This is a genomic window from Glycomyces rhizosphaerae (assembly GCF_042647865.1).
GTDB classification, from domain to species: domain Bacteria; phylum Actinomycetota; class Actinomycetes; order Mycobacteriales; family Micromonosporaceae; genus Glycomyces; species Glycomyces rhizosphaerae.
Genome location: NZ_JBHRWO010000019.1, coordinates 115,344 through 171,260 on the forward strand (window position 1 = coordinate 115,344; position 55,917 = coordinate 171,260).

General features: G+C 69.1%; 49 protein-coding genes, 2 tRNA genes and 2 pseudogenes (2 of these 53 running past the window's edge). 24 read left to right on the plus strand and 29 right to left on the minus strand.

Going from position 1 to position 55,917, the window contains the following annotated elements:
* Window positions 1-18, minus strand: the beginning of a protein-coding gene (locus tag ACFO8M_RS18835) for a haloalkane dehalogenase (RefSeq protein WP_387978389.1). Its footprint begins 849 nt before the window's first position; the window shows 18 of its 867 coding nt (coding positions 1-18); it begins with the start codon at window positions 16-18; the stop codon falls past the left edge of the window.
* Between the two features lie 25 nt (window positions 19-43).
* A complete protein-coding gene (locus ACFO8M_RS18840) occupies window positions 44-472 on the minus strand; it encodes a nuclear transport factor 2 family protein (RefSeq protein ID WP_387978391.1) in 429 nt (142 codons plus the stop codon).
* Between the two features lie 96 nt (window positions 473-568).
* Between ACFO8M_RS18840 and ACFO8M_RS18845 the strand changes: the two genes are divergently transcribed.
* Window positions 569-1,054, plus strand: a complete 486-nt coding sequence (locus ACFO8M_RS18845; RefSeq protein WP_387978393.1) for a MarR family winged helix-turn-helix transcriptional regulator — start codon at window positions 569-571, stop codon at window positions 1,052-1,054.
* 3 nt (window positions 1,055-1,057) lie between these two features.
* On the opposite strand, the gene ACFO8M_RS18850 is transcribed toward ACFO8M_RS18845, so the two are convergent.
* Window positions 1,058-2,437 (minus strand): aldehyde dehydrogenase family protein, encoded by a 1,380-nt coding sequence (locus ACFO8M_RS18850; protein WP_387978395.1) that lies wholly within the window; start codon window positions 2,435-2,437, stop codon window positions 1,058-1,060.
* Between the two features lie 164 nt (window positions 2,438-2,601).
* Here ACFO8M_RS18850 and ACFO8M_RS18855 point away from each other — a divergent pair, with 164 nt between their 5' ends.
* Complete coding sequence (locus tag ACFO8M_RS18855; protein ID WP_387978397.1) at window positions 2,602-3,699, plus strand: calcium:proton antiporter; 1,098 nt, start codon at window positions 2,602-2,604, stop codon at window positions 3,697-3,699.
* Here the strand turns inward: ACFO8M_RS18855 and ACFO8M_RS18860 are convergent.
* Window positions 3,696-4,475 (minus strand): TSUP family transporter, encoded by a 780-nt coding sequence (locus ACFO8M_RS18860; protein WP_387978505.1) that lies wholly within the window; start codon window positions 4,473-4,475, stop codon window positions 3,696-3,698. The two genes, ACFO8M_RS18855 and ACFO8M_RS18860, sit on opposite strands and share 4 nt — an antisense overlap.
* A gap of 107 nt (window positions 4,476-4,582) precedes the next feature.
* Between ACFO8M_RS18860 and ACFO8M_RS18865 the strand changes: the two genes are divergently transcribed.
* Entirely contained in the window at window positions 4,583-5,176 is a 594-nt protein-coding gene (locus ACFO8M_RS18865) for a helix-turn-helix domain-containing protein (protein WP_387978399.1), read from the plus strand.
* A 231-nt stretch (window positions 5,177-5,407) separates the two neighbouring features.
* On the opposite strand, the gene ACFO8M_RS18870 is transcribed toward ACFO8M_RS18865, so the two are convergent.
* Entirely contained in the window at window positions 5,408-6,877 is a 1,470-nt protein-coding gene (locus tag ACFO8M_RS18870) for a catalase (RefSeq protein ID WP_387978400.1), read from the minus strand.
* Between the two features lie 180 nt (window positions 6,878-7,057).
* Here ACFO8M_RS18870 and ACFO8M_RS18875 point away from each other — a divergent pair, with 180 nt between their 5' ends.
* From ACFO8M_RS18875 to ACFO8M_RS18890, 4 genes and pseudogenes are all read left to right on the plus strand, one after another.
* Complete coding sequence (locus ACFO8M_RS18875; RefSeq protein ID WP_387978402.1) at window positions 7,058-7,480, plus strand: Fur family transcriptional regulator; 423 nt, start codon at window positions 7,058-7,060, stop codon at window positions 7,478-7,480.
* A gap of 213 nt (window positions 7,481-7,693) precedes the next feature.
* On the plus strand, window positions 7,694-9,160 hold the full coding sequence (locus ACFO8M_RS18880) for an alanine/glycine:cation symporter family protein (RefSeq protein WP_387978404.1): 1,467 nt from the start codon (window positions 7,694-7,696) through the stop codon (window positions 9,158-9,160).
* Between the two features lie 44 nt (window positions 9,161-9,204).
* Window positions 9,205-10,509, plus strand: a pseudogene (gene nhaA / locus ACFO8M_RS18885) (Na+/H+ antiporter NhaA); the annotation flags it as partial.
* Window positions 10,510-10,682: 173 nt separating this feature from the next.
* Window positions 10,683-11,072, plus strand: a complete 390-nt coding sequence (locus ACFO8M_RS18890; RefSeq protein ID WP_387978507.1) for a DUF3151 domain-containing protein — start codon at window positions 10,683-10,685, stop codon at window positions 11,070-11,072.
* 251 nt (window positions 11,073-11,323) lie between these two features.
* On the opposite strand, the gene ACFO8M_RS18895 is transcribed toward ACFO8M_RS18890, so the two are convergent.
* The 3 genes from ACFO8M_RS18895 to ACFO8M_RS18905 form a co-directional block, all read right to left on the minus strand.
* Entirely contained in the window at window positions 11,324-11,821 is a 498-nt protein-coding gene (locus ACFO8M_RS18895) for a Rieske (2Fe-2S) protein (protein ID WP_387978406.1), read from the minus strand.
* 195 nt (window positions 11,822-12,016) lie between these two features.
* Window positions 12,017-13,144, minus strand: a complete 1,128-nt coding sequence (locus ACFO8M_RS18900; RefSeq protein ID WP_387978408.1) for an acyl-CoA dehydrogenase family protein — start codon at window positions 13,142-13,144, stop codon at window positions 12,017-12,019.
* Window positions 13,145-13,189: 45 nt separating this feature from the next.
* On the minus strand, window positions 13,190-14,713 hold the full coding sequence (locus ACFO8M_RS18905; RefSeq protein WP_387978410.1) for an acyl-CoA carboxylase subunit beta: 1,524 nt from the start codon (window positions 14,711-14,713) through the stop codon (window positions 13,190-13,192).
* Between the two features lie 406 nt (window positions 14,714-15,119).
* Here ACFO8M_RS18905 and ACFO8M_RS18910 point away from each other — a divergent pair, with 406 nt between their 5' ends.
* Window positions 15,120-17,192, plus strand: coding sequence for an acyltransferase family protein (locus ACFO8M_RS18910; protein WP_387978412.1), 2,073 nt, complete (start codon window positions 15,120-15,122; stop codon window positions 17,190-17,192).
* 41 nt (window positions 17,193-17,233) lie between these two features.
* Here the strand turns inward: ACFO8M_RS18910 and deoD are convergent, their stop codons facing one another.
* Complete coding sequence (gene deoD / locus ACFO8M_RS18915) at window positions 17,234-17,941, minus strand: purine-nucleoside phosphorylase (protein WP_387978414.1); 708 nt, start codon at window positions 17,939-17,941, stop codon at window positions 17,234-17,236.
* A gap of 107 nt (window positions 17,942-18,048) precedes the next feature.
* Between deoD and ACFO8M_RS18920 the strand changes: the two genes are divergently transcribed.
* From ACFO8M_RS18920 to ACFO8M_RS18930, 3 genes are all read left to right on the plus strand, one after another.
* Window positions 18,049-18,139 (plus strand) — tRNA-Ser (locus ACFO8M_RS18920).
* A 139-nt stretch (window positions 18,140-18,278) separates the two neighbouring features.
* On the plus strand, window positions 18,279-19,217 hold the full coding sequence (locus tag ACFO8M_RS18925) for an endonuclease/exonuclease/phosphatase family protein (RefSeq protein WP_387978416.1): 939 nt from the start codon (window positions 18,279-18,281) through the stop codon (window positions 19,215-19,217).
* 109 nt (window positions 19,218-19,326) lie between these two features.
* On the plus strand, window positions 19,327-20,208 hold the full coding sequence (locus tag ACFO8M_RS18930) for an ABC transporter ATP-binding protein (RefSeq protein WP_387978418.1): 882 nt from the start codon (window positions 19,327-19,329) through the stop codon (window positions 20,206-20,208).
* 71 nt (window positions 20,209-20,279) lie between these two features.
* Here the strand turns inward: ACFO8M_RS18930 and ACFO8M_RS18935 are convergent, their stop codons facing one another.
* Window positions 20,280-22,706 carry a transglycosylase domain-containing protein gene (locus tag ACFO8M_RS18935; protein ID WP_387978420.1) on the minus strand — a complete coding sequence of 809 codons (2,427 nt, stop codon included), beginning with the start codon at window positions 22,704-22,706 and terminating at the stop codon, window positions 20,280-20,282.
* A gap of 343 nt (window positions 22,707-23,049) precedes the next feature.
* Here ACFO8M_RS18935 and ACFO8M_RS18940 point away from each other — a divergent pair.
* A pseudogene (locus tag ACFO8M_RS18940) lies at window positions 23,050-23,325 on the plus strand (WhiB family transcriptional regulator); the annotation flags it as partial.
* 595 nt (window positions 23,326-23,920) lie between these two features.
* Here ACFO8M_RS18940 and ACFO8M_RS18945 read toward each other — a convergent pair.
* From ACFO8M_RS18945 to ACFO8M_RS18955, 3 genes are read right to left on the minus strand one after another with little or no spacing between them, the layout of a single operon-like run.
* Window positions 23,921-25,045: an ArsA family ATPase gene (locus ACFO8M_RS18945; RefSeq protein WP_387978422.1), complete on the minus strand. Its 1,125-nt coding sequence runs from the start codon at window positions 25,043-25,045 to the stop codon at window positions 23,921-23,923.
* Entirely contained in the window at window positions 25,038-26,018 is a 981-nt protein-coding gene (locus tag ACFO8M_RS18950) for an ArsA-related P-loop ATPase (RefSeq protein ID WP_387978424.1), read from the minus strand. Before ACFO8M_RS18950 ends, ACFO8M_RS18945 begins: the two co-directional genes overlap by 8 nt.
* A 14-nt stretch (window positions 26,019-26,032) precedes the next feature.
* Complete coding sequence (locus ACFO8M_RS18955; protein WP_387978426.1) at window positions 26,033-26,617, minus strand: hypothetical protein; 585 nt, start codon at window positions 26,615-26,617, stop codon at window positions 26,033-26,035.
* Between the two features lie 123 nt (window positions 26,618-26,740).
* Between ACFO8M_RS18955 and ACFO8M_RS18960 the strand changes: the two genes are divergently transcribed.
* Complete coding sequence (locus ACFO8M_RS18960; RefSeq protein WP_181245771.1) at window positions 26,741-26,899, plus strand: hypothetical protein; 159 nt, start codon at window positions 26,741-26,743, stop codon at window positions 26,897-26,899.
* A gap of 2 nt (window positions 26,900-26,901) precedes the next feature.
* Complete coding sequence (locus ACFO8M_RS18965; RefSeq protein WP_387978428.1) at window positions 26,902-27,384, plus strand: RidA family protein; 483 nt, start codon at window positions 26,902-26,904, stop codon at window positions 27,382-27,384.
* Between the two features lie 122 nt (window positions 27,385-27,506).
* Here the strand turns inward: ACFO8M_RS18965 and ACFO8M_RS18970 are convergent, their stop codons facing one another.
* The 4 genes from ACFO8M_RS18970 to ACFO8M_RS18985 all read right to left on the minus strand — a co-directional run bounded on the left by ACFO8M_RS18970 (window position 27,507) and on the right by ACFO8M_RS18985 (window position 30,585).
* The gene (locus tag ACFO8M_RS18970; RefSeq protein ID WP_387978430.1) at window positions 27,507-28,601 is read right to left on the minus strand and encodes a fumarylacetoacetate hydrolase family protein; all 1,095 of its coding nucleotides are present in this window, start codon (window positions 28,599-28,601) and stop codon (window positions 27,507-27,509) included.
* A gap of 55 nt (window positions 28,602-28,656) precedes the next feature.
* Window positions 28,657-29,502, minus strand: coding sequence for a tetratricopeptide repeat protein (locus ACFO8M_RS18975; protein ID WP_387978432.1), 846 nt, complete (start codon window positions 29,500-29,502; stop codon window positions 28,657-28,659).
* 20 nt (window positions 29,503-29,522) lie between these two features.
* The gene (gene ispF / locus ACFO8M_RS18980) at window positions 29,523-29,981 is read right to left on the minus strand and encodes a 2-C-methyl-D-erythritol 2,4-cyclodiphosphate synthase (protein ID WP_387978509.1); all 459 of its coding nucleotides are present in this window, start codon (window positions 29,979-29,981) and stop codon (window positions 29,523-29,525) included.
* A 106-nt stretch (window positions 29,982-30,087) separates the two neighbouring features.
* Window positions 30,088-30,585, minus strand: a complete 498-nt coding sequence (locus tag ACFO8M_RS18985; RefSeq protein ID WP_270118284.1) for a CarD family transcriptional regulator — start codon at window positions 30,583-30,585, stop codon at window positions 30,088-30,090.
* A gap of 428 nt (window positions 30,586-31,013) precedes the next feature.
* On the opposite strand from ACFO8M_RS18985, the gene ACFO8M_RS18990 reads away from it, so the two are divergent.
* On the plus strand, window positions 31,014-31,751 hold the full coding sequence (locus ACFO8M_RS18990; protein WP_387978434.1) for a hypothetical protein: 738 nt from the start codon (window positions 31,014-31,016) through the stop codon (window positions 31,749-31,751).
* Between the two features lie 230 nt (window positions 31,752-31,981).
* Here ACFO8M_RS18990 and ACFO8M_RS18995 read toward each other — a convergent pair whose 3' ends face one another.
* Window positions 31,982-32,680 (minus strand): exonuclease domain-containing protein, encoded by a 699-nt coding sequence (locus ACFO8M_RS18995; RefSeq protein WP_387978436.1) that lies wholly within the window; start codon window positions 32,678-32,680, stop codon window positions 31,982-31,984.
* A 214-nt stretch (window positions 32,681-32,894) separates the two neighbouring features.
* Between ACFO8M_RS18995 and ACFO8M_RS19000 the strand changes: the two genes are divergently transcribed.
* From ACFO8M_RS19000 to ACFO8M_RS19010, 3 genes are all read left to right on the plus strand, one after another.
* Window positions 32,895-34,325 carry an alanine/glycine:cation symporter family protein gene (locus tag ACFO8M_RS19000; protein WP_387978511.1) on the plus strand — a complete coding sequence of 477 codons (1,431 nt, stop codon included), beginning with the start codon at window positions 32,895-32,897 and terminating at the stop codon, window positions 34,323-34,325.
* A gap of 38 nt (window positions 34,326-34,363) precedes the next feature.
* On the plus strand, window positions 34,364-36,571 hold the full coding sequence (gene recD2, locus ACFO8M_RS19005) for an SF1B family DNA helicase RecD2 (protein ID WP_387978438.1): 2,208 nt from the start codon (window positions 34,364-34,366) through the stop codon (window positions 36,569-36,571).
* Between the two features lie 139 nt (window positions 36,572-36,710).
* Window positions 36,711-37,877 (plus strand): DUF418 domain-containing protein, encoded by a 1,167-nt coding sequence (locus tag ACFO8M_RS19010; RefSeq protein ID WP_387978440.1) that lies wholly within the window; start codon window positions 36,711-36,713, stop codon window positions 37,875-37,877.
* On the opposite strand, the gene ACFO8M_RS19015 is transcribed toward ACFO8M_RS19010, so the two are convergent.
* Entirely contained in the window at window positions 37,874-38,251 is a 378-nt protein-coding gene (locus tag ACFO8M_RS19015; RefSeq protein ID WP_387978442.1) for a ribosomal protein L7/L12, read from the minus strand. The genes ACFO8M_RS19010 and ACFO8M_RS19015 overlap by 4 nt on opposite strands.
* Window positions 38,252-38,255: 4 nt before the next feature.
* Complete coding sequence (locus ACFO8M_RS19020; protein ID WP_387978444.1) at window positions 38,256-38,747, minus strand: YajQ family cyclic di-GMP-binding protein; 492 nt, start codon at window positions 38,745-38,747, stop codon at window positions 38,256-38,258.
* Between the two features lie 244 nt (window positions 38,748-38,991).
* Here ACFO8M_RS19020 and ACFO8M_RS19025 point away from each other — a divergent pair.
* Window positions 38,992-39,076: transfer RNA gene (locus ACFO8M_RS19025), tRNA-Tyr, on the plus strand.
* A gap of 52 nt (window positions 39,077-39,128) precedes the next feature.
* On the opposite strand, the gene ACFO8M_RS19030 is transcribed toward ACFO8M_RS19025, so the two are convergent.
* From ACFO8M_RS19030 to ACFO8M_RS19040, 3 genes are read right to left on the minus strand one after another with little or no spacing between them, the layout of a single operon-like run.
* On the minus strand, window positions 39,129-39,743 hold the full coding sequence (locus ACFO8M_RS19030; RefSeq protein WP_387978446.1) for a hypothetical protein: 615 nt from the start codon (window positions 39,741-39,743) through the stop codon (window positions 39,129-39,131).
* Window positions 39,740-40,036 carry a hypothetical protein gene (locus ACFO8M_RS19035; protein ID WP_387978447.1) on the minus strand — a complete coding sequence of 99 codons (297 nt, stop codon included), beginning with the start codon at window positions 40,034-40,036 and terminating at the stop codon, window positions 39,740-39,742. The genes ACFO8M_RS19030 and ACFO8M_RS19035 overlap by 4 nt, the downstream gene beginning before the upstream one ends.
* A gap of 57 nt (window positions 40,037-40,093) precedes the next feature.
* A complete protein-coding gene (locus tag ACFO8M_RS19040; RefSeq protein ID WP_387978449.1) occupies window positions 40,094-41,278 on the minus strand; it encodes a sensor histidine kinase in 1,185 nt (394 codons plus the stop codon).
* A gap of 236 nt (window positions 41,279-41,514) precedes the next feature.
* On the opposite strand from ACFO8M_RS19040, the gene ACFO8M_RS19045 reads away from it, so the two are divergent.
* The 3 genes from ACFO8M_RS19045 to ACFO8M_RS19055 all read left to right on the plus strand — a co-directional run bounded on the left by ACFO8M_RS19045 (window position 41,515) and on the right by ACFO8M_RS19055 (window position 45,601).
* Window positions 41,515-42,558 (plus strand): ABC transporter ATP-binding protein, encoded by a 1,044-nt coding sequence (locus ACFO8M_RS19045; RefSeq protein ID WP_387978451.1) that lies wholly within the window; start codon window positions 41,515-41,517, stop codon window positions 42,556-42,558.
* Entirely contained in the window at window positions 42,555-44,522 is a 1,968-nt protein-coding gene (locus ACFO8M_RS19050; RefSeq protein ID WP_387978453.1) for an FtsX-like permease family protein, read from the plus strand. The genes ACFO8M_RS19045 and ACFO8M_RS19050 overlap by 4 nt, the downstream gene beginning before the upstream one ends.
* A 221-nt stretch (window positions 44,523-44,743) precedes the next feature.
* Window positions 44,744-45,601 (plus strand): siderophore-interacting protein, encoded by an 858-nt coding sequence (locus tag ACFO8M_RS19055; protein WP_387978455.1) that lies wholly within the window; start codon window positions 44,744-44,746, stop codon window positions 45,599-45,601.
* 120 nt (window positions 45,602-45,721) lie between these two features.
* On the opposite strand, the gene ACFO8M_RS19060 is transcribed toward ACFO8M_RS19055, so the two are convergent.
* The 3 genes from ACFO8M_RS19060 to ACFO8M_RS19070 all read right to left on the minus strand — a co-directional run bounded on the left by ACFO8M_RS19060 (window position 45,722) and on the right by ACFO8M_RS19070 (window position 50,402).
* Window positions 45,722-46,828 (minus strand): LCP family protein, encoded by a 1,107-nt coding sequence (locus tag ACFO8M_RS19060; RefSeq protein WP_387978457.1) that lies wholly within the window; start codon window positions 46,826-46,828, stop codon window positions 45,722-45,724.
* Window positions 46,829-46,972: 144 nt separating this feature from the next.
* The gene (locus tag ACFO8M_RS19065) at window positions 46,973-48,088 is read right to left on the minus strand and encodes an LCP family protein (RefSeq protein WP_387978459.1); all 1,116 of its coding nucleotides are present in this window, start codon (window positions 48,086-48,088) and stop codon (window positions 46,973-46,975) included.
* Window positions 48,089-48,179: 91 nt separating this feature from the next.
* Window positions 48,180-50,402 (minus strand): LCP family protein, encoded by a 2,223-nt coding sequence (locus tag ACFO8M_RS19070; protein WP_387978461.1) that lies wholly within the window; start codon window positions 50,400-50,402, stop codon window positions 48,180-48,182.
* A 272-nt stretch (window positions 50,403-50,674) separates the two neighbouring features.
* Between ACFO8M_RS19070 and ACFO8M_RS19075 the strand changes: the two genes are divergently transcribed.
* Window positions 50,675-52,156, plus strand: a complete 1,482-nt coding sequence (locus tag ACFO8M_RS19075) for a GGDEF domain-containing protein (RefSeq protein WP_387978463.1) — start codon at window positions 50,675-50,677, stop codon at window positions 52,154-52,156.
* On the opposite strand, the gene putP is transcribed toward ACFO8M_RS19075, so the two are convergent.
* The 3 genes from putP to ACFO8M_RS19090 form a co-directional block, all read right to left on the minus strand.
* Window positions 52,087-53,625, minus strand: coding sequence for a sodium/proline symporter PutP (gene putP, locus ACFO8M_RS19080; RefSeq protein WP_387978465.1), 1,539 nt, complete (start codon window positions 53,623-53,625; stop codon window positions 52,087-52,089). The two genes, ACFO8M_RS19075 and putP, sit on opposite strands and share 70 nt — an antisense overlap.
* Before the next feature lie 230 nt (window positions 53,626-53,855).
* Entirely contained in the window at window positions 53,856-54,743 is an 888-nt protein-coding gene (locus tag ACFO8M_RS19085; protein ID WP_387978467.1) for an endo alpha-1,4 polygalactosaminidase, read from the minus strand.
* A gap of 20 nt (window positions 54,744-54,763) precedes the next feature.
* Window positions 54,764-55,588, minus strand: coding sequence for a P1 family peptidase (locus tag ACFO8M_RS19090; RefSeq protein ID WP_387978469.1), 825 nt, complete (start codon window positions 55,586-55,588; stop codon window positions 54,764-54,766).
* 323 nt (window positions 55,589-55,911) lie between these two features.
* On the opposite strand from ACFO8M_RS19090, the gene ACFO8M_RS19095 reads away from it, so the two are divergent.
* Window positions 55,912-55,917, plus strand: partial view of a hypothetical protein gene (locus ACFO8M_RS19095; RefSeq protein ID WP_205325913.1) — the start only. Its footprint extends 213 nt past the window's final position; only the first 6 of its 219 coding nucleotides appear in the window; its start codon is at window positions 55,912-55,914; its stop codon lies off the right edge, out of view.

Here is a 55,917-nt window from a genome sequence, read left to right on the forward strand (position 1 = left end):
GAGGTCGATGGTGTTCATGCTGTCGCCTTTCAGGGGACGGGTATCAGAGAGCGCGGTCGAGGGCGGTGGTGAGGGCGACGGGTTCGACCTCGAGGTGGTCGAAGCGCCAGCCGTCGGCGGTGCGGCGGGCGCCGTAGCGGTGGATCGCGGCGGCGACGGCCTCGGTCTTGTCGTCGAGGACGTAGACGGCGATGTCGGAGGCCCGCACGGTCGCGGTGTCGCCCGCGAGTTCGATGACGAGGTTGCCCTTGGAGTGCAGGGTGCGCCGGTACTCCCCGTGGCGCGAGCGGGCCAGATCGGTGAGCGCGTCGCGGCCGGCGAGCTCGCCGCCGCGGGTCTTGGCGGTGACGTCCTCGGTGAAGAGTCGCGCGGACTCGTCGTAGCGGGCCTCGTCGATCCAAAGGCTGTGGCGGGCGACGAGGTCGGCCAGTTCGGCGCGGTCGGCGAGTTCGCGGATCAGGTTGTCGGACATGGAAGGCTCCTCAAAGTCGTTAGTTATGCTAACGTTTATGTCGCTAACGAATATACATCGTTAGTGTCACTAACGCAAGAGGGGTAGGATCAGCGCATGGACACCCAGGACGACCTGCAATTCGACCGCGGCGAGCAGATGCCCGAACGGATGCGGCACCAGTTCTCACGCCTCGTCGGCATGACCGCCGCGCAAGCGGGCCGGATCGCCGGCCGGGCCCTCGGCTCCGTCGGCGCGCACCGGCGCCACTTCATGGTCCTGTCCGCGCTCGCCGAAGCCGGACCCGCCAGCCAGGCGCAGCTCGCCGACCGCACCGGCGTCTTCCGCTCCGACCTGGTCGCGGTCCTCAACGAACTCGCCGAGGACGGCCGCATCATGCGCGCGCCCGACCCGGGCGACAAGCGCCGCAACGTCATCACCATCACCGAGGCGGGCACGGAACGGCTCGGTGAACTCGACGCGCTGCTCGCCCAAGCGAACGAGGACATGCTCGCGCCGCTGTCGGCGGCCGAGCGCCGTCAACTGTTCGACCTGCTCGGGCGCGTCAACGCCCACATGGCCGGAGTACCGGCCGAGTCCTGACGCCTACCGCAGGCGGCGCAGCACCTGTTCCTTCAGCGCCGTGAACGGCGGATAGACCACTCGCAGCGTGTCCGGCGCGAGCGGCTTGTCCAGCACCGACTTCGCGTGGCTGAACGTCTCGATCGAGGCCTTGCCGTGGTAGGCGCCGAGCCCCGAATGCCCCACCCCGCCGAACGGCAGGCCCGGGACGTCGATGTGCGCCATCGGCACGTTGAAGCCCACCGCGCCGGACGCCGTGCGCGTCAAGAGCTTGCGCCGCGTCAGGTCCGAATTCGTGAACGCGTACAGCGCCAAGGGCTTCTCGCCCTCGTTGACGTACGCGATCGCCTCGTCCAATGAGTCCACCGCGAGGATCGGCAGGATCGGCCCGAACACCTCCTCGCTCATCACCGCGTCCCCACGCGACACGTCGGCGAGCACCGTCGGCGCGATGTACCGCTCCTCGCGGCTGTGCCCGCCCCCGCACACCAGGCGGCCCTCGCCGAGGAACCGCGCGAGCCGGTCGAACGAGCGTTCGTCGACGATCCGCCCGAAGTCCGGGCTGTCGGCCGGCGCGTGCCCGTACATCTCCCGCACCGCCTCGGCCAGGTGCTTCTCCAGATCCGGGCCGACGCCGTCGACGGCGAGCACGTAGTCGGGCGCGACGCAGGTCTGCCCGGCGTTCATGAACTTGCCCCAGGCGATGCGCCGCGCCGCCGTCGCCAGGTCGGCACCCGGCTCCACGATCGCCGGGCTCTTCCCGCCCATCTCCAAAGTGACCGGTGTCAGGTGCTCGGCCGCGGCCTTCGCGACGACCCGGCCCACGCGCGCCGACCCGGTGAAGAAGATGTGGTCGACCCGCTCGGCCAGTAGCGCCTCGGTGACCTCCGGCCCGCCCTGCACCACCGCCACCGCATCGGGGTCGAGGTATTCGCCGATGAGCCGCTCCAGCACCGCCGCGGTCGTGCCCGAGGTCTCGCTCGGCTTCACCACGACGGCGTTACCGCAGGCCAGTGCTCCGGCGAGGGGTGCGAGCAGGAGCTGCACCGGGTAGTTGAACGGCCCGATGACGGTGACGACGCCGAGCGGTTCCCGCAGCACGTACGCCTTCGCGGGCTGCAGGTGCGGCGGCGTGTAGACCCGCTTGGGGCGGAACCAGGTTCGCAGGTGCTTGCGCAGTGCCCGGACTTCGGCGGCGACGAAGTCGATCTCGGCCAGGAACGATTCGGGGGAGGCCTTGCCCAGGTCGGCGCGGAGTGCGTCGGCGAGTTCGTCGCCGGCTTCGCGCACCATCTTGTCGAGGCCTTTGAGCTGTTCCAGCCGCCACGGCAGGGGTTTGGTCCGGCCGGTCGCGAAATGGTTGCGGAGGCGGTCAACCGTGGAGTGAATGTCGTTGCCGGTCATGCCATGAGCGTAGCGGGAATCGGCTCGGAGCGGGAGGTGCGAGTGGCGGCGCCCCACCTACCAACGCTGCCAGGAACAATGGGGACGATCAACGGTTTGTGGGCGGATCCATCCGATCCGTGAAGTCGCACAGCGGGGTGTCCGCTTTGTGAAACCATGCGCCCATGGCCGCCGTCAGAAGGAACCCGCTGCTCTCCTTCCACGTCATTGCACCGATCCTGGGCATCGCGGTGCTGGCAGGGGTCTGGGGGCGGGAGCTGGGTGCGGGGCTCGTGATCGTCGCGGCGGTCGCGCTCATCGTCACGGTGCTCGCCGCGGTGCACCACGCCGAGGTGGTCGCCCACCGGGTCGGTGAACCGTACGGGTCGCTGGTGCTGGCGGTGGCGGTCACCGTCATCGAGGTCGCCTTGATCGTCACGGTGATGGCCGGTGGCGGGCCGGACGCTGAGACGCTCGCTCGCGACACCGTGTTCGCGGCGGTCATGATCACCACGAACGGCATCGTCGGCATCGCGTTGCTCGTCGGCGCGCTCAAGTACGGGACGACGCTGTTCAACCCCGAGGGCAGTGGCGCGGCGCTGGCAACGGTGGCCACGCTCGCGACCTTGGGTCTGGTGCTGCCGACGTTCACGACCAGTGAAGCCGGTCCGGAGTATTCGACGTCGCAGTTGGTGTTCGCCGCGGCGGCTTCGCTCATCCTCTACGGCCTCTTCGTGTTCACGCAGACCGTGCGCCACCGCGACTTCTTTCTGCCGGTGACCGAGGACGGGATCGTCACGGAGGAGGCGCATGCGGATCCGCCGAGCGGGAGGACGGCGCTGGTGAGTCTCGCGATGCTGATGGTGGCGCTCGTCGGCGTGGTCGGGTTGGCGAAGGCGGAGTCGCCGGCGATCAAGGCCGGGGTGCTGGCGGCCGGGTTCCCGGCTTCGTCGGTCGGTGTGGCGATCGCGCTGCTGGTGCTGCTGCCGGAGTCGATCGCGGCGATCCGCGCGGCCGGCCGCGACCGCATCCAGACCAGTATCAACCTCGGTTACGGTTCGGCGATCGCGTCGATCGGCCTGACCATTCCGGTGATCGCGGTGGCCTCGTTCTGGATGGACGGCCCGCTGCTGCTGGGTCTGGGTTCGACGGAGATCGTGCTGCTCGGTCTCACCGTCGTGGTGAGCGTCTTGACGATCGTCCCGGGCCGGGCCACGCGCCTGCAGGGCGGCGTGCACCTGGTGCTGCTGGCGGCCTACCTGTTCTTGGCGATCAACCCTTAACCGTTCCAGCTGTTCCAGACGTCCCAGCTGAGTCGGGCCAGGAGCGCGAGGACGACGAGGACGAGGACGAAGCGGACGAACTTGGCGCCCTTGGCCATCGCGGTGTGGGCGCCGAACCAGGCGCCGAGGATGGTGCCGAGGCCCATGGTGAGGCCGAGCAGCCACCAGATGTTGTCCTGCAGTGCGAACACGGCGAGGGCGCCGAGGTTGGTGGTCACGTTGACCACTTTCGTGTGCGCGGCGGCGGCCAGGAAGTCCATGCCGAGGATCGAGGTGAAGGCCAGTGCCAGGAAGATGCCGGTGCCGGGGCCGATGATGCCGTCGTAGAAGGCGATCGCGACGCCGCACACGAGGAGGACCGCGGCGGCGCGCATTCGCGTGTGGAGTTCCGGTCGGGGTTCGAGGCCCAGCTGGGGTTTGGCGACGACGAGGACGAGGACCGCGAGGAGGACGGCGATGATGATGGGCTTCAACGCGTTCGATGAGACGGAGAGCGCGGCGAGGGCTCCGGCGGCGGAGCCGACGAGGGCGAGGCCGACGGTGGGCCACAGGAGCCGGTGTTCGAGTTTGATCTTGCGGGCGTAGGCGATCGCGGAGGTCGTGGTGCCGAACACCGATGCCAACTTGTTGGTGCCCAGCATCAGGGCCGTGGGTGCTGTGGGGAAGGCCACCAGGAGCATGGGGAGCTGGACGAGGCCGCCGCCGCCGACGACTGCGTCGATCCATCCGGCGAAGATCGCCGCGCCGATGAGCAGGGCGAACAGGCCGGGGTCGATGTCGAAGGGCACCAGGCCAAGTTACTTGCCGCACGGTCAGGAGACACGCCGATGAGGTGAGGAACACGTGTCGGTGTGTAATCGTCTGATATCAACAGGTCATGGACATGACGAAGCCTATGACCCACTTGGTGAAACGCGGCTACGAGTATACGTTCGACCCCGATGACCAGCAGCGCCGGAACCTGGACGAAACGCTGGAAGCGGTTCGGGCCGTGTACAACTGGTCGCTGTCGGTGTTCCAGCGCGAATGGCGCGCGAAGGGGGAGAAGATCTCGTACGCGGAGATCTCGGCCCGCCTGACCAAGTGGAAGAACCAGCCCGCGAACCGGTGGGTCAAGGCCTATTCGTCGGTGCCGCTCCAGCAGATCGCCCGGCAGCTCCACACCGAGTACCACTCGTTCCTCAACGGCCGCAGCCGTGAGCCGGTGCCGAAGGAGCACGGCGAGCAGACGCAGCTGGTGTACTCGCGGGCCGGCTACTACTTGAAGGGCCGCGAGGTGAAGCTCGCGAAGCACAGGGAGCCCTTGGACATCATGTGGGGTCTGGAGCGGCCCAGCCGTGACGACATCACGTCGATCACGGTGATCCGGGAGCACGCGGAGCTTTGGAAACTGTGGATCGTGGCCGAGGAGTTCGTGGAGGTGCCGCGCCAGAAGCCGCCGGAATGCGGCGAGTGCGGGCGCGTCCTGGAGGATTAGCGCGCGAAGCGGATCGGCCCGGCGGGCTTCCCGCCGGGCCGATCCGCGTCTGGACCCCTGAACGACGTGGCCCCGGACGCGAAACGCCCGGTCGAGGTGCCCTTCCCAAGGCCCCGACCGGGCGGTCGGACCCGTTCCGGCGCTTCCGACAGGGGGCTGCCAGAGCGGGTCGTTGTCGAAAAGCCGCGGGCCCGGCGGCTTCTTACTGAAGGCCCGCGGCTCTCGGCGTCTCTACTTGCGCAGTTCGGCGACAGCCAAGGTGAGCCGCTTCCCGAACGTCTCGTCGGCCTTCGCGAAGTTCGCGATGGCGCGCTCGGCGATGTCGTCGCGGCTGACCTTGGCGATGAAGCCGGCCAGGTTCGCGATCAGGCGGTCCTGCTCGTCCGCGCCCATGAGCCGGTAGAGGTTCCCGGCCTGCACGAAGTCGTCGTCCTCCGAGTGCTTCGGGGTCTCCCACTCGCCGGTCTGGCCGTTCAGCGCGAGCGGCGCCCACAGGGCCTGGCCGGTCTCGTTCGGGCCGCCGAAGGAGTTCGGCTCGTAGTTCTTCTGGCCGCCGTGGCGCCCGTCGTAGCCCTGGCCGTCGCGGTTGCCGTTGCGCGCCTCGGTGGCGTGGGGGCGGTTGACCGGCAGGTGGTCGGCGTTGATGCCGACGCGGTAGCGGTGGGCGTCGCCGTACGCGAAGAGGCGGCCCTGCAGCATCTTGTCGGGGCTCGGGCCGATGCCCGGCACGAAGTGCGCGGGGGAGAAGATCGACTGCTCGACCTCGGCGAAGATGTTCTCCGGGTTGCGGTTGAGCTCGAGCTTGCCGATCTCGATCGGCGGGTAGTCCTCGTGCGGCCACACCTTGGTGAGGTCGAACGGGTTGAAGCGGTAGGTCGCGGCCTCGGCGGCGGGCATGATCTGCACCTGCACGGTCCAGGTCGGGTAGTCGCCGCGCTCGATGGACTCGCGCAGGTCACGCTGGTGGGAGTCGGGGTCCTCGCCGGCGAGCTTGTTGGCCTCTTCGGAGGTGAGGTTCTTGATGCCCTGGTCGGTCTTGAAGTGGTACTTGACCCAGAACGCCTCGCCGGCCTCGTTGACCCACTGGAAGGTGTGGGAGCCGTAGCCGTTCATGTGGCGGTAGGAGGCGGGGATGCCGCGGTCGCCGAAGAGCCAGGTGACCTGGTGGGTGGACTCGGGGGAGAGGCCCCAGAAGTCCCACACGTTGTCGGCTTCCTGCGAACCGGTGTACGGGTCGCGCTTCTGGGTGTGGATGAAGTCGGGGAACTTGATCGCGTCGCGGATGAAGAACACCGGGGTGTTGTTGCCGACGAGGTCGTAGTTGCCCTCTTCGGTGTAGAACTTCAGGGCCCAGCCGCGCGGGTCGCGGCGGGCGTCGGCGCCGCCGAGGGAGTCGGCCACTGTGGAGAAGCGCAGGAACGTCTCGGTCTCCTTGCCCACCTGGGAAAGGAACTTCGCCTTCGTGTACTTGGTGACGTCGGCGGTCACGGTGAAGGTGCCGTAGGCGCCGGCGCCGCGGGCGTGGACGACGCGCTCGGGGATGCGCTCGCGGTTGAAGTGCGCGAGCTTCTCCAGCAGCACCTGGTCCTGGATGAGCAGGGGCCCGCCGGCGCCGGCGGCCTCGCTCTGGTTGTTGTTGGAGATCGGCGCGCCGGACTCGGTGGTCAGCGGCCCAGCAGTGTTGTCGAACTGCTCGCTCATAGCGTGGCCCTCTCTAGCGTTCTCAGATCCCCGCAGCACGGCCGCTGACGGAATCCTTGTCTTCGACTCGATCCTAGCTTAGACTTTGTCTAAGTCAAGATCCAGTCCAAGGTAAGTAGTGCCACATCGTTTCGCCTGCTAGGGTGGTATTCAATGCCCCGACCGCGTTGAGAGAACAGCATGAGCGACCTCGTTACCCGACTTCGGCGCCACAACTGGCGCATCACGCCGCAGCGACGCGTCATCGCCGAGACCCTCGAGGGCTCCCACGTGCACTACACCGCCGATGAGATCCTGGAGCGCGCCTGCGAGCGCATGCCCGAGCTCTCGCGCGCCACGGTCTACAACACCCTCAACGAGATGGTCGCCCTCGGCGAGGTCCTCGAACTCACCCTCGACGGGCGCTCGAAGCGCTACGACCCCAATGCCGACCACGAGCACCACCACCTCATCTGCGAGGGCTGCGGCCTCATGAAGGACGTCCACACGATGGCCGACCCGATCGACTGGCTCCCCGGCGACGAACGCCACGGCTTCTCGGTCACGCGCGCCTCCATCACGTTCCGGGGCCTGTGCCCCGAGTGCCAAAGCGCTGCAGCGTAACCGATCCTCTCGGTCCCTTCATGTCAGTGTCGACTATCGCGCGCTAGTCGCGCTTCGGTGACGATACGATCACGACTGCCCGTTTCGCTTGCCTTGTCCTAATCCGCTCCGATACCTTCAGCGGGCTGCCTCGACCCCGAATTCGCAGCGAGTACCCCTTCCGCCCATTAGGTTCAGGCCACGAGCCTGCACGCCCGAACGAAGGAGCCCGGAGTGGACGACCTCCTCAAGCAGACACTGATGGTCAACGACCTGTTCTGGCAGTGGGGCATCATCCCCTTGATCGTCATCGCCAGCATCATCTACCTCGTCCTCACCAAGGGCGTCCAGTTCCGCCTGATCGGCCAGATGTTCCGCGGGCTGCGCGAGGACCCGGGCGACCTCCCCGACGGCACCAAGAAGATCTCGGCCTTCCAGGCCTTCGCCATCTCCTCGGCCGCTCGCGTCGGCACCGGCAACATCGTCGGCGTCTCCACGGCCATCGCCCTCGGCGGGCCCGGGGCGGTCTTCTGGATGTGGCTCATGGCCATCGTGGTAGCGGGCGCGGCGTTCGCCGAGTCCACCCTCGCCCAGGTCTACAAGGAGCGCACCCCCGACGGCGGCTTCAAGGGCGGTCCCGCCTACTACATGAAGCACGGCCTCGGGCTGCCATGGATGGGCGTCGTCTTCTCGGTCATCCTCATCTTCACCTACCCGTTCAGCTTCAACATGGTGCAGGCCAACACCTTCACCGGCGCGGTCAACGACTCCCTCGACGGGATGGGCGTGACCACCGGCGACGGCACCTCGCTCGTGATCGGCCTCGTCCTGGCGGCCATCACCGCCGCGGTGGTCTTCGGCGGCCTCAAGCGCATCGCCCACTTCACCCAGCTGGCCGTCCCGATCATGGCGATCGTCTACCTGCTCATCGGCGGCGCCATCGTCATCATCAACGCCGACCAGCTCCCCGGCGCGATCGAGAACATCTTCAACTCCGCCTTCGGCATCGAGCAGTTCGCCGGCGCGACCATCGGCACCGTCATCCTCATGGGCGTGCGCCGCGGCATGTTCTCCAACGAGGGCGGCATGGGCTCGGCCCCCAACGCCGGAGCCACCGCCTCGGTCAGCCACCCGGTCAAGCAGGGCCTCACCCAGGCGTTCGGCGTCTACTTCGACACCCTCTTCATCTGCTCGATCTCGGCGTTCATCATCCTCACCACCAACCCCGTCTACGGCGACTCGACGATCAACCTCGTCACCCGCGGCGTCGACGCGGCGCTCGGCGGCTGGGCCCTCCAAGTCATGGCGCTCATCCTGGTGCTGTTCACCTTCACCTCGGTGGTGGGCAACTACTACTACGGCGAGTCGAGCGTGAAGTACATGCTCGACAAGCCGTTCATGGTCCACGGACTGCGCGTCATCGTGGTGGGCCTGGTCTTCCTCGGCTCGATCGCCTCGCTCGACGACGTATGGGCCATCGCCGACGTCACCATGGGCCTCATGGCCACCGTCAACCTCATCGCCGTCCTGGCGCTCGCCGGTGTGGCCTACAAGGTCCTGCGCGACTACGACAAGCAGCGCAAGGCCGGCCTCGACCCGGTCTTCACCCGCGAGAACGTGCCCGGACTCAAGGGAGTCCAGGTGTGGGAGCCCGAGTCGGAGACCGATACGGAACCTGTGGCACAGGCATACGAGAAGTGACGACGACATGCGCCCGTGTCTGACGGCTAGATAGGCTCACTCGCATGTCGCAGTCGAAGGAACCCTGGAAGTCACCCATCTGGCGCTCAGAGCCGGCGTTCCTCTACTCGCGACGCCCCCTCGCCCGCTATGTCGGCCGCCCCGCCGCCGCGTTCCTCAAGATCGAACCGGCGGCGGGCGTCGTGCTCGTCGTGTGCGCCGTGATCGCGATGCTCTGGGCCAACTCGCCCTGGGCCGCTTCGTACGAGGCCGTCTGGGGCCTCGACATCACGTTCCAGTTCGGGGACTTCGAACTCCACCACACCCTCAAGGACTGGATCAACGACGGCCTCATGGCCATCTTCTTCTTCGTAGTGGGCGTGGAGATCAAGAGCGAGATCGTCTCCGGCGAACTCTCCAACCCCCGCAACGCCGTCCCGCCCATCGCCGCCGCCATCGGCGGCATGGCGGCGCCCGCCCTCATCTACGTCGCCCTCAACGCGGGCGGCGCGGGCGCGGACGGCTGGGGCATCCCCATGGCCACCGACATCGCCTTCGCCGTCGGCGTCCTCGCCCTCTTCGGCTCCCGCATCCCCTCGGCCGCAAGGATCTTCCTGCTCACCCTCGCGATCGTCGACGACCTCGGCGCCATCGCCGTGATCGCCGTCTTCTACACCGACGACCTCTCCATGGCCTGGCTCGCCGCCGCCGGCGCCCTCACCGCCCTCGCGATCGCACTGCGCCTGCTCCACGTCTGGTCCGCCCCGGTCTACCTCGTCATCGGCATCGCGCTCTGGGTCGCCATGCTCGAATCGGGCGTCCACGCCACCATCGCCGGCGTCATCATGGGCCTCATCATCTCCGCCAGGCCCCTCCTGGACCCGCGGGTCGCCCACGCCGAAGCCCAGGAGATGGCCAAGGACGGGCTCACCGCCGAAGAGACCGAGAAGCTCGTCAAGTTCGCCCGCGACGCCGTACCGCCGACCGAGCGCGTCCAGGCACGCAACCACCAGTTCTCCTCGTTCGTGGTCCTGCCGCTCTTCGCCCTCGCCAACGCCGGCGTCGCCCTCTCCAGCGACCTGTTCGCGGCCGCGCTCGCCTCCACGGTGACCCTCGGGATCATCCTGGGCCTCGTCGTCGGCAAGCTCATCGGCATCACCGCCGTCACCTGGCTCGTCGTCAGACTCGGCTGGGGCCGCATGCCCACCGGCACCACCTGGCCGCTCCTCGCCGCCATCGCCATGGTCGCCGGCATCGGCTTCACCGTCGCCCTCTTCATCACCGAACTCGCCTTCCGCGGCGGCGACGCCCAGCTCCTCACCGACGAAGGCAAGATCGGCGTCCTCTGCGCGTCCTTCGTGGCCGCCGTCCTCGGCGCGCTCGCCGTCCACCTGACCGCCCCGAAGACCTCGCGACGCGACCAAGAGAACGAGGACGAGCGGGCTGTGGAGGACGCCGCGAACGCGGGGTTAGGCTTTGCTCGACTGCATTCACAGCGACTCGACCCTAGAGTGAGGACAGCGTATTGGCTCCGCAGAATCTCATGTCCCAGCCTCCGGCGACGAAGCTGCCCGAGGACACCGAGGCCAGGACGTTCCTTGACGAGCACTCGCCCGAGGACACGGTCCGCCGCTTCCCGTGGTTCTGCGCCGCCTGGGCCCGCCTGGCGAAGAACGCCCTCGAGTCGGGCGACGACGTCGCCGCCTACGCGTACGCGCGCACCGGCTACCACCGCGGCCTCGACCAGCTGCGCCGCAGCGGCTGGAAGGGCCACGGCCCGATCCCCTGGGACCACAAGCCGAACCGCGGGTTCCTCAAGTCCCTCCACCAGCTCTCGCGGTCCGCGGCCGCCATCGGCGAAGCCGACGAGGCCGCCCGCTGCGCCCAGTTCCTGCGCGACTCGGACCCGGCCGCGGCCGACGCCCTGACCTAGACCGCCAGGGCGTTCCCAGCGAGACGTACATGTGCCTTCTCGACGACGCTAGCGAGTCGTGAATCGGCGGCCTCGACGAAGCTTGCGAGTCGTAAATCGGCGGCTTCGGCGAAGCTTGCGAGTCGTAAATTGGCGGCCTCGACGAAGCTTGCGAGTCGTAAATTGGCGGCCTCGACGAAGCTTGCGAGTCGTAAATTGGCACAGCAAAGCGGCCGGAGCGCCATGCGCCCCGGCCGCTTCCGCTCGCCTACTTAGGCCAGGAAGATCTGGCCGTCCTCAACCGTGATCTCCACTTCGGACAGATTGACCTCCGCCGGGCCCTCCTCCAACGCGCCATCGAGGGACCACGCCGACTGGTGCCGCGGGCAGATGATGGTGCCCTCAGCGTCGGGGGCCGCCACGATCGCGCCCTGATGCGGGCACACCGCCGAGAACGCCACGAATTCATCGGCGCTCGGCTGCACGATCACGGTCTCGTCGACGACGATGCCGCCGCCTTCGGGAACATCAGCGGTCGCCGCGATCCCCGTACCGCCGCCGCCCTCGCCCGTCGAACCACCCTCAGTCGAGGCGTCGTCGGTCCCGGTGGAGGGGTCGGCACTCGACGACGGGGACTCGGCGGTGCCGCACGCACTGAGCGCGCCCACGGCCCCGAGCCCGGCCACCCCGCACATCACTCCGCGTCGGGAGGCGACGCCCCTGGCCAGCACGTTCCTCGCCAGATCGGTTCCGGCTCTGGTGTCGGTCATTCTTGAGCTCCTTGCGCGTCTGCGGCGCCCTGGCCGGCCTCGGCTGCCTGCGAGCCGTGGCCGTGCCGTTGCGGCGCCTACGGCCGCAACGCTAACGCCGGAATGCCGAGCTTGTCACGCGCAGAAGCCCAATATCAAGAGTTTTAGTTGAAGCTTCATCAACTTCTCAGGGATCTCACAGCCTCCGCACCGCCGCTACACACCGAGTGACCGCGCGATCAGCATCCGCTGCACCTCGTTCGTGCCCTCCCCGATCTCCAGCACCTTGCAGTCCCGCCACGCCCGCGCCACCGGCGTCTCGTTCATGAACCCGTACCCACCGAAGATCTGCGTCGCATCCCGCGCGTTCTCCACCGCCGCTTGCGAAGCATGCAGTTTCGCCAGCGCCGCATCCGTCCCGAACGGCTCCCCCGCATCGGCTTTCAACGCCGCGTCCTGCCAGGCCAGACGCGACGTGTGCGCCCGCAGCCGCATGTCGGCGAGCATGAACGCGATCGACTGGTTCTCGGCGATCGGCCGCCCGAACGCCTCCCGCTCCTTCGCGTGCACCAGCGACTCGTCGAGGCAGCCCTGCGCCGAGCCGGTGGCGAGCGCCGCGAGGGCAACCCGGCCGCTGTCGAGCAGTTCGAGGAACTGGACGAAGCCGCGGCCGCGCTGGCCGACGAGGTTGGACTCGGGGACGCGGCAGCCGTCGAAGTAGACGGGCCTGGTGTCGGAGGCGCGCCAGCCGACCTTCGAGTACTCGGGGCCGATCTCGAGCCCGGGGGTGCCGGGTTCGACGGCGATGCAGGAGACTTCGCCGGGGCCGGTCTGGGCGGTGGCGATGATGAGGTCGGTCATGACGGTGCCGGCGTTGGTGATGAAGCACTTGGCGCCGTCGATGACCCATTCGCCGTTCTCCAAGCGGGCCTTGGTGTCCGTGCGCCCGGCGTCGGTGCCGCCGCTCGGTTCGGTGAGGGCGAACGCGACGAGGCCTTCGCCGGCGGCGAGTCGCGGGAGCCATTTGGCCTGCTGCTCGGGGCTGCCGTAGCGGGCGATGCCTTCGGCGCCGAGGGTCACGGAGGCTTCGACGGTGACGGCCACGGAGGCGTCGACGCGGGCGATCTCCTCGAGGGCGAGGCCGAGCATGAAGAGGCCGGCTCCGGCGCCGCCGTACTCCTCGGGGAGCGTGACGCCGAGGACGCCGAGCTTGCCCAGTTCGCGGACGAGGTCGGCGGGGAACTCGCCGCGTTCGTAGAAGTCGCCGATGACCGGTTTGATCTGGTCTTGGGCGAATGCGCGCACGGCTGCGGCGAATTCGGTCTGCTCAATGTCGAGTCTCATGGCTGCTCCTTACTCGATTACGGCTCGCAAGCGGCGCCGTGGCGTCTACACCGGTGTGATCGGGTGTCTGCGGTCGGAGAACCGGCGGTCCTTGTGGGTCAGCCGGCGGAATCGGGCGATGAGGTCATCGCGGAGTTCGGCGGGTTCGATGATGTCGTCGACGACGAGTTCGCCTGCGAGGCGGCGCAGGTCGACGTCGGCTTCGTATTCGGCCCGTTTGTCGGCCACGAAGCGCTCGCGCTCCGCGGGGTCTTCGATGGCGGCGATCTTATTGGCGTACACGGCGTTCACGGCCGCTTCGGCGCCCATGACGGCGATGCGGGCGGTGGGGAGGGCGAGGACGGCGTCGGAGCCGAAGGCGGGTCCGGCCATGGCGTAGAGGCCGGCGCCGTAGGCCTTGCGGACGACGACGCAGAGTTTGGGCACGGTGGCTTCGGATACGGCGGCGATCATCTTGGCGCCGTGGCGGATGATGCCGCCGTGCTCGACGGCGGAGCCGACCATGAAGCCGGGGACGTCGGCGAGGAACAGCAGCGGCACGTTGAACGAGTCGCATGTGGACACGAAGCGGGCGGCCTTGTCGGCGGAGTCGGAGAACAGGACGCCGCCGCGCACGCCGGAGTTGTTGGCGACGACGCCGACGGGCCTGCCGTCGAGGCGGGCGAACGCGGTGATGAGCTCCCCGGCCCAGCGGGCCTGCACTTCGAGGACCGAATCGCGGTCGACGAGGCCGTCGATGAGCGCGTGCATGTCGAACGGCGCCGCTTCGCTCGCCGGGATGGCGGCGGCGAGGTCCACGGGGAGCGGGGGTCTGGCGGCGCGCACGGGCGCGGGCTGGGTCCAGTTCGACGGCAGGTAGGAGAGCCAGCGCCGGACCGAGGCGATGGCCTCGTCCTCGTTGCGGCACAGGAAGTGTCCGACGCCGGACTGCTCGCAGTGGACGCGGGCGCCGCCCATGTCCTCGAGGGTGGTCTTCTCGCCGGTGACCATCTCGACCATGCGGGGGCTGCCGAGGTACATGGAGGCGTTGCCGTCGACCATGGCGACGACGTCGCAGAACGCGGGGATGTAGGCGCCGCCGGCGGCGCTGGGGCCGAAGAGGGCGCAGGCCTGGGGGACGCGGCCGGAGGCGCGGACCTGCTCGTGGAAGATCCGTCCGGCGCCGCGGCGGCCGGGGAAGAGCTGCACCTGGTCGGTGATGCGGGCGCCGGCGGAGTCGACGAGGTAGACGATGGGGTGCTGTTCGAGCTGGGCGGCTTCGACGGTGCGGATGATCTTCTCGACGGTGCGCGCGCCCCAGGAGCCGGCTTTGACGGTGGAGTCGTTGGCGATGAGCCGGATCGGGCGGCCCTGCACCGTGGCGGTGCCGACGACGACGCCGTCGGCGGGGAGGGTCGGGTCGGGGTTGGCCCAGAGGTTGTCCTCGCGGAAGGAGTCGGGGTCGCACAGGCGCCGGATGCGCTCGCGGGCGTGGTACTTGCCCGCGGCGGCGGCCGCCTGGTGGTACTTCTCGGCGCCGCCGCGCTCGATACGCGCGCGTTCGTCCGTGTAGTCCCCGCTGAAGTCCACGCCGCCGCCTCCCTTGCCGGTCGTCGTCCCTTAACGATCGTTAAGGCAAGCATATTGTGTCTCGCGAATCCCCGCGTGTCAACGAATCCGGATTGCGGCTCATTCAGTTGTCCGACACCTCGGGCATTGTTGATTCGGGCGCGCCTCGTGACGCCCGATTTGCCCGTGAACGTCGTGAACCGCCGTATCGGTTCGATCGATCGCCGATCCGGTCCGGCCGCACTGTCGCACCCTTCGGGCACCATCGAATCGGGGGCGACCGCGGATGCCCGATTTGCGGGCATCCGCCGCGAACCGCCGCACTCACGTTCCGCCGCAAGCGCCCCGCGCCGCACCATGGCCCGCCGCCGCTAGGCTCGATGGACCACCGCACCGTGCCCCCAACACGCCGCCTCCCCGGAGACCCATGAGCACCAGCGCCGCCCCGACCACCGCTCCCGCGCCGGAGCGAGCGGCCCCCCGGCCCCCGCGCCTGCGCGAGATCGACGGCCTCCGCGGCCTCGCCATCGTCGTCATCGCGGTCTACCACATCTGGTTCGACCGCGTTTCCGGCGGCGTCGACGTGTTCCTCCTGCTCTCGGGCTTCTTCATCACCGCGAGCCTCATGCGCTCGGTCGAGAAGACCGGCTCAGTCGCGCCCCTCGCCTTCGCCGCCCGCATCGTGCGCCGCATCTTCCCGCCCGCCCTCGTCGTCGCCGCGGCCACGGTGCTCCTCACCGTCCTCTGGCTCCCGCGCGCCACCTGGAACCAGCAGCTCGGCGACATCCTCGCCTCGGCCCTCTACTTCGGCAACTGGAACCTCGCGGTCCACTCCGTCGACTACCTCTCCTCCAACAACGGCGCGAGCATCGTCCAGCACTACTGGTCCATGGGCGTCCAAGCGCAGTTCTACGTGCTCTGGCCGATCCTCATCGCGGCCTCGGTCGCGCTCGCCGCGCGCACCCGCCGGAGCCGCACGCGCGTCCTCGCCGCCGCCCTCGCGCTCGTCTTCGCGGCCTCGTTCGCCTTCGCGCTGTGGGAGACCGCGACGAACCAGGCCTTCGCCTACTTCGACCTCCGCGCCCGCCTGTGGCAGTTCGCCGCGGGCGGCCTCCTCGCCCTGGCCCTCCCGCGCCTCCGCACCGCTTTCACCGGTCCCGAAGTGCCGCAGCGCAAATGGATCGCTTCCGGGCTCGGCTGGGCCGGCGTCGCGGTCCTCCTCTTCGCGGGTTTCTTCCTCGAGAGCACCCAGTTCCCCGGTCTCGCCGCGCTCTGGCCCGTCGGCGGCGCCTGCGCAGTGGTCATCGCCGCCTCGCTGCGCCCCGGCACCGGCGCCGGGCACCTGCTGAACGCGCGGCCGGTCCAGTGGCTCGGCGACCTCTCGTACACGCTGTACCTGTGGCACTGGCCGATCCTCATCTGCTACCTCACCGCCACCGGCCGCGACACCGCCACGCTCCTCGGCGGCCTCGGCGTCCTCGCCGCCGCGACCCTCCTCGCCTGGGCCACCCACTGGGCCCTCGAATGGCGGCTCCCCGCAACGGGACTGGGCCAGAAGACCAAACGCGGGGCCTTCGCCCTCGGCGCGGCCTGCCTCGCCCTCGTCCTCGCCTCCTACGCGGCCCTCACCTGGTACATCGCCTTCGAACGCGACCGCCTGGCCGAAGCCGTCGCCGACCCCGCGAGGTACCCGGGCGCGGCCGCCCTCGCCGAAGGCCTCGACGTCCCCGACGCCGAATTCGCGCCATCCACACTGGATGCCGCCGAGGACTACGACCCCGCGCTTTCGGGGCAGTGCAACCAGACCATGGAGGGCTACGAGCCGATCCGATGCGACTTCGGCACGGACGAGGAAACCGCCGCGGCGACCGTCGTCATGTACGGCGGCTCCAAGATCTGGCAGTGGCTCCCGGCAGTCCTCGAAGCCGCCGAAGCCCGGGACTGGCACGTCATCGCGTACACCAAGAACGCCTGCATCATCGAGACCGGCCAAGAGGCCCTGGGCGAAGAGCGCTACCGCTCCTGCGCCGCCTGGAACGACGCCGTCGTCGCCGAGATCGCGCGCATAGGGCCCGACCTCGTCTTCACCTACGGCTCCCGGGTCGGCTACGAGGCCTACGAGACCTTCCCCGACTACACCGACCGCTACGAGCAGCTCCTCGCCACCGGCACCACCGTCGTCGCCGTCCGCGACACCCCGAGCCCGCGCTTCGACATCCCGCTGTGCGTCGACCTCCACGGGGCCGACGCCGCGGAATGCACCGTCGACCGCGCCTCCTACTACGACGACCGAGCGTTCGAAGAACTCGACGTCCCCGAAGGGGTGCACAAGGTCGACCTCACCGGCTTCATCTGCGGCCCGCGGGCCTGCCCGCCCGTGGTCGGCAATGTCCTCGTCTACCGCGACGACGCCCACCTGACCAACACCTACGCCGCGACCCTCGGCCCCTACCTCGAGGCCGAACTCGCCGCCGCCCTCGCCAACTCCGCTGCGGGGTAGGCGAAAGGCCCGGCTCCAACGAGCCGGGCCTCAACAAGAACCTAAGCGGTGACCGCGTCCAAGGCGATCTCGCACATCTCTACGAACGACTCCTGCCGGTCGGCCGCGGGCAGCTCGGTGCCCTTGAGGATGTGGTCGGAGATGGTGCACAGCGCCAGCGCGCGCGCCTTGAACTTCGCGGCGAGCGTGTAGATCGCCGCGGCCTCCATCTCGATGGCCAGGATGCCGTAGTCGGCGAGCTTGGCCTCGACTTCGGGCGCGTCGGTGTAGAACGTGTCGGAGGAGTACAGCTGGCCCACGTGCAGGTTGATCCCGCGTGCGGCGGCCGCGTCGACCGAGGCGCGCAGCAGGCCGAAGTCGGCCACGGGGGCGTAGTCGACGACGCCGTTGAAGCGGATGCGGTTCATCGACGAGTTGGTGGAGGCGCCGATCCCGGCGACCACGTCGCGCAGCTCGATGTCGTTGTGGATCGCACCGGCCGAACCCACGCGAACCACGGTCTTGACGCCGTAGACGTCGAGCAGCTCGTGGGTGTAGATCGAGGCCGACGGCTGGCCCATCCCGGTGCCCTGCACGGACACGCGCTTGCCCTTGTAGGTGCCGGTGTACCCGAACATGTTCCGGACCTCGGTGTAGCAAGACGCATCGTCGAGGAAGTTCTCGGCGATCCACTTCGCACGCAGCGGGTCCCCGGGCAGGAGGACGCTCTCGGCGATGTCGCCCGGCTTGGCGGAGATGTGTGCAGTCATATCGCCAGCTTCTCATAAACATCCCATGAATTTGCGGGGACCGGCTGTGAGCTGGATCGCCGAGGCCGGTTTCGCGCGATCCGTCGCGATCCGGTAGTGTTCTCCGCGGTGGCGTGTCCGAGCGGCCGAAGGAGCTCGCCTCGAAAGCGAGTGTTGGGTAACCCTCAACCGTGGGTTCAAATCCCACCGCCACCGCCAGCGTTGCGAACGCCGGGCCTGAACATCAGGCCCGGCGTTCGTCGTTTCTTGGCAAGGGCGGCTAACCTGTCGGGACCGCGCCGCCTCCTGGCGCGTTCGGCGCGGCAGCGCCGCTCCAGTGGTGAAAGGCGGGCAGCGGGTGAGCCGATCCTCGACGGGCGGGAAGATCTTCAGCGGAGCGGTCATCGTCCTCTCCCTGCTCCTCGCCGCGATCCTGCTCCTGCACCGGTTCATCCCCAACCGCTGGTTCAACCTCGGCAGCCTCATCGAGACGTTCCTGCCCTGGTTCGGCCTGGCCGTCCCCGTCCTGCTGATCCTCGCCGCGATCCGCCGCCGACCCGTCGCGATCATCTGCGCGCTGCTACCGGGCCTGGTGTGGTTCCAGATGTACGCCGCGCTCATCCCCGACAAGCACGTCGGCGAGGGCGACTTCCGCGTCGTCGCCCACAACGTGAACGCCGAGAACACCGACACCGAGGGCACCGCCGCGACCCTGCTGGCCGCCGACCCCGACGTGATCGTCCTGGTCGAGCTCACCGAGGACCAGCGCTACGCCTGGAGCGAGGTCCTGGACGAGCGGTACGAGTACTCGGTGTCCTATGGCACCGTGGCGTTGTGGTCGGCCTACCCGGTCCTCGACTCCTACGAGGTGGACCTCAACCTCGGCTGGGCACGCGCGTTCCGCGCCGCGATCGAGATCGACGGCGAGCAGGTCGCGGTCTACGTCGCGCACCTGCTGTCGGTGCGCGTGAACACCGAGGGCTTCACCTCCGCGCAGCGCAACGAGACCGCGCTGCTCCTGGGGGAGGCCATCGCCGACGAGCAGCTCGACCGGGTGCTCCTCGCCGGGGACCTCAACGGCACCTCGCAGGACCGGGCACTCGCCCCCATCACCTACCAGCTGCATTCGGCGCAGGCCGACGCCGGGAAGGGCTTCGGGTTCACCTGGCCGGCCGACTCGCCGATGGCGCGGATCGACCAGGTCCTGTACCGGGGCCTGGAGGCCACGGGCTCGGACGTGCTCGAAGCGACCGTTTCCGACCACCGCCCGATCCTGGCCGATTTCGCCTTCTCCTAAGGCGCGCTTCCCCGCAGGGCCGCTCCCGCCGAGGGCCCCCGCGGAACGTTCGCCGACGCGATCCTCCGCGGCGTGCAACCACTCGCGACGGTTCAGGCGTCTTGGAGACGTGACCGAAGACGACGCGACCATGATCCTGCCGACCCTCGGCGGCGGAGCCGTGAACGGCCCCGCCGATGACGCCTCCGACACGGCGGTGTTCGCGCGCGTCGCCGACACAGAGCCCGCCGCCGGCGGGCACGCGCTCATCGAGCTGTCCGGGGTGGGCATGACCTACCCGGGCCCGCCGCCGGTGGAGGCGCTCAAACCGGTCGAGCTGCGGATCGAGGACGGCGAGTACGTCGCGATCGTGGGCCCCTCGGGCTCGGGCAAGTCGACGCTGCTGAACCTCCTCGGGCTCCTCGACGCGCCCACGGCGGGCACGTACTGGCTCGACGGGCACGACACCTCGACGATGAAGGAATCGCACCGGACCCAGTTGCGCGCCGACAAGATCGGGTTCATCTTCCAGGCCTTCCACCTCATGGCGCACCGCACCGCGACTGAGAACGTCGCGATGTCCCTGGTGTACCAAGGCGTCCCGAAGCGCAAGCGGCGCCAGATCGCGCGCGAGAAGCTCGAACTGGTGGGCCTGTCGCACCGCCTCGACGCGCTGCCGACCACGCTCTCCGGCGGTGAGCGCCAACGCGTGGCGATCGCGCGCGCCCTGGCGGCCGGGCCGAGCCTGCTGCTGTGCGACGAGCCCACGGGCAACCTGGACTCGAAGACGGCCGACTCGATCATGGCCACATTGGACGAATTGCACGCCGAGGGTCTGACGATCCTGATCATCACCCACGACCACGAGGTGGCCGAGCGCGCCGAGCGCGCGGTGACGATCCGCGACGGCCAACTGCGCGAAGGCAATCACCTCCACGACGACACGTCGCACGGTGCGACGCCCTCCGACCGGGTCGAGCCCGGCACCCTGGTGATGCCGCAGGCCACCTAGCGAACTTTCCTTCCTCCCAAAAAGACTGCGGGCCCGCGCCGAAAGGCGCGGGCCCGCAGTTGTCGTGCGCGTCAGTCCCGGCCGGGCGGCGTGGAGGGCGACTCGCCGTCCCCGGGCTTGTCCTCTTCCTTGTAGTCCTTGCCGTTGGAGACGAGGATGTAGATAGGCGTGCCATTCGGGGCCGAGCCGGTCATCGAGGTCGAGAACGCTTCGCCCTCTTTGCAGTCGGAATCGAACTGGCCGGGTGCGATCGACGCCTCGAAGCCGGCGTTGGCGACCCGCGAGCGGGCGTCGTCGGGGTCCATGCAGTCGATCGACGGGATCGACACGAGGTCCTTGCCGTTCGACATGGTGCTGGTGGGCTTGGCCCAGTCCTCCTCGTCGAGGTCCTTGACGGCCTTCTTGAGGATGGAGACGCCGACTTCCTTGACGGAGACCTTCAGCCCTTCACTGGCCACTTCGGACCGGAAGCTGGCGTCCGGGTCGCCGACGAAGGTCGCGGTGGTGGCGTTCGGGGTCGAGCCGATGAACCAGTAGGAGCGGTCGGACTCGGCGGTGCCGGTCTTGCCGAACAGCGGACGGTCGAACCCGCCGGTGTAGGCGGCGGCGGTACCGCTGCCGGAGCAGTTGGTGCCCTCGGCGTTCTGACCGACGACGCAGCGGCCGGCGCTGACGGCCGCGTTGGCGACCTCTTCGGAGAACGCCTGGTCGCATTGCGGCGCTGCGGCTTCGGGCCATTCCTTGCCGGTGGCGTCGAAGACCTGCATGACCGGCAGCGGGTTGCAGTGGACACCTCCGGCGGCGACGGTGGCGTAGGCCTCGGCCATGTCCATCGGCGAGGTCGGGTCCATGCCGAGGGTGAACGAGCCGTAGTCGTTCACGTTCCCGTTCTCCTCAGCGGCGACGATGCCGCCGCCGGAGTAGAAGGAGAGCCCGGCGCGTTTGGCGGCGTCGTAAGCCTTCTCGGTGCCGATCGCCTCCTGGAGTGCCACGAATCCCGTGTTCGAGGAGCGGCCGAACAGGCTCCAGAGGTTCAGCGGCGCTGAGGAGGAGATGGAGTTGTTGGGGCACCACACGGTCCGGCCGCCGGCCTCGCAGCTGACGTCCGAGTCGGCGTCCTCGCCGGCCGGGTAGTGCGAGATGTACTTGGACGGGTTGGGGATCGTCGCCCGCAGCGGCCAGCCCTCTTCGAGGGCGGCGAGCAGGGTGAACATCTTGAATGTCGAACCGGCCGGGTAGCCGTGGACTTCGTCGTTGCCGCTGAGGAGCGGGATCGTCGTGTTCGGGTAGTTCGACGGTTTGGAGTCGTCGCCGTCGGTGCGGGGTTTGTTCTCGGTCTGGTCGAGACTGTAGTTGCGGTTCACGGCCATCGCGCGAATGTGCCCGGTGCCCGGGGTGATGGTGACCGATCCGAGCGCGGCGGAGTTGTTCACGCTCACCTCCTCGATCAGGCGCTCGGTGGCGTCGTTCTGGAGGTCGGCGTCGAGGCTGGTCACGATCTTGAAACCGCCGCGCTTGAGCAGTGAGATACGGTCGCGCTCGGTCTCGCCGAACAGTTCCTGGCCGGCCCACCACTCCTTGAAGTAGTCGCAGAAGAAGCCCCAGTTGGGGGTCGCGACGTCGACGCATTCGCTGCGGACCGGGCGCGGGTTCAGGCCCAGCGGCAGCGCCTTGGCCTCGTCCGCCTCGGCCTGGGTGATCTTGCCGAGGTCGGCCATGCGCTGGAGGACCCAGTCGCGGCGCTCCACGATCGGCTTGTCGTCGCCTTCGCCGTCGAGCAGGCCGTCGGCGAGTGAGGGGAACTTCGGCAGCGACGCGAGCGTCGCGGCCTCGGCCACGGTCAGCTCGCTCGGGGGCTTGTTGAAGTAGGCGTACGAGCCGGCGTGGACCCCGTAGGCCTGGTTGCCGAGGTAGATCACGTTCAGATAGCCCTCGAGGATGTCCTCTTTGGACATCGTCTCTTCGACTCCCATGGCGTATCGGGCTTCTCGGAGCTTGCGCTCGTAGGAATCCTCGGACGCGGCGATCACTTCGTCGATGGTTGAAGCCGAGTAGATCAGGGTATTGCGTACGAACTGCATGGTGAGGGTCGACGCCCCCTGGGAGTCGCCGCCCTGGTTCGCCACGGCGGCGCGAACGATCCCGGCCCAGTCGACCCCGTTGTGCTCGTAGAACTTCGAGTCCTCGGCGGACAGGAGTGCGTCGATCATGACCGGGGAGACCTCGTCGAGGGTGACCTCGCGCCGGTTCTCCTCGTAGAAGGAGGTGATGAGGGTTTCGCCGTCCGAGGCGTACACATAGGTCGTCTGCGGCAGGGTGGGCTTGGTGAGTTCCGTCGGCAGCGCCTCGAAGGAGTTGACGCTGTTCTCGGCAACGAGGCCGCCGAGCCCGACGAGGGGGAATGCGGCCGCGGCCGCGAGTATGCCGGCGAGAACGCCGCAGATCAGCAGCGCTACGCCGTCCCCCAGGGGACTCCGGTCGCGTTTCAAGGTCTCCACCGCCTCAGATTAGAACGAACGTCGGGAACTGCGGGAGCGGCGGCACGCATGTGCCGAATGGCGACTCGCCTGCAAGACCACGCGAATGCCCGCTTTAGATACGCCGCACTCCTGAAGACCGGATGCGCCCGTATCGGAATCGTTATTATCGCGAGCTGCCATCGCGTAGTGAACCGTAGGGGTGAAGCCGTCCCAGGGCGTCCGATTTTCGTCTCGGAGAGTAGTCAAACCCTTACAAGAGGTGTAGGGTCCGTTCTGACGGCCACTTTGAGTGAGCGAGAGCTCACTCGACTGTAGTCGTCGGGGGGTATGAAGGGAAAGATCTCACGGGGAGGTCATGCGGATGGGACTGCTGATCGACTGGACGACCAAGGCGCTATGTCAGGAAGGTGATCCTGACGCCCTGTTCGTGCAAGGAGCAGAGCAGAACAACGCGAAGAAAGTGTGCCGCGGCTGTCCGGTACGGCTGGAATGTCTCGCCGACGCACTCGACAATCGTATCGAGTTCGGAGTCTGGGGCGGCATGACCGAGCGGGAGCGGAGGGCGCTGCTGCGAAGGCACGCCGATGTCCGCTCCTGGAGAGCGGTCTTCGAGGTCGCACTGGAGGAGGAACAGCGAAGCGCCCGCAAGGGCAACCGGCGCCGGATACCGGTAGACGTCAACTTCTTACCGGCGAGCCTCTCAAGTGAAGGCATGAGCACCGCGCCTGGACGGCACCACCGTCCGGGCGCGTTTTCGTTCCCTGTGGATAACATCCCCGCATGCGAACAGGCAAAATAAGTAATGTTCGCAAAGTTATCCACAGGTCGAAAAAGAGTTCTTGGCGGTCGCGACCGGACATGTGATTGTTGTATAGCAAAAACGCCTACTCGCCGGTGGTGGTGGAGAGCGGGTAGGCGCCGGTGCAGGTAGGACCGGCGGCAATGTGGGAATCCCGGGAGCCGCCCCCGAAGACCGCGCGCGGAGGCCTCCGCGCGCGGCTCCTACCGGCACACCTCGCGAGAACAAGCGCGGGCGGATCGCCACCAGCGATCCGCCCGCACCAAATTCGCCCACGGCGATCGAACCAAGGCCTCCGGGCCGGAACCGAGATCGCCGATGAACCGAGGCCTTTGGGCCGCACGAAACTCGGCCACCGCGGTCGAACCGAAGCCTCCAGGCCGCACCAAGATCGATAACCGCGGGCGCCGACGCCCAGCCGATCCGGCCGCGATCAAGAACCCGCGGCCACCGCACCGAAGGCACGCAGGTCATCGAGGTCCACGACCTCGACGCCCAGCGACGGCAGCCAGCGCTGCGGCACCTCCGGGCACGCGGCCGCGTACCGGGCCGCCACCCGCTCCTCCGCGGCTCGCCGCCGCGCCAGGTCCGCATGGGTCCGCAGCACCGCCGCCACCGGGTCGTCGGCGTCCGACTCCTCCAGTGCCGCGGCCGCCCCCAGGGCCCGCTCGGCCGTCAGGTCCGCCGCCACCGGCGTCAACCGGTTGAGGATCATCCCGTCCAGCGGCATCCGCTCCTCGGTGAGCCGCCGCGTGAAGTACACGGCCTCGCCCACCGCCGCCGGCTCCGGGGCCGCGATCACCAGGAACGACGTCTGGTCGTCCTGCAGCGCTTGGAAGGTCGCCTCGGCGCGCTTCCTGAAGCCCCCGAACGTGTCCTCCAGGCTCGCGGTGAACTCCGCGACGTCGGTGAGCAGGTGTCCGCCGAGGACCTTGTTGAACACGCGGGTGAACACCGCCGCGCTCGCGCCCATGAGCGACAGCATCGACCGCCGCGCCCCCGGGGTCGATGCCGACAGCAGCCGGATCACCCGTCCGTCCAGGAGCCGGGCCAGACGCGCCGGGGCGTCGAGGAAGTCCAGGGCCGACCGCGAGGGCGGCGTGTCGAGCACGATCAGGTCCCACCGGCCGGTCGCGCGCAGTTGCCCGAGCTTCTCCATCGCCATGTACTCCTGCGTGCCCGAGAACGTCGAGGACACCGCCTGGTAGAACGGGTTCGCGAAGATCTCCGCCGCCCGCTCCGGCGTCGTATGCGAGGCCACGACCTCGTCGAACGTCCGCTTCATGTCGAGCATCATCGCGTCCAGCGACCCGCCGCGCACCGCTGCCACCGCCGTCGGGGTGTTGTCGAGCGCCTCCATCCCCAGCGACTGCGCCAGCCGCCGGGCCGGGTCGATCGTCAGCACCACCGTGCGCCGCCCGTGCACCTCGGCCGCGCGCAGCGCCAGCGCCGCCGCCGTCGTGGTCTTCCCGACCCCGCCCGAACCGCAGCAGGCGATCACATGCTTGCCCTCGTCGCCCAGGAGGGCGTCGACATCGAGCCCCGGCATCTCAGACATTGCGCAGCCCTCCGACGATCCCCGGCCGCAGCACGCGCGCCAGCTGGTACAGCCCCGACAGGTCGACCCCTTCGGGCAGCAGCGGCAGCTCCGCCACCGGCTGCCCGAGCTGCTCGAGCCGGTCCCGGTACGCGCCCACCGCTTCGATCTCCGTCCGCGCCGCCGCGTACTCCTCCATGAGGCCGGCCACGAGAGCGGAGCCGAGCGTCTCGTCTGCCGGCAGGCCCGCGCGGGCCAGGCCCGCCGCTATCTCCTCCGCGTCGACCTCCACGGTCTTCGCCCCGGCGACCTTGTTGAGCACCAGGTGCCCGACCGGCAGGTCCGCGGCCATGAGCTCGCGGTGCGCGTCCACGGTCTCCTGCACCGGCATCGCCGCCGGCGTCGTCACCACGTGCACCGAGGTCAGCGAGGAGTGCAGCATCCGCGCCACCGACCGCGAATGCTTCCCGATCGGGCCGGTCTTCGCCAGCCGCCCGCTCTCCACCGTCACGTTCAGGAACTTCACGACCCTGCCCGTCGGCGGCGCGTCCAGCACCACCGCGTCGTAGGCCATCCGCCCCGACTCGGTGCGCGACACCGCCTCCTTGAGCTTGCCCGTCAGCAGGATGTCCCGCAGCCCCGGCGCGATCGTCGTCGCGAAGTCGATCGCGCCGAACTTCTGCAGCACCTTTCCGGCCGAGCCGAGCCGGTAGAACATCGTCAGGTAGTCCAGGAGAGCCTCGTCGGCGTCCACGGACTGCCCGAAGACCTCCCCGCCGTCGAGGCCCGCGGCCAGATGCCGCTCCTCGTAACCCAGCGACGGCGCGTCGAACAGCGGCGCGATCCCTTGGCGCCCTTCGACCTCCACGAGCAGGACCCGCCTGCCCGTGCCGGCCAGCGCCAGCGCCATCGCCGCCGCGACCGAGGTCTTCCCCGTGCCGCCCTTCCCGGTGACGATGTGCAGGCGCGGCACCGGGAGCGCAGAGGCAGTCATTCAACGGAGTCTAGTCATTCCGCCGTGATCCCGCAGATGAGCCATTGCGGCTCGCCTTCCTCGGCCACGAGCGCGAACTCCCATGTCGTGGGCTCTGCGAACGCGCCGCCGTCGCCGACGTGGATGTCGGCCTCGACCGTGGCCGCGCCGACCGAACGGCCGGTCTCGGCCACGTTGCTCCACTTGAACTCGCCCGGACCGTCGGTGTAGGACAGGGCGGCGACGGCCTCGCTCAGGTCGCTGTCGGCCTTGTCGGCGCACAGCCACGCGGCGGCGGCTTCGGCGTCGCGTTGGGCGAGCAGCGCTTCGAGGAACGCGTCGACGGTGTGTTCGGGGGTGTCGGTGATGTCGTTGACGCCCACGTAGAGGCGCATCGCGCCGAAGACGAGGGCGACGCAGAACGCGAGCACCGCGGCCACGGTCACCCATGTCCATACATGGCTGGACCGGTCGCTCGGCGGTTCGTGGCGGCCGGGCATGGCGGCGGCTTGCCTGGTCTGTTTCGGGATCTCGGGCGCCGGGGCGGTCGCGTCGCCGGTCCGGTCGCTGTCTGCATTGGCCGCATTCGCTGAAGGCTGGGCACTGGTGTCTGACGACACGTGGAACTCCCTGGTTCGACTGGTGCGGCCGACTGTGGCGCACCGTAAGGACTTCGGGGGAGGCGACGCACTCTGAGCGTAGCGGTGCGACGCCGCTCGATCAAGACGCCGTACTGTGGGCGCATGGAGAAATGGGAGTACCTCACCGCGCCGCTGCTGATCCACAACACCAAGATGATCCTCGATACGTTCGGGGACGACGGCTGGGAACTGGTGACCGTCCTGCCCGGCCAGAACTCGGAGCAGCTCGTGGCGTACTTCAAGCGCAAGAAGGAGCAGTAGCGGTGACCGATGTGGACAAGGCGCTGGCGCGCCTGGGACTCACCTTGCCGGCGGTGGTGCCGCCGCTGGCCGCCTACCAGCCGGCCGTTCGGTCGGGGGACTACGTGTACACCTCGGGCCAGCTGCCGATGGTCGACGGCGCGCTGCTCGCGACCGGCAAGGTCGGTGCGGAGGTCGATCCGGAGCAGGGTTACGACCTGGCCCGGATCTGCGCGTTGAACGCCCTCGCCGCGGTTGCCTCGATCGCCTCGCTCGACGAGGTCGTGCAGATCGTGAAGGTCGTCGGCTTCGTGGCCTCGGCTCCCGGGTTCACCGGTCAGCCGAAGGTGGTCAACGGCGCGTCGGAGCTCCTGGGGGAGGTCTTCGGCGAGGCCGGGACGCACGCCCGCAGCGCGGTCGGCGTGTCCGAGCTGCCGCTGGGCGCCCCGGTCGAGGTCGAGTTGATCGCGCGGCTCGCCCCGAGCGCGAAGACCGTCCTGGTGTAGCAACACGGCTTTCCCGGCCGGTCCCGCCGCGAGGCGGGGCCGGCCGTTCGCGTTCGCGAAGGAGTACCCGTGTGGGTGTGCGCCGTCGCGGAGGCGATGGCGCACACCTGTGGCGCTTCGGGTCAGGTGATGGACGGCAGGACGCGGGTGGCGACCTCGCCGAGGGCGATGGTGGTGCCGCGCGGTCCCGGCGCGGTCGCGGTCACGGCCACCGCGTCGCCGTTCTCGAGCCGGAACTGGCCGGTGACGGCTTCACCGGAGCCGTACAGCAGGCCCGGTCGCAGGACCGAGCCGCCGGCGGTGAGCTGCGCGAGCTGCTGCGCGGGGGTCCAGTAGGACTCCGCGAAGTCGGCCCCGGCCACGGCCACGCCGTTCACCTCGATGCTCAGGTGCAGGTCGAACCCGTACCGGTCGGATTCCTTCAGGTACGAGGCCATGTCCGCGTTCGGTTCCGGCGCGGCGGTGCGGGCCGCGTTGAGCGCCTCGATCGGGGTCACCCACGCGCTCATCGAGGTCGCGAACGACTTCGAGGCGAACGGGCCGAGCCCGTCGGTCTCGAGCTCGGCGAAGTCGCGGGCGGTCCAGTCGTTGAGCAGGACCGCGCCGAACACGTAATCCTCGAACGCGTCGGGCGACACCGGCTGCCCGAGCGGCGACTCGCCGCCGATGAGGAAGCCGACCTCGGCTTCGATGTCGAGTGCCCGGGTGGGCCCGAACACGGGCTGGCCGTCCTCGCCGCGGCGGTGCCCGGCGGGGCGCGCGAGGTCCATCCCGGAGGGGATGATCGTCGAGGCCCGGCCGTTGGACGCGCGCGGGAAGATCCGCCCGGCGTCGGGCGCGCGCATGGTGAAGTCGACGTAGTCGGTCACCAGGAGCGGCGCGTGCATGATGGCGTCGCCGATGGGTGTGAGCCAGCTGCTCGCGATGTCCTGGAGGCTCGATTCGGTCAGGGCCTCCTGCACTTGGGCCCGCACCTGGCGCCACGCGTCCTTGCCCAGCGACAGGAGCCGGTTGAGCGCGGGATCGCGAAGGGCGGTGCAGGCGGCGCAGGTCTGGCAGTCGCCCGACTGGACCGCCTTGTGCATGTCGAGGATCTGGTCGCCGATGCGCACGCCGATGCGCGGCAGCGTCTCGGCGGCGGTCGAGAAGACCCCGAACGGCAGGTTGTGGATGTTGTAGGGACTCTCGTCGGCCCCTGGGACCCAGCACGTCGTCACTAGTTCGTCCTCCAAAGATCGTGGTGAAGGACTAACGAGCGCCGCGAGCGAAAGGTCACTCAGGGTTGCGGTGGCGGCGGAGAACTGTGAACCATCCCACCCATGCGGTGACGGCGACGGCGGCGAAGAACAGCCGCGGGACGGGGTCTATCTCGGTGCCGAGCAGGGCCGGGACGGCGAAGACCACGGCGATGCCGAGCAGGACGGAGCGGCCGATCGCGCCGCGGAAGAGCCCGGGGCCGTAGATCTTCTCGCGCCAGTGGGGGTCGTCGGGGGCGGCGTCGACCCATTTTCGGCGGGCGCGGCGGGCCTCGGGCGGCAGCTCGTCGTACGGGTCGGAGCCGGGTCGGGTGCCCGGCGCCGCGTCTTCGGTGCCGAGGTCCGTGGCGGCCCGCCGGGAGCGTTTCGCCAGGTCGTCCATGCCGAGGTCTTCCGCGATCGCGGCGAGCGCCAGGTGGGTGCGCGGCTGGTCGGGCGCGAGGTTCACGGCGTTCCAGGCGGCGTCGAGGGCGGGCTGGCCCGCGCCGGCGCGGCGGGTGATGAGCGCGTAGTGGATGTGATGGCGCCAGGAGTCGCGGTTGAGGTCGAGGAGGCTCGCGGCGGCCTGCATGGCCTCTTCGCGCCGTCCGGCGTCGGCGAGCGCGTAGCCGCGGGTGATCATCGCCCGGGGATGCTCGGGCTTGTGGGCGAGGGCGGCCCCGGCGTAGACGAGGGCCTCGTCGGGGTCCTGCACGGCCAGGGCGCACGCGGCGGCCATGGCGTTGGCGTCGGGGTCGAGGGGGTCGACGCGCAGTGCGGCGTCGACTTCCGCGCGGGCGTCGGGCACCTGGCCGAGGTCGAACATGAGCTCGGCGCGCTGGAGGTGCTCCGCGACGGTGCGGCGGGTGGGGTCTGAGTCCATGGACAACTTCCGAACGGATTTCAGTGCTGGTACAGCAACGCTACCGCGGTCGCGGCCAATCCCTCGCCTCGTCCGGTGAAGCCCAGGCCGTCAGTGGTCGTGGCCGACAGCCGTACGGGGGCGCCGATCGCCTCGGACATGGCGGTCTCGGCTTCGGCGCGTCTCGGGCCGATCTTGGGGCGGTTGCCGATGAGCTGCACGGACACGTTGCCGACCGACCATCCGGCGGTACGGACGCGGCGGGCGGATTCGGCCAGGAGCGCGGCACCGGAGGCGCCGGCCCATTCGGGTCGGGCGGTGCCGAAGTTGGAGCCCAGGTCGCCGAGGCCGGCGGCGGAGAGCAGGGCGTCGCAGGCCGCGTGAGCGGCCACGTCACCGTCGGAGTGTCCCGCCAAACCAGCCTCGCCCGGCCATTGAAGGCAGGCGAGGCTGCAAGGCTGCTCCTCGTCGAAGCGGTGCACGTCGCTGCCGTGCCCGATGACGAAGGGCGTATGGGGACTCGCACTGTCGTTCGCGCTTTCGCGCTCGTGGGAGTCCGCGCTGTGATCGAAGCTCACGCTGATGCGGTTCTGAACGGGGGACCGGCTACTTGACCGGGGCCTCCGAGAGCAGGACCTTGTCGAGGATGTTGTCAGCCTCGGTCTTGATGCAGTCTTCGGCGAGGGCGATCTCGCCGGTGAGGATCTCGCGGGCTTTGGAGAGCATGCGCTTCTCCCCCGCCGACAGGCCCCGTTCGCGGTCACGCCGCCACAGGTCCCGAACCACCTCTGCTATTTTCAGCGGAGAGCCGGACGCGAGCTTCTCGACATTGGCCTTGTAACGCCGCGACCAGTTGGTGGGCTCCTCGGTGTGAGGCGCGCGCAGCACTTCGAAGACCTCTTCGAGGCCTTCGGCACCGACGACTTCCCGGACGCCGACGAGCTCGACGTTCTTGGCTGGAACCTTGACCGTGAGGTCACCCTGTTCGACGCGCAGCACGAGGTATTCCTGTTCGATACCACCGATGGTGCGAGTCTCTACAGCTTCAACGAGTGCGGCCCCGTGGTGGGGGTAGACAACGGTCTCGCCGACACTAAAACCCATAGGATCGAAACCCCTTTCGCTGTGTCTAGCCTAACACGTGATCGGGTGTTTCCCCGACAGTGGATCGCCACGAATTCCCTGGTCAATTGGTATGTGACTGATTACTCTACGGCACCTTGGGCTTCCGGGCGGCGAGCGGAGGAGACAAATGAGGCCTGCGTCCCTCTTCCGTGTCCGCCGCCACGGAGACCGTCGGAGTGCTGCTCCCGGGTGGTGGGAGCGAGGGAATCGTTACCGCCGCGCCTGCCGCACCGACCTGCCTCAATGACCGGTCGATGCACGTTTTCCGTTGCGTCCCAACGTGAATACGTTCCAGCGGTGTCCGGATGAGATCCAGGGCTCGCCTCGCGCCCTGCCAAGGAAAACGATGAGTGCTCGTCGTCTACGCTGTCGTCAGCATTCCTGTCGGAACTCAGGGAGGACCAGCAGTGGTCAGGGGAATCAGCACGGCGATCACGGTTCGTCGCGCGGCCGCTATCGCGATCGCGGGGGCCGCTGCGACCGCTCTGTCCGCATGCGGCGCGGGTCTGGAGACCCAGACCGACGAGAAGCAGAGCGCCATCGCCGGGGTCAACATCGACGAGGGGACCATCGCCTTGCGCGACCTCCAGGTCGAGTTCGACTCCGCCGAGGGCTACGCGGTCGGTGACGACGCGGCCCTGCGGCTGTGGATCGGCAACGAAGGCGACGCGGAGGTGAGCCTGACCGGGATCGACCTCGTGGACGAGAACGGCGAGCCCACCGAGGACCTCGGCACGGTGACCTACTTGGACCCCGTCGCCCAGGCCGAGGAGGCGGCGGAAGCCGCCCGCGAGTCGCCCGAGGAGACGGCCTCCGAGGAGGTCGACGCCGAGGACGCCGAGTCCAGCGCTCCCGCCGAGGAAGCGACCGAGGCGCCCGAGGGCGAAGCGCTCGAAGGCGAAGCGGACTTCGCGCCCATCGCCATCGCCCCGGCGGGCTACGTGCGCCTGGACCAGGGCGTCTCCGCCGGCACGTACTTCCTGATCGAGAACCTCCAGGTGGAGCTCGTCTCCGGCGCCACCATCGACGTGCTCTTCCACTTCTCGGACGGCACCGAGGTCCCGGCGAGCCTGCCGGTCGGCCAGGCTCTCGAGCCCGACGAGCGCGAGTACTACGAGCCCGAGGAAGCGGCCGAAGGCCACTAGGAACGCGAACCGAACTTGCGCTGAGGGCCCCGATCGAGTGAATCGGGGCCCTCAGTCGGTTTTCCGGCCGGTTTCTTGTCGGACCCCCCTGCCACGATCGGACCTAGGCTTCGGTCCCCTCTGTGGTGGGTGGGGGTTTGTGGACGGTAAATCGGCCTTGAGTTGAAAAGCGCGGAAGTTCCCTCGCCTTCGCCCTGAGGCACTGGCCGTTCGCCTTGAGACTCTGGCCTTCAGCGGTTCAGCGGCCAGCGGCGGTCCACGACCTCGTCGCGGCCTTTGCGGCGGAAGTACGCCTCCAGGCTCGCCGCGTCCTCCGCGTGCCACTGCACCTGCGAGTTGTGGAGCTCCTGCGGCGTGATGCCGCCGACCTCCGGGTACATCGCGCCGATCGCCCGCGCCAGCGCCACCGTGGCGGCCGCGTCGCCCGCCGCCGAGTGCGCTTCCGAATGCGGCACACCGTATTGCGCGGCGGTCACTCCCAACGTTCGCTTGCCCTTGCGGTACCGGTCGACGCGCTTGTCGAGCACCGACGGGTCCAGGATCGCCATGCGCGCCCAGTCCGGCTGCTCGATGCCGTGCCGCTCCAGCTCATACGACAGGAGCGTGCAGTCGAACCCGGCCCGGAACGCCACCACGGGCACGCCGCCATCGACGGCTGTGCGCAGCGCCGCCGCGACCTCGGCGAGCGCCTCCACCGGGGAGAGCCCCTCGGCCTGCACCTGTTCGTCGGTGATCCCGTGGACCCTCGTGGCCCCCGGCGGGATCGGCACGCCCGGGTTGATCAGCCACACGCGCGCCGCCTCGCCCCCGGGGCCCTGGCCCGTGTCGCTCACCAGCGCGGCCTGGACGATCCGGTCCCGGTCCACCGCGACGCCGGTCGTCTCGGTGTCGAAGCCCAGCAGGGGTCCTTCAAACCATCGTTCACTCATGGCCACACCGTACCGGGAGGGGCCGACATTCCCCTATATGCTCTCCGGGCGCGGGAGCACCCCGACTATCCGCGCATACCTCCGCAGAAAGGAGCATGTGGACTACATGGACTTCCTCAACCCCGTAACGAACACCATCCAGTCCTGGGCCGACGGCCTGAACGAGGAGTACGGTGCCGCCATCGCCTCAGTGGGTGAAGTGGTCTGGGGACCGATGCTCATCTTCACGCTGTTCGGCGTGGGCCTGATCTTCACGATCCAGCTCAAGGGCATCCAGCTCCGGCGGCTGGGCTACTCGCTGTGGCTGGCGCTGTTCAAGCGCGGCGAGAACTCGGACTCCGAAGGGGACCTGAGCCACTACCAGGCGCTGTCGGTCGCGCTCGCCGCGACGGTGGGCGTCGGCAATATCGGCGGCGTCGGCGCGGCCATCGCGATCGGCGGCCCCGGCGCGCTGTTCTGGATGTGGGTGACCGGCTTCCTCGGCATGGCCACCAAGTACTCCGAGGCGCTCCTCGGCGTCAAGTTCCGCGTCACCAACAAGCAAGGCGAGCAGTCCGGCGGCCCCCAGCGCTACCTCTCGGACGGCATCCCCGGCCCGATCGGCAAGGTCCTGGCGTTCCTGTTCGCGCTGTTCGGCGTGATCGCGAGCTTCGGGATCGGCAACGCGGTCCAGTCCGGGAACGTCACGAGCGCGCTCGACGCGCAGCTGCCCGCCGATTCCTGGTGGACCCCGCAGTTGACCGGCCTGGTGATCTTCGTGCTCGTGGCCGTCACGATCCTCGGCGGCATCAAGTGGATCGGGCACGTCTCGGCCGCCCTGGTGCCGTTCATGATCATCTTCTACGTCGCGGGCGCGCTCACGGTGCTGGTCCTCAACGTCGACGTGCTGGGCACGGCGTTCGCGACCATCTTCGAGCAGGCCTTCAGCGGCGGCGCGGCCGTCGGCGGCTTCACCGGTTCGGCGATCATGCTGACGATCCAGATCGGTTTCGCGCGCGGCATCTTCTCGAACGAGTCGGGCCTGGGCACCGGCGGCATCGCGGCCGCCGCGGCCAAGACCGACCAGCCGGTGCGCCAGGCGCTGGTGTCGATGACGCAGACGTTCATCGACACGATCGTCGTCGTCACCATGACCGGTCTCGTGATCGTGGTGACCGGCGTGCTCGGCGCGGTCGACGATGCGGGCGAACTGGTCACCTCCGCGTCCCTGACGCGTCTCGCGTTCGAGGAGGGCCTCGGCGGCGCGGGCACCACGGGCGGTGCGATCGGCGGCTTCATCGTCGCGGTCGGCCTCGCCACGTTCGCGTTCTCGACGATCATCGGCTGGTCCTACTACGGCGAGAAATGCCTCGAGCGGTACACGGGCCGGGCTCTGATCTGGCCTTACCGGGTCGTGTACGTCCTGGTCTCCTACCTCGGCGCGGTCACGAGCCTGGACCTGCTGTGGGGCCTGTCGGACATCGCGAACGGGCTCATGGCCCTGCCGAACCTCATCGGCCTGCTGATGCTGACGCCGCTGGTGTACCGCGAGACGAAGGAGTTCTTCGCGCGGCCGGACTGGCGCCTGCTGCCGACGAACGCCGTCGAAGGGGCCACCGACACGCCGCCGGAGGACACGCGGGAGCTCGTGACGGCGAGGGATTAGAACAAGGGCTTGACGTACCCGCCGTCTACCGTAGTTCCATGGCGGAGCCCCGGAGCGGTGGGACGGAACTCGAGGCGGTCCTCGAGCGCGTCACGTATGCGAACGACGAGACCGGTTACACCATCGCCCGCGCCAGCCCGGCGCGCGGCGGCGCGGACCTCGTCACGATCGTCGGCCCGCTCCTGGGTGCCCAGGTCGGCGAGTCGCTGTCGCTGACGGGCCGGTGGTCGAGCCATCCGAAGTACGGCCGCCAGTTCGAGGTCTGGTCGTACCGGACGGTCCTGCCCGCCACCGTCCAGGGCATCGAGCGGTATCTCGGGTCCGGCCTCATCAAAGGGGTCGGGCCCAAGACCGCCGAGAAGATCGTGGCGCATTTCGGCGCCGAGACCCTCGAGGTGATCGACGCGGACGCCGCGCGCCTCGCGGAGGTCCCCGGTCTGGGACCCAAGCGCACCAAGGCCATCGCGGCCGCTTGGGTGGAGCAGCGGGCGATCAAGGAGGTCATGGTCTTCCTCCAGTCCGTGGAGGTCTCCACCTCGCTCGCGGTGCGCGTCTACAAGCAGTACGGGGACGCCGCGATCGGTGTGGTCAAGAACGAGCCGTACCGCCTCGCGAACGAGGTGTGGGGGATCGGGTTCCGCACGGCCGACGCGATCGCCCGCGCGGTCGGCATCCCGCACGACGCGCCCGAGCGGATCAAGGCGGCCCTCCAGTACACGCTGTCGCAGGCCTCCGACGCCGGGCACTGCTTCCTGCCCGCCCCGAACCTCATCGCGGACACCGTGGAGCTCCTCGGCCTCGAATCGGGCCCGGTCACGAAGGCCTTGGGGGAGTTGTCGGCCGCGGGCGAGCATGTGATCGCCGATGACGTCCCGGCGAAGGACTCCACCGTCCCCGCCCGCTATCTCGCGCCGTTCTTCCACGCCGAACGCGGCCTCGCGGCCGGGCTCACCGCGCTCCTGCGGGCCGGCGAGGACCGGCTGGAGGCCTTCCAAGGCGTCGACTGGGACAAGGCCCTCGCGTGGCTGCGGCGGCGCACCGACGCCGAGCTCGCGCCCGAGCAGGCCGAGGCCGTGCGCCTCGCGCTCACCGAGAAGGTGGCGGTGCTGACCGGCGGGCCCGGCTGCGGCAAGAGCTTCACCGTCTCCTCGATCGTGGCTCTCGCGAAGGCCAAGGGCGCCAAGGTGATGCTCGCGGCCCCCACGGGCCGCGCCGCGAAGCGACTGGCCGAGCTCACCGGTTTCGAGGCCCGCACGCTCCACCGGATGCTCGAGCTGCGGCCCGGCGGCGACGCCGCCTACGACCGCGACAACCCGCTCGACGTGGACCTGCTCGTGGTCGACGAGTCATCCATGTTGGACACGATTCTCGCGAACAAGCTCGTCAAGGCCGTCCCGCCGGGGGCGCACCTGCTGCTCGTCGGCGACGTGGACCAGCTCCCGAGCGTCGGCGCCGGCGAGGTCCTCCGCGACCTCCTCGCCGCCCCGGTCGTGCCGCGCGTCCGCCTGACCCGGATCTTCCGCCAAGCCGCCGAATCGGGCGTGGTCGCCAACGCCCACAAGGTGAACCAGGGGCAGCTGCCCGAGCTCGACGGCTTCCCGGACTTCTTCTGGTTCGCGTGCGACGACAACGAGCAGGTCGCCGACCGCGTGGTCGAGATCGTCGCCCACCGCATCCCGAAGCGGTTCGGCATCCATCCGGTGCGGGACGTGCAGGTCCTCACCCCGATGCACCGCGGCGGCCCCGGCGCCGGGAACCTCAACGCCCGCTTGCAGGAGGCGCTCACCCCCGCGAAGGAGGGCCTGCCCGAACGCCGCCACGGCGGCCGCGTCTTCCGCTTGGGCGACAAGGTGATCCAGATCCGCAACAACTACGCGAAGGGCAAGGCGGGGGTCTTCAACGGCACGGTCGGGCTCGTCCAGGCCATCGACGAGGTCGCCCAGACCATGACGGTGCGCACCGACGAGGACGAGGACGTCGACTACGAGTTCGCCGAACTCGACGAGCTCGTGCACGCCTACGCCATCACCGTCCACCGCTCCCAGGGCTCGGAGTACCCCGCGGTGGTCATCCCCGTGACCACGAGCGCCTGGACCATGCTGCAGCGCAACCTGATCTACACGGCGATCACCCGCGCCAAGCGCCTCGTGGTGCTCGTCGGCTCCAAGCAGGCCCTCGCGGTCGCGGTGCGCACCAAGGGCACCGGCAAACGCCACACGGGCCTGACCCACCGCCTCGGAGACTGACCTCACCGAACGCACGCCTCGGGCTCGGCTTGCGCTCGACTATACGTATATGTATATTATGCTCATGGCGATGGCGCGCCACCCACTTCATCGTCCGCCAGGGGGCATCACGAACGCCCCCACCGCAAAAGGAGCTTCCGTGTCCCACCCCAACGCGGGTCTGCTGGCCCCGCCCGAATCCGTCGCACCGCGCGGCCGCTCACTCGCCCCCGACCTCGCCCGCGGTTTCATGCTGCTGGCCATCGCGCTCGCGCACATTCCGGGGTTCATCGCCGATTGGGACCGGGGGCCGAGCGGGCTCAACGCCGCCGCCGACACCGCGCGGGTCCTGCTGTTCGACAACCAGGCCCGCATCATGTTCATCTTCCTGTTCGGCTACGGCCTCGGCCAGCTCGCACTGAGCCGCGCCGCCCAGGGCAGCGACTGGACCGATATCCGGAAGCTCATGCGCCGCAGGGCCTTCTGGCTGCTCGTCATCGGCTTCCTCAACATGGTCGTGCTCGTCCCGCTCGACTTCATCTCCGCGTACGGGGTCACGCTGCTGCTGTTCGCCGGGCTCGTCCGCGCCAGGGGCAAGACGCTCCTGTGGACCGGCTTCACCGTGCTCGCCGCCGCGATCGCGCTGAGCATGTGGACCGAGATCGAGCAGCTGAAGCAGATCGCCGCCGGCTCGCAGCCGGGCGCGGGCATCGACTTCATCAAGGACGACTTCGGCGCCCACCTGCTGCTGGGCCTCACGGTCTTCCCGTCGAAGGCCCTCGGTTCGGTCGTCATGATCGTGCCCGCGATGGTGTTCGGCCTGTGGGCCGCGCGCCGCCGCGTCCTCGACGAGCCTGAACGCCACCGCGGCCTGCTCCGCGGCGTCGCCCTCGGCTTCCTGGGGTTCGCGCTCGTCGCTCGGATCCCGTACACCCTCATGCAGACCGGCGTGCTCGACGCCGACACCGGCACCATCGGCTGGCTCGCCACGGCCGGGCACTCGCTCGGCGGCTACGCCGGAGGCATCGGGGCCGCGGCCCTGGTCGGACTGATCGCGATCCGCCTGGCGCGGCGCGGGCCCTTCACGACCGCCGTCGCCGCCCTCGGGCAGCGCTCGATGACCTTCTACATCTTCCAGTCCGCGATGTTCCTGGTCCTGTACTACCCGTTCATGCTCGACCTGGGCGGCACGATGGGCCTGGCAGGGAGCTTCGCGGTCGGCATCGGGATCTGGGTCGTCTCGCTGGCGCTCGCCGAATGGATGCGCCGCGCCGGGCACCGCGGCCCGTTCGAGACGCTGCTGCGCAGGCTCGCAGAACGGCGTTAAGCCTCGGCCATCCGTGCTCGCGCGCCCGCGCGCGCGAGCACGGCGTGCGCCTTCGTCGCCGTCGAATGGTCCACGCCGGACACCACGGTCGACGGAACGTTGTCGACCAACGCCTTCGCCGGTCCCAGCCCGAGCCCGGTGATCCCGCGGATCTCCTTGATCACCAGGATCGGCCGCTTCCCGGGCTCGTCGAGCACCACGGCCCACCGCGCCTCCAGGCGCGATCCGCCCTCGGCGCCGGGGTAGACCACCCAGTGCTCGGACTTCTCGTCCTGCTTGTAGCTGCGCTGAGTGATCGTCACCATGAGCGCGACCAGGCCCCCGCCCACGACGAACAGGGCGAGGACCAGGACGTTGACCAGCGAGACGTGCATCGCTCTAGCGGTAGTTGGTGAACTGGAGCGCCACTTCGAGGTCCTTGCCCTTGAGCAGGCTGATGACCTCCTGCAGGTCGTCGCGCTTCTTGCCGGTGACGCGGAGCTTGTCGCCCTGGACCTGGGGCTTGACGCCCTTGGGGCCCTCGTCGCGGATGATCTTGCCGATCTTCTTGGCGTCCTCGGTCGTGATGCCCTGCTTGAAGGCCACGTCGATCTTGGACTCCTTGCCCGACTGGCGCGGCTCGCCCGCGTCCAGGGCCTTCAAGGAGATCCCGCGCTTGATCAGCTTCTCCTTGAGCACTTCGAGGGCCGCCTTCACGCGGTCCTCGGTCTCGGCGGTGATCACGGCCGCCTCGTCGCCGCTGCGCTCGACGTTCGCGCCGGTGCCCCGGAAGTCGAACCGGGTGCTCAGCTCCCGCTGGGCCTGGTTGATCGCGTTGTCGAGTTCGGCCAGGTCGATCTCGGAGACGATGTCGAACGAGGCGTCAGCCATGGCAGTCCGGTCCTTCCGTGTCGTGTGGCGGCCCAGTGTCCAGGGCACGGTGTCAATGGTGCGGCGTCAGGGGCGCGCTGTCAGGGGCTCGGCGCGAGGGGCGCGATCGTCAAGCTTAGTCCGGGCCCGCCGCCGCGAGCGCGCGCGTGGCGGCGGCACGCCAGTGAACGCGGTCTCATCGGGGGACAACCCGCTTGCGCACCCCCAGGGAGGGGAGGTTATTCTTGCTCTCGCTACAAGCCACGGCAGGTTACCCAAGTGGCCAAAGGGAGCTGACTGTAAATCAGCCGTCATCGACTTCGCAGGTTCGAATCCTGCACCTGCCACCAGTAGCGGAGGGCCCGCGACCCAGAGGTCGCGGGCCCTCCGCATCACCGGGTCTCAACCCCGGAAGGCCTTCCATGCGGATGACAGCCGTTCGGGAAACGTTCGCTGAGCTGCACGCAGGGCCTCTTCATGAGCTCGCGCCTCCGCACTCATGCGTTGTCGCCGCGCCCGGTAGGCCTCGGCGACCTTGGTCCAGTGGCGTGCCTCGAACTCCTGACGGAACACCCCCATCATCGCGAGGACGAAAGTGATGCAGAAGCCCCCGAGCGCGAGCCAGTTCATCTCAGGTGCGTTCGACCAGATGGCGGTGAGCTGATTGCCGAACACACTGGCAGTGACCAGGACGACCAGTGCTCCGCTTATCCTTCGGTTCATGGCGGACCGCTCGGCGCGGTCGATGTACTTGGCGCAGTCGTCATCGTCGATCTGGGCGTTCGCAGGTCGCGGGTCCGGCCAGTGGTTTCCGCGGTAAGGCCGTTCCCAGGGCTGAATCCGGGGAGGATCTGTCGCCGGGCGATTGTCCTCATCGAATGGGAACCGCCCCGTCATGTACCGGATCCGCTCCCGGTCTCCTCGCATCGACCAGCAGAGAAAGATCGCGGGCCCGACGCAAATGAGGATGAGCAGCGTGGTCAGCATGATCCGCAAGGCCGTCTCCGTGACGCTCACCGGTCCTCCTCAAGGCGGAAGTCAGGAGGGTTCCGCACGTATTCGGGACCAATCATGCTCAAGAACATGAGCATCAGCGCGCCGATGAAGACGGCGAGCAGGGTGGCCGTCGCCAGCAGCAGCTCAAATTGCGAGTCCACGTAAAGCGTCGAAGCCAGCGCCGCGGCGATGAACATCGACCAGGCTCCGATGCGCTTGCAAAGGATCTGCCATTTGAATACCGACACGCTGTGCTCGAGCGGTGGACGAATGCGTCTTTCCTGACGTTGAGTGCGGTTGTCACTGTTCGACATCGGACCAGACTAGGCGAGGACCGAACTATTCAGGGTTCACCGCTACCGGCTGCCGAGTCAGGCGGGTGTGGCCGTCTCGCGCGGCAGCCAGGCCGCCGTCTCCCAGCCGCCCTCGGGCCTCGGTTGGGCCCTGAGCTGGCCTCCGACCGCCCCGACGCGTTCGCCCAGGCCCAAGAGGCCCATGCCGCCGCCCGAGTCGGCGAGCTTCCCGCGGCCGGCCCTGCCGTCGTCGCGCACCGACACTTCGAGGCCGTTCCCGCTCGCGGCCGCGACCACCACGCGCACGCGGGACGCGCCCCTCGCGTGCTTGCGCACGTTCGTCAGCGCCTCCCGCACGATCCGGTGCGCCGTCGCCGCGATCTCCGGCGCCACGGTGCTGCCCGCCAGTTCAGGCGAGATGAAGCACGTCGTGTCGGTGCCTTCGCGGTTGAACCGCTCCACGAGGTCCTCGATCTGCGCGAGGTCCCCGAGCGGGTTCGTGCCCGCGCCCGCGTCGTCGTTGCGGAGCATCTTCACCATGCGCCGCATCGAGGTCAGCGCGGCGAGCCCGGCCTCCTCGATGTCCGCGAACGCCTGCTTCGGGTCCGTGTTCGTCACCTGCGCGGCCTGCGCGAGCACCACCATGCCAGTGACGTGGTGCGCGACGAAGTCGTGCATCTCCCGCGCCAGTTCCAGCCGCTCGGCCTGGCGCACCTCCTCCTGCGTCTCGCGCCGCAGCTTGTCCATGCCGCGCAGGTACGCGCCGAATCCGGTGATCGTCGAAAGGGTCAAGATGATCAGGACGGTTCCGCCGGCGTTCGAGCCCGGGTAGACGAACATCCGCTGGCCGATGAAGACGGCGGCGACCGCCGTCACCAGTGCGACCCACCGCCCGGGCGGGGCGTCCCATTGCCTTACGGCGTACAGCATGAGCAGGCCCAGCGCGAGGAGCTCGGCCGTCCCGACGCCTCGGGTGTCCGTGTCCACCAGCAGTTCCACCGCGGTGACGAGAATCGATACGACCGCGACCGCGGCGATCCAGCGTTTGCGACCGGGCCGGTAGAGCGTGTACACGCCGATGGCGAAGAGTCCGCTCGCGAATTCGAGCCATCCGATCGGCACGACGATCGGGATCGGTTTCGTCCCCGAGGTCGACAGGGTGTCGGCGAGCAGGACCAGGACCAGCCCGCAGACCATGCAGATCTTGAGCAGGCGCATCGCCAGCTTGTTCGTGCGGACACTCCAGGAACGGCGCAACGTCATGCCGTCGAAGGTAGCCGTCGAAACGCGCCCCTCGGTCGAACGGCCGACCCGGGGCGCCGGATACCGGCCGCCGAGCCGAAGCCGATACCCCTTCGTCGAAGCGAAGCTGGCTTCATGAACGGATTCCTGGAGATCGCACTCGTCGTGAGCCTGGTGCTCACGATCGCATTCCTCATTGCGGGCACGGCGCTGCCCTTCATCGCACCCGAAGGGAAGGCCCGCCGATGAGGCCGCCCATGCTCACCGCCCGCTCGCTCACCAAGCACTTCGGAACCGCCCCTGCGCTCGACGGCGTGGACTTCGCCGTCGGCCCCGGCGAATCGGTGGCCGTGACCGGGCCCAGCGGCTCGGGCAAGTCGACCCTGCTGCACTGCCTGGCCGGGATCATGAGGCCCGACTCGGGGGAGGTGCGCCTGTTCGACGAACGCATCGACGCCCTCTCCGAGCGCCAGCGCAGCCACCTGCGGCGCACCCGCTTCGCGTTCCTGTTCCAGTTCGGGCAGCTCCTGCCGGAGCTTCCGGCTGAGGAGAACGTGGCGCTGCCGCTCATGCTCGGCGGCACCTCCCGCAAGGCCGCACTCGAACCCGCTCGCGCGGAGCTGCGGCGGCTCGGCTTGGAGGGCAAGGAGGACCGCCGTCCCGGAGAGTTGTCCGGCGGCGAGGCCCAGCGGGTCGCGCTGGCCCGGGCGCTCGTGGTCCGCCCGGCGGTGGTCTTCGCGGACGAGCCGACCGGTGCGCTGGACCGCGCGACGGGCGACCAGGTGATGGAGGTCCTGCTCGACACGGTCAGGGAGCTTGACGCGGCGCTCGTCGTGGTCACGCACGACCCGCGCATCGCGGCGCGCTGCACGCGGACCATCGAGATCCGCGACGGGCGCCTCAGCGGCACACCGCGGACCGGTGACGGCGGCAGGACCGGGTTCGACGAACCGGTCGGTGCGGGCCTGCGGGCCGGTTCTGGCCCGTCGGGCGCGAGCGCACTTCCGGTGCGGCAGAGTGGGAACGCTGCCGGGCCGGGAGCGGAAGGCCCCGGTTCGCATGCGGCGCAAGACGATGCTTCGGCGAGCCCGGTCGCGTTCGCCGCCGGATCGGTCGCCGCCGTGAACGCGGTGGGCCGCGGCGGTGAGGCGTTCGGACCGGGTCCGGCCCGACCCGGCGGTGGGGCCGGACCCGGTCCGGCCGTCGCGGGACCGGACGCGGGCGGCCAGGCGGCCGCGCCGCACATGCGCTCCGCCGGCCCGGGCTTCGGTCACGAGTCGGTCGTGGAGGTCTGGCGATGACCGAACTGGCCTGGCGCCTGACCCGCTTCGGCGGGCGCAGCGCCCTCTTGAGCACGGGCCTGACCGCGCTCGCGGTCGCCGTCGCGACGCTGCTGCTCCAGTTCGCCGTGGCCGGGAACTTCGCGTTCGACGAGCGCGCCGACCGCACTTCCTGGCGCGAACCGGCCGCGCCGACGGGCGAGGCCGGGGCGATCATCGCCACGGCCGCCGACCACTACGGCGGCGACTCGGTCACCCGCGTGGACCTCGCCGCGATCGGCGACGACGCGCCGGTCCCGCCGGGCATGGACGCGTTCCCGGCGCCCGGCGAGGTCTGGCTCTCCCCGGCCGCCGCCGACCTGCTCGAAGACGTCCCCGAATCCGATTTTCTCGCCCGCTACGGCGATGTCGAAGTCGCCGGAGAGCTCGGCCCGGAGGCGCTCGCGCACCCGAACGAGCTCGTGGCCGTGGTCGGCCGCGACGCCGCCGATCCGGTGATGACCGCCGAACGCTCCAACGCGGACTCGGTGTCCCCCATGGAGTTCAGCACTTTCGCGGGCGGCAGCGCGGACGTCGTCTACGGCTTCTACATGATCCTCATGGTGCTGGCCGCGATCCTCATGGCCGTGCCCGCCGCGGTCTTCGGCGCGGCCGCGGCCCGGCTCACCGTGTCGCGCCGCGACGAGCGGCTCGCGACGCTGCGCCTCATCGGCGCGACACCGGGCCAGGTCATGCGTCTCACCTTGATCGAGACGACGCTCGCGGCCGTAGCCGGGGCGCTGGCCGGGACGCTCGCGTGGACGGCGGTGACGCCGCTCGTCGCCCTGATCCCGATCGATGGCGGGCGCTGGTACGTCGGCGATCTGTGGGCCGGGGCCCCGTGGATGATCGCGGTGGCGAGCGCGGTGCCCGTGCTGGTGGCCGCTTCGGCGCTCATCGGACTGCGCAGTGTCGTGATCAGCCCGCTCGGGGTGGCGCGGCGCGTGAAGACCAAGGGCCTCAAGGCGATCCGTCTGGTCGTGTTCGCGGTGCTCGCGGTGGCGTTCATGGTCGGCACGAACTTCGTGGGCGGCGACATGATCGCCGTGGCGATCCTCATCGGCCTGTTCGCGGGGACGCTCGCGGCGGTGAACCTCGTCGGCCCGTGGATCGTCCAGCGACTCGGCCGGATCCTGGCGCGCACCGCGAAGGGCCCGGCCCGGCTGCTGGCGGCCCGGCGGCTCGCCGACGACCCGAAGGCCGCGTGGCGCGCGGTCGCCGGGGTCGCGATCGCGGGCTTCGTGGCCGGATCGGTCGCGATGTTCCCGATGCTCCAAGCGGATACGAGCACTCAGGGCACGGAGACCGTGGCGGCGATGGTCCCCGCGGATGAAGCGGATGCCCTCGCGGCCGGCCTGGGCGACCGGCTCGGCGACGCCGCGGAGGTCGCGGTGGTCGACTCCAGCGGGTACCTGACCGCCGAGGACGGCAAAGCGGTGATCGAGGCGACCACCACGGGCGCGGAGCTCGAAGCGGTGCGCAGCACCATGACCGCGGTCCTGCCCGGCGACGCGCCCGAACGGGAGGTCGACTCGAGCATCATGTCGAACCGGCTGATCGGCTCGGTGCGCACCGGCGTCACGGTGGTCCTCGCGGTGGTCTTCCTGACCGCGGCCGTCTCGGCGGCGATCAGCGCGATCGGCTCGGTCCTCGACCGCCGCCGCACCTACCGGCTCCTGCACCTCGCCGGGACGGAGCAGAAGGTGCTCGACGACGCCCGCCGCCAGGAGACCCTGCTGCCGCTGGGGATCATCGGCGGCGCGTCGATCCTCACCGGGATGGTCCTGACCTCGCCGGTCATCGGCGGCATGGGCTTCGACGCGAGCGGCGCGCTCATCCTCGGCGCCACGGTCGCCGCGGGGGTCGTGGCGGTCATCGCCGCCGGGGCCCTGTCACGGCCGCTCCTGCGCTCGGTCATGCACGACGTGAGCCCCCGGCCCGACTAGTTCAGCGGTATCGCGGCCCCGCCCGGCACCGGGCGGGGCCGCGGCGCGTCCCACGCCTGACGGCCCACTTTTCTTGTGGCCATCTTGACGAGGATCACATCCCGCTGGCGGTCGACGGTTTCCAAGTGTGATAGTTAGGGAAACCTAAGTTTCTCCCGACGAGGCCCGGCTCGCATGCCTCGTCGAGCGGGTGGGGCGAGCCGATACATGAGGAGCCCGAAGTGGCTGAAGGCCGAGGACGCAGGACCCCCATGGTCACCACCGCCGAAGTGCTGCGGACGGAGCGGGTCACCCCGCACATGATCCGCGTCGTGCTCGGCGGCGAGGGCCTTGACGGGTTCGACTGCGGCGACTACACCGACCACTACCTGAAACTCCAGTTCCCGGCCCCGGGCGTCGAGTACCCCGAGCCGTTCGACCTGGCCCGCATCCGCGAGGAGCTCCCGCGCGAGCAGTGGCCCGTCACTCGCACGTACACCGTGCGGCGCTGGGACGCGGCCGCGCGCGAACTGTGGATCGACTTCGTCTACCACGGCGACGAGGGCCTCGCCGGGCCCTGGGCCGCCAACGTCCAGCCCGGCGAGCTCGTGCGCTTCGTCGGCCCTGGCGGCGCCTACGCCCCGGCCCGCGACGCCGACTGGCACCTCCTCGCGGGCGACGAGAGCGCGGTCCCGGCCATCTCGGTCGCCGTCGAACGCCTCGACCCCGGCGCCCGCGCCCACGTCTTCCTCGAAGTCGAGGGGCCCGAAGAGGAGCAGCAGCTCAAGTCTGCGGCCGACGTCAATGTCACCTGGCTCCACCGCGGCGGCGCCCGCATCGGCGAGCGCCTCGTCGACGCCGTGCGCGGCTTCGACTTCCCCGAAGGCGACGTGCACGCCTTCGTCCACGGCGAGGCCGGCTTCGTCCGCGACCTGCGCCGCCTCCTCCGCTTCGAACGTGAGGTCCCGCGCGAGCGCCTCTCGATCTCCGGCTACTGGCGCCTTGGCCACGACGAGGACGGCTGGCAGTCCTCCAAGCCCGAATGGCGCAAGGTCGACGACGAGGACGAGGCCAAAGCCGCGGGTTCAGTGGCGCAGTAAGCGAATACGGCGAACGGGGCCTCGCATCCTGCCAATTTACGGCTCGCAAGCAGCCTCGGCGAAGCTTGCGAGCCGTAAATTGGCAACGCTGAGGGGCGCGGCCCCGTTGCTCATGCCGTCTTAGTCGGTCGTTTCGCTCTCGGTCTCGGCCGGCGTCTCCGTCGACGTCTTCCCCGGCGTCTTGACCCAGTCGGGGTTCTGGGTCATCCACTGGTCGAGCGTGTCGTTCTGGAGTGCGTCCCACAGCGCGTCGGCCGCCTCCTGCTCCGCGCCTTCGTGGGTCTTGACGATCGAGATCGTCTCGCCGCCCATGACGGTCTGGTCCGGCGTCGAGGGCACCTGGACGCTGGTGATGCTCTCGGGGTCGATGTCGCGCAGGTTCACCGCGAGGTCGGTGACGCTCCACTCCTCAGGCTTGTCGATCGTCAGCGAGTCCCCGAAACCCTCGAGGATCTCGGTCAGCTTGCCCGGATCGGTGAGGTAGCCCTTCTCCTTGAACGCCTTGAGCAGCGACTTGATCGCCTGCTGCTGCATGGCCTGGCGCCCGTAGTCGCCGCCGCGACCCTCTTCCCAGTCCGAATCCCAGGACCACCCGTAGCGCTGGCGGATGAGGTCGAGCGACTCGTCCTTGTCGTACATCGCGCAGCCCTTGGGGAAGGTCTGCTTGTCACCGTGGATCGACTGGATCTCGTGCCACGGGCACAGCTCGATCTCGCCGACCATGTCGACCAGCCCGAGGAAGCCCTCGAAGTCCACCGTCGCGCCCAGGTGGAACTGCACGCCCGTCAGGTCGTAGATCGTCTGCACGACGTTGGGGCGCGTCACCTCCCAGTCGCCGCTGATCGACGCCGAGTGGTTGATCTTGTTCTCGCACGGGTCGTTGTTGAACCCGGGCCCGCAGTCGGGGATCTCCACCCACAGGTCGCGGGGGAGCGACACCATCGTCGTCTCGGTCAGGTCCTCGTTGATGTGGACCAGGATCATCGTGTCCGAGCGGGTCGAGTCACCCTGCTTGTCGACGCCGAGCACCAGGATGTTCAGCGGCCCTTTGATCTCCTCGACCTCGGCCTGCGCGTTCCCGAGGATGTCCTCGGTCGGGACCGCGTTCTCCGCGGTGGTCGACGCGAATTGCGCCACAGCCGCGGTCGCGCCGGCGACGACCATCGTCAGGCCGCCCGCGTACATCATCAGGTGCGCCCACCAGGGCGCTCCGCTCTTGCCGGCCATGCGACTCCAAGGGTCGGTCCGCAGCATTGTCCATTGGAAGAAACGCTACGGTACCCGCCTGCGGTTGCACCGGCCCGCATTTTGTGGCGTGCAAGAAGGCGGGGCCGCGTCATCGCGCGGCCCCGCCTTTCAGTCTCTCCGGTCTTACTCGGCGGTCTCCTCGGCCGAGGCGCTTTCAGCGGGCTCGGTCGTCTCCGTCGCCGAGTTGCCGGTCTGCTTGACCCACTCCGGGTACTGGGTGATCCACTCGTCCATGGTGTCGTTCTGCATGGCCTCCCAGAGCGCGTCGGCGGCGATCTGCTGCTCGCCGTCGGCGATCACCTCAGAAGAGCCGACCTCGGTCTCCTGCGAGGTCGCCGGCACTCGGATCGAGGTGATGTCCTCGGGGTTGATGTCGCGCAGGTTCACCGCCAGGTCGATCGCGGTCAGACCCTCCGGCATGTCGAGGGTCAGCTTGTCGCCCAGGCCGTTCAGGACGTCGCCGAGCTTCCCGGGGTCCTTGTGGTAGCCGTCGGCCTTCAGCTCGGTGATGAGCGACTTGATCGCCTGCTGCTGCATCGCCTGGCGCCCGTAGTCGCCCCACAGGTCGTTCTCGTAGTCCTCGGGGTCGTCCCACGGGTAGCGCTGGCGGATGAGGTCGAGCGACTCTTCCTTGTTGTAGTAGGCGCAGCCCTCGGGGAAGGTCCGCTTGTCGCCGTGGATCGAGGTGATCTCGTGCCACGGGCACAACTGGATCTCGCCGACCAGGTCCACCAGGTCCATGAAGCCGTTGAAGTCGACCGTGGCGCCCATGTGGAACTGGACGCCCGTGAGGTTGTAGATCGTGTCGATGACGTTGGGCCGGGTCACGCCCTCCCAGTCGTCGCTGATCGACGCCGCGTGGTTGAGCTTCTGCATGCACGTGTCGTTGCCCCAGTCGGGCCCGCAGTCGGGGATCTCGACGTACAGGTCGCGCGGCAGCGACACCATCGACACGTCGGTGAGGTCCTTGTTGACGTGCACCATGATCATCGTGTCGGAGCGGGTCGACCCGCCCTGCTTGTCGACGCCGAGCACGAGGATGTTCAAAGGCCCCGATATGTTCTCGACGTCCATGTCGGCCTGCGCGTCACCGAGGAACTCTTCCTGTTCCAACGCGTTGTTCGCAGTGTTCAAGCCGATCTGCGTCACCGCCGCCGCACCTCCGGCGACGACCATCGTCAGACCGCCCGCGTACAGCATCATGTGCGCCCACCAAGGCGCCCCGCTTTTGCCAGCCATGCAACTCCAATGGTCAGGTCAGCATTATTCACCATGCATAACACTTCGATAAACGCGAGGGGTTGCACCGTTCGGGACCTGCGGTCGAACGTCAGCCGGCGGTCTCCCCATCGCTCGGCGACTCCTCGGCGGCCGACCCCCCGTCGACCGGTGCGGTCGTCGCCGCGCAGTCGGGTTTCGAATCGCCGCTGAGCCACTCGTCGTTCGCGCACGCCCACTCGTCGATGGTGTCGTTCGCGATGGCGTCCCACAACTCCGCCGCCGCGGTCTCCTCCTCGGTGCCCTCGTGGATCACCACGTACGAGGTCCCGTTGATGTCGCCCGCCGACGAAGGCGTGCCGATCGAGACGATCTCGGCCGGATCCACGTCGCGCATCTGCGTGATCAGGTCGATGAGCTGGTAGTTGCCCGTGTCCAGGGTCAGCGCGTCGCCGAACGTGGACAGCAGGTTCACCGCCTTCGTCGGGTCGGTCACGTAGCCCTGCTCCTTGGCCCGCTCCAGGATCTTCTTGATGGCCTGCTGCTGCATCTTCTGGCGGCCGAAGTCGCCCCAGATGCCCTGCTCGACGTCCTCGGGGGAGTCCCAGCCGTAGCGCTGGCGCACCAGGTCGAGGGCGTCCTTCTTGCCGTACTCCGCGCAGCCCTTGGGGAAGACCTTGTCGGTGTGGATCGACTTGATCTCGTGCCACGGGCACAGCTCGATGGTGCCCAGCTCGTCGACCATGTCGAGGAAGCCCTCGAAGTTCGCGATCGCGCCGCCGTTGAACTCGATGCCGGTGAGGTTCGTGATCGTCTCGGCCGTGTTCTGGAACGACTCGCCCCAGTCCTCGGAATAGGCGAACGCCTCGGTCAGCTTCGTCTCCGAAGCGGGCGTGCCCGAGGGGATCTCCACGTACAGGTCGCGCGGCAGCGAGATCATGCTGACCTGCGTCAGGTCCTTGTTGACGTGGACGATGATGTTCGCGTCCGTGCGCGCCTCGCCGCCGGCGTCGACGCGCTCGTCCGTGCCGAGCACCAGGAAGTTCAGGGGGCCGGTGATCTCGGCGCCCTCCTCGATCTCGACCCGCTGGTCGTCGAGGAGGTTCGCCTGGTTCACCGAGTCCTCGAGGGTGCTGACGCTCACCTGGGCCGCGATCGCGCCGCCGCCGGAGACGACCATGACCGTCGAGCCGACGACGACCATGGTCTTCGCCCACCAAGGCGACGACGCCTTGGCGGCGGCGTGTTTCATCGGGCTGCCCATAGCCTCTCCCGGAACGGTTCGTGGGGTGCCGCGGCGCAGCCGGGGGGAGGCTGGCACGCTTCGAGGGATACACGCGCAGCTCAGCTGCCGCGTTGCGTTCCACGAACCATAGAGCAAGCACTCCGCGTAGGCGATTCCTCTACCGCCGAGCGGCCCTGCGGGGCAGGGCGAAAGGGATAATCGACCAAAAAATAGTATGGCGCCCGCCACACCCAACGTGAGGGCCGCGGTAATGACCAGTTTGGCGACGCTCCATGGCCTCATCCCCACCACCCGGCCGCTCTCACCGTGGACCGCGACCATCCGCCGCCGCCCCCGATGCGGGTGGGAGACCAGCCACACCGGCAGCAGGACCAGGCGGTATGCCAGCCCCGAGTACGCCGTCTCGATGGTCGGCACGTGCTGCTCGTCCCCGCCCACCCGGTAGCGCACCTCCCCCTCCACCGCCGCGGCCATCCGGGCCTTCGCCAATTCCAGGCCGACCTCCGGCTCGATGTCGTAGCGCTGCACCCAGTACCCGTCGAGCATCCGCGCCTCGAACGGCACCGCGTCGTCGATCGTCCAGTCCCGCAACAGCTTCGATAGCGCTCGTCCCTCCAGCCGCGCCGTCGCCGCCACCGGCACCGCCGTGAAGTCCCGGTCCACGCGGCCCGCCGCCGGCAGCCAGCGGACCCCGCGCACCCGGCCGCCGCCCCCGGCCTGCGACCAGTAGTGCTCGCCCCGCGCGGCCTTGTACCGCGAGCGCGTCCGCGCGTCCCACACCCAGAACGGCAGGAACGCGCCCCGGAACGACTCCGACTCGTCGATCCGCCGGAACGCCCGCGGCGTGAACCAGCGCCCCCGCGCCCAATCCCGCAGCAGCCGCCGCGCCGTGGCCCGCTCGATCCGGAACGGCACGAGCGCATCGGGCGCGACCAGCATCTCCGCCGTATCGTCCGCGTACCGCAGCTTCGCCTTGGGCGGCAAAGCGACCCAGTCCGGGTCCTGCAACTGCCGCGACGCCGGGCGCCCGTGCACCCTCGTGCCACAGGAATCGCAGGCCAGCACGGTCGCCCCAGGGGCCACCGGCATCGGTTCACCACACGTATTGCAGGGACACGCAGGGAGCAAAGCCCACCATCCTTCCATTTCGGGCACTGCTGACACTTTATGCGCCGCAGCCCGGCCGTGGAGGAAAACGGTTAGGGCCCATACCCATTCGAGAACACAAGGAGGAATGCGGCCACGACGTGCGCCACTGGATATATCGGCTCCGCGGTGGCAGGATAGAGCGCGTGACGCCACGGAGGGGGATCACGTCTGCGCGTGATTATGCCGATCAGTATCGGCGTCTGCGTGCCCTCATGCGGTCGGGCCAGGTCGCGGAGGCCGTCGCCGAGGCCACGTGGATCGTTTACAACTCCGACACCGTCCACCAGCGCGCCCAAGCGTGGCTGTTCATCCTCCAGGGCCAGATCTCGCAGCGCGCCACCGACAAGATCCCCGGCACCATCGACCAGGCCGGCGCCGCCGTCTCGCGCTGCCAGGACCCCCGCCTCACCGGCAAGTACCACGCGCTCGCCGCCTGGTACTACCACCACTACATCAAGGCCCTCGGCCTCACCGCCGAGCAGCTGGTGCTCTCACGCCGCGCCCTCCAGGCGATGACCGAGGAGAGCCAGGCCGCCGTCGACGCCTGGTACGACCTCGCCGTGATCCTCTCCAACTGCGGCTACCAGCAGCAGGCCTCGCACGCGCTCGACGAGTGCCACACGCTCGCCGAGGGCACCGGCGTGGGCCGCTCTTCCGTTGAGGGCGTGGAGGTCCGGGTCCGGGACGCCCTGCTGCGCTACTACACCGGCGACGCGCGGGCCTGCAACTACCTGCTGCTCAAGGAGCTGCGCCGCGTCAAGCCGAGCCTGCACGAGCTCGACACGCGTGAACTCGAGTGGATCCACTACGCGCTGGCGCGGGTGAGCCTCCTGGGGGTCGGCGAGAACTGGTCGGTCGAGCATCTGCTGCCGGAGGAGACCTCCTCGGTGGAGGCGATGGATCTGCGCACGCTGGCGCGGGCTTCGCGGCTCATCGCGCAGGCGCGGGGCCTGGAGGCACTCGAAGTGCTGGAGGCGCGCGACATCGGGGACGAGACCCTCGGCGTGATGGAGCCGCAGCACCTCAAGTCGCTGGCGCTGGTCGCGAAGGGCGACCACGCGGCGTCGATCCTGGCCGCGCACGCGACGACGTACGCGCTGTACAAGCAGATCAACGAGTTCCATTCGATCTACCTGGATTCGGCCGGTGCCCTGGTGGACCGGGACCAGTTGCGGCGGGCCGTGGCGGGTTGGGCGGACCGGGCGAACACCGATGATCTGACGGGCCTGCCGAACCGGCGCCGCCTCGACGAGTTCCTCTCCGATGTGGACGGGGACGGGATGATCGCGGTGCTGGACCTGGACGGGTTCAAGGCGGTCAACGACACGCACGGCCACCAGGCGGGGGATGTGATCCTGCAGCGGGTCGCGGCGCTGCTGTCGAGCGTGGTGCGGACCGGGGACCTGTTGGCGCGCACCGGAGGCGACGAGTTCATCCTGGTGCTGCCGGGCGCGACCGAGTACGACGCGGACGCGGTCTCGCAGCGGATCCGGATCGCGGTGGGCAGCGAGAACTGGGAGTACTCGGCGCCGGGCACGCCGGTGGACGTCTCGATCGGCTGGGCTCGCCTGGTCGCCGGCGGCAACCCATCGCAGACGCTTTGGGCTGCCGACCAGGCGATGTATCAGATGAAGCGGTCTCGTAAGCCGTTCTTAACGGTCGGTTCGAGGTCCTCGGGCGTGGCGTTGCGGTAGTTGCCGATCCAGACGCGTTCGGGGCGTCGGCCGAGGCTGCCGCCGATCCAGGCGGCGAGGAGGCCGGCGGCGAAGCCCGGCAGCAGGGAGTAGACCCCGCCGGGCGAGTCGAGCGCCTCCCAGGTGACCACGGTGCCGGCGCCGGCGAGCATCCCGGCGAGTGCGCCGATCCAGGTCATGCGGGTCCAGTACAGCGACAGGATGATGATCGGTCCGAAGGCCGCGCCGAAACCGGCCCACGCGTAGGCGACGATGTCGAGCACGGAGCCGCCCTGGAGCGCCAGGGCGTAGGCGATGACGGCGACCGCGACGACGGCGGCGCGGCCGATCCACACCAGTTCGCTGTCGCGGGCCTCGCGGCGGGCGTAGCGGCGGTAGAAGTCCTCGGAGACGGCCGTGGAGGCGACCAGCAGCTGCGAGTCGGCGGTGGACATGATCGCGGCGAGGACGGCCGAGAGGAAGAGCCCGGCGATCCAGGGGTTGAACTGGTCCTGGACGAGGGTGAGGAACACCGTCTCGGGGTTGGCGAGCGGCTCCTCGATGAAGGCGATGCCGGCCAGCCCGATGAGCACGGCGGCGATGAGGCAGATGAGGACCCACGCCATGGCGATGCGTCGGGCGACGGGGATGTCCTTGGCCGAGCGGATGCCCATGAAGCGGGCGAGGATGTGCGGCTGGCCGGGGTAGCCGAGGCCCCAGGCCAGGAGCCCGGCTATGGCGACGAAGCTGAGCGTGCCGCCGGTGCCCCAGGCGCCGTCGGCGTAGCTGGCCTCGTCGATCCAGTTGAGCAGGTTCGGGTTGGTCCGCTCGACCTCGCCGAACATGGCGTCGAAGCCGCCGAGCGCGCCGATGGCCATGGCCGGGACGGCGACCAGGGCGATGAACATGAGGACGCCTTGGACGAAGTCGGTGAACGAGACGGCCAGGAAGCCGCCGAGGAAGGTGTAGACGACGACCACGAGCGCGGCGATGGTCATCGCCAGGGTCGCGTCGATGTTGAAGATGTCCTCGAAGAGGAGTCCGCCGGCGACCAGGCCGGAGGCGACGTAGACGGTGAAGAACACGAAGATGATGAGCGCCGAGACGATCCGCAGCAGGTGGGTGCGGTCCTCGAAGCGGGACTCGAAGTAGGCGGAGAGGCTGATCGCGTTGTGGGCGCGCTCGGTGTAGGTGCGCAGGCGCGGGGCCACGAACAGCCAGTTGAGGTAGGTGCCCGCTGCGAGGCCGATGGCGATCCACGCTTCGCCGATGCCGGCGGCGTAGATCGCGCCGGGCAGGCCCATGAGGAGCCAGCCGGACATGTCGGAGGCCTGGGCGGAGAGCGCGGCGGTCGGGGCGTTGAGCGAGCGGCCGCCCAGTGCGAAGTCGGCGAGGGTCTTGGTGCGCTTGTAGACCCAGATGCCGATGAGCACCATGACGATCAGGTAGGCGATGAAGGTCGTGACGATCGGACCATTGAGTTCGACCATTGGAGTACCTCGCAATCGAAGGTATTCGGGCAATGGCGCTTATCATACAGTGGTCTAGGCCGCAGAGGAACCGCTGTTTATGTCCCTCTAGCGCGCGAAAGTTCCATAGATCGCTCTCAATGCCCGTCTGGGTGGTCTGAGGCGAGTCTATTGGGAGTGTCTTCGCGAATCGGACATCTTGCAGGTCCGCGGCCCGCGCACCGGCCGCGTTCGGCGAGTGACGCCCGACGTCAGCCGCAGGGCGGGTAGATCGCGTCCAGGTCGACCCCGGCGACGGCTCCCGCGAAGCCCTCTTCCTCGTAGCGTGCGCAGGCTTCGGCGATGTGCTCAGTCTCGGAGGCGTAGTCGACGGCGAGGATGAGCTTGCCGGCGTCGCGGATCGTGCGCGTGTTGTCGAGGTTCTCGGCGCACCAGTCCTCGGTGCAGGGCTCGTCGGCGTTGAGGAAGAACAGCTCCTCGATGCCGATCCCGTCGATGGCGTCGACGTAGCCGGGGAACTCGCGCAGTTCGGGGGAGTTCTGGACGAGGATCCGGAGGTCCTCGCCCGCGTGCTCGTCGGCGGTGATGACGAGGTCGGCCATCTTCTGCGCCAAGGACTCCCGGGTCTCGCCGGGGACGAGCGCGAGGTCGATCTCCTCGTAGGCGTTCGGCACGTCGAGGTACACGCCGTCGTATCCGGCGGCGGCGGCCTGGTCGAGGCGCGGCGCCATGACGAGGTCCCACCACTGCTGGTCCCAGTACTTGACGAAGTACTCGTCGGGCCAGTCGCCCCACTGGTTGAGGACCAGGTCGGCCGCGGCGACGTCGGCGTGTTCGGGGCGGTAGGTCTCGATGGAGCCCATGGTGAAGTACGCGTAGACGCTCTTGCCGGAGTCTTTGAGGGCGCTGATCTCTTCGGCGGTGAAGTAGTCCTCGCCGCCGTCGCGGGCCAGGTCGATGACGGCCGCGTCGTGCGGGGCCGCGGCGAGGGCGTCCAGGCGATCGTCCGCATAGCCGGAGAGCTGGTAGATCCAGCTCGAGGGGGATTCGGGCGCCGCGGTCGGTTCCGCGTCGGCCTCGTTCACGCAACCGGCGAGGAAGAGCGGAAGCGCCAGCAGCGCCGCGTGAAAGCGTCTCATGTGGTGCAGTGTAGAAGGACTCAGAAGCCCTCGGCGATCGCTTCGGCGACGGCCTCCACCGCGAGCGCCCGCACCACGTCGACCGAGGCTTCCAGGTTTCCTGTCGAGGCCGCCACGAAGGCGTCGCCGTCCATCCTCGTGTGCACGGGGCTGATCGCCTTCGCGAGCCCGTCGTGCGCCCCCTGCGCGACCAGTGCGCATTCGACCTTGTCGAGCCGCGCGTTCGTGACGACGATGCCGATCGTCGTGTTCCGCCCGAACGATCCCATCGCGAAGCCCTCGGGCCGCAGCAGCTCGCGGTCCAGCGGCCCCGGTTCGCCGAACGCGTTCACCGCCGCGAGCGCGCACACCGCCACGGGACCCGCCCACACCGTGGCCGTTCGCAGTCCTGACGGGAGCGTCACGCCCCGCCACTGGCCCACCGTCGCGCCCCTGCCCGCCCCGATCGGTCCGTCCAGGGCCGGCTCGAACGGCGCCATGGCCGCATCGCAGGCCTCATACCCTTGGGCCGCGCCGGGAACCGTGCCGGAGCCGTCGAGGTCGAACAGCCCGAGTGTCGGCACGATCGGCACCGTCCCGACCGGGGTCGAGACGCCGCGGCCCTGCTCGGCGAGCCATTGCATCACCCCGTCCGCGGCGGCCAGCCCGAAGGCCGATCCGCCGGTCAGGAGGACCGCGTCGATGCCGGTGTTCGCGCGCATGGGATCGAGCAGCTCGATCTCCCGGCTGGCCGGGGCCCCGCCCCGCACCTCGCCCGAGGCGACCGTGGCCTCGTCGAACAGCAGCACCGTGCAGCCGGTGTGCTCGCCGGTCCAGTGGCCGACGCGAACTCCCAAGTCCCGCATCCGGACAGAGTACCGTCACGCGGCCGAAACCCGCTCGTCGAATTTCATAACCGAACGGTAACTAAGCTCTTTGTGGACAGTGTTGCGGGACACCTGTGACCCACGCAAAATCCCTGGATTTCCCGAATGCGCGCGCCTTAGCATTGATGACGAAGCCCAGGGAAGTAGGAGCGGGACGGTGAACCCGCAACCGCTCTCAAACCCAGGCCCGGAGGCGGTCCATAGCGGTCGCACCGGATTCCCGCCGTCGACAATGGCGTCATCGACGAGCGGTCCCCAGGAAAGATCCACGAACCGGCTTACCCTGCCGGGAAGGAATCATCATGAAC

Excerpts from the sequence above, each read along its gene's own strand:
- ACFO8M_RS18840 (WP_387978391.1), bottom strand. The coding sequence starts at position 472 with ATGTCCGACAACCTGATCCGCGAACTCGCCGACCGCGCCGAACTGGCC.
- ACFO8M_RS18845 (WP_387978393.1), top strand. The coding sequence starts at position 569 with ATGGACACCCAGGACGACCTGCAATTCGACCGCGGCGAGCAGATGCCC.
- ACFO8M_RS18850 (WP_387978395.1), bottom strand. The coding sequence starts at position 2,437 with ATGACCGGCAACGACATTCACTCCACGGTTGACCGCCTCCGCAACCAT.
- ACFO8M_RS18855 (WP_387978397.1), top strand. The coding sequence starts at position 2,602 with ATGGCCGCCGTCAGAAGGAACCCGCTGCTCTCCTTCCACGTCATTGCA.
- ACFO8M_RS18865 (WP_387978399.1), top strand. The coding sequence starts at position 4,583 with ATGACGAAGCCTATGACCCACTTGGTGAAACGCGGCTACGAGTATACG.
- ACFO8M_RS18870 (WP_387978400.1), bottom strand. The coding sequence starts at position 6,877 with ATGAGCGAGCAGTTCGACAACACTGCTGGGCCGCTGACCACCGAGTCC.
- ACFO8M_RS18875 (WP_387978402.1), top strand. The coding sequence starts at position 7,058 with ATGAGCGACCTCGTTACCCGACTTCGGCGCCACAACTGGCGCATCACG.
- ACFO8M_RS18890 (WP_387978507.1), top strand. The coding sequence starts at position 10,683 with ATGTCCCAGCCTCCGGCGACGAAGCTGCCCGAGGACACCGAGGCCAGG.
- ACFO8M_RS18895 (WP_387978406.1), bottom strand. The coding sequence starts at position 11,821 with ATGACCGACACCAGAGCCGGAACCGATCTGGCGAGGAACGTGCTGGCC.
- ACFO8M_RS18900 (WP_387978408.1), bottom strand. The coding sequence starts at position 13,144 with ATGAGACTCGACATTGAGCAGACCGAATTCGCCGCAGCCGTGCGCGCA.
- ACFO8M_RS18910 (WP_387978412.1), top strand. The coding sequence starts at position 15,120 with ATGAGCACCAGCGCCGCCCCGACCACCGCTCCCGCGCCGGAGCGAGCG.
- deoD (WP_387978414.1), bottom strand. The coding sequence starts at position 17,941 with ATGACTGCACACATCTCCGCCAAGCCGGGCGACATCGCCGAGAGCGTC.
- ACFO8M_RS18945 (WP_387978422.1), bottom strand. The coding sequence starts at position 25,045 with ATGTCTGAGATGCCGGGGCTCGATGTCGACGCCCTCCTGGGCGACGAG.
- ACFO8M_RS18950 (WP_387978424.1), bottom strand. The coding sequence starts at position 26,018 with ATGACTGCCTCTGCGCTCCCGGTGCCGCGCCTGCACATCGTCACCGGG.
- ACFO8M_RS18960 (WP_181245771.1), top strand. The coding sequence starts at position 26,741 with ATGGAGAAATGGGAGTACCTCACCGCGCCGCTGCTGATCCACAACACC.
- ACFO8M_RS18975 (WP_387978432.1), bottom strand. The coding sequence starts at position 29,502 with ATGGACTCAGACCCCACCCGCCGCACCGTCGCGGAGCACCTCCAGCGC.
- ACFO8M_RS18985 (WP_270118284.1), bottom strand. The coding sequence starts at position 30,585 with ATGGGTTTTAGTGTCGGCGAGACCGTTGTCTACCCCCACCACGGGGCC.
- ACFO8M_RS18995 (WP_387978436.1), bottom strand. The coding sequence starts at position 32,680 with ATGAGTGAACGATGGTTTGAAGGACCCCTGCTGGGCTTCGACACCGAG.
- ACFO8M_RS19000 (WP_387978511.1), top strand. The coding sequence starts at position 32,895 with ATGCTCATCTTCACGCTGTTCGGCGTGGGCCTGATCTTCACGATCCAG.
- recD2 (WP_387978438.1), top strand. The coding sequence starts at position 34,364 with ATGGCGGAGCCCCGGAGCGGTGGGACGGAACTCGAGGCGGTCCTCGAG.
- ACFO8M_RS19015 (WP_387978442.1), bottom strand. The coding sequence starts at position 38,251 with ATGCACGTCTCGCTGGTCAACGTCCTGGTCCTCGCCCTGTTCGTCGTG.
- ACFO8M_RS19020 (WP_387978444.1), bottom strand. The coding sequence starts at position 38,747 with ATGGCTGACGCCTCGTTCGACATCGTCTCCGAGATCGACCTGGCCGAA.
- ACFO8M_RS19035 (WP_387978447.1), bottom strand. The coding sequence starts at position 40,036 with ATGTCGAACAGTGACAACCGCACTCAACGTCAGGAAAGACGCATTCGT.
- ACFO8M_RS19040 (WP_387978449.1), bottom strand. The coding sequence starts at position 41,278 with ATGACGTTGCGCCGTTCCTGGAGTGTCCGCACGAACAAGCTGGCGATG.
- ACFO8M_RS19045 (WP_387978451.1), top strand. The coding sequence starts at position 41,515 with ATGCTCACCGCCCGCTCGCTCACCAAGCACTTCGGAACCGCCCCTGCG.
- ACFO8M_RS19050 (WP_387978453.1), top strand. The coding sequence starts at position 42,555 with ATGACCGAACTGGCCTGGCGCCTGACCCGCTTCGGCGGGCGCAGCGCC.
- ACFO8M_RS19060 (WP_387978457.1), bottom strand. The coding sequence starts at position 46,828 with ATGGCCGGCAAGAGCGGAGCGCCCTGGTGGGCGCACCTGATGATGTAC.
- ACFO8M_RS19065 (WP_387978459.1), bottom strand. The coding sequence starts at position 48,088 with ATGGCTGGCAAAAGCGGGGCGCCTTGGTGGGCGCACATGATGCTGTAC.
- ACFO8M_RS19070 (WP_387978461.1), bottom strand. The coding sequence starts at position 50,402 with ATGCCGGTGGCCCCTGGGGCGACCGTGCTGGCCTGCGATTCCTGTGGC.
- ACFO8M_RS19075 (WP_387978463.1), top strand. The coding sequence starts at position 50,675 with ATGCGGTCGGGCCAGGTCGCGGAGGCCGTCGCCGAGGCCACGTGGATC.
- putP (WP_387978465.1), bottom strand. The coding sequence starts at position 53,625 with ATGGTCGAACTCAATGGTCCGATCGTCACGACCTTCATCGCCTACCTG.
- ACFO8M_RS19085 (WP_387978467.1), bottom strand. The coding sequence starts at position 54,743 with ATGAGACGCTTTCACGCGGCGCTGCTGGCGCTTCCGCTCTTCCTCGCC.
- ACFO8M_RS19090 (WP_387978469.1), bottom strand. The coding sequence starts at position 55,588 with ATGCGGGACTTGGGAGTTCGCGTCGGCCACTGGACCGGCGAGCACACC.